General features: G+C 70.5%; 30 protein-coding genes and 1 pseudogene. 19 read left to right on the top strand and 12 right to left on the bottom strand.

The genetic code is table 11. From position 1 onward, the window contains the following. The first annotated feature begins 28 nt into the window (after window positions 1-28). A complete protein-coding gene (locus FMQ63_RS28360) occupies window positions 29-1,138 on the top strand; it encodes an MJ1255/VC2487 family glycosyltransferase (protein ID WP_020477750.1) in 1,110 nt (369 codons plus the stop codon). 26 nt (window positions 1,139-1,164) lie between these two features. Here the strand turns inward: FMQ63_RS28360 and FMQ63_RS28355 are convergent, their stop codons facing one another. Then, the gene (locus FMQ63_RS28355) at window positions 1,165-2,211 is read right to left on the bottom strand and encodes an SDR family oxidoreductase (protein WP_011551522.1); all 1,047 of its coding nucleotides are present in this window, start codon (window positions 2,209-2,211) and stop codon (window positions 1,165-1,167) included. A gap of 15 nt (window positions 2,212-2,226) precedes the next feature. After that, complete coding sequence (locus FMQ63_RS28350) at window positions 2,227-2,700, bottom strand: peroxiredoxin (RefSeq protein WP_011551523.1); 474 nt, start codon at window positions 2,698-2,700, stop codon at window positions 2,227-2,229. Between the two features lie 112 nt (window positions 2,701-2,812). Between FMQ63_RS28350 and FMQ63_RS28345 the strand changes: the two genes are divergently transcribed. From FMQ63_RS28345 to FMQ63_RS28335, 3 genes are all read left to right on the top strand, one after another. Further along, window positions 2,813-3,934: an aminotransferase class I/II-fold pyridoxal phosphate-dependent enzyme gene (locus FMQ63_RS28345; RefSeq protein ID WP_011551524.1), complete on the top strand. Its 1,122-nt coding sequence runs from the start codon at window positions 2,813-2,815 to the stop codon at window positions 3,932-3,934. A 183-nt stretch (window positions 3,935-4,117) separates the two neighbouring features. Beyond that, window positions 4,118-5,005, top strand: a complete 888-nt coding sequence (locus FMQ63_RS28340) for a hypothetical protein (protein WP_026113830.1) — start codon at window positions 4,118-4,120, stop codon at window positions 5,003-5,005. Between the two features lie 24 nt (window positions 5,006-5,029). Further along, window positions 5,030-6,322, top strand: a complete 1,293-nt coding sequence (locus FMQ63_RS28335; RefSeq protein ID WP_011551526.1) for a choice-of-anchor X domain-containing protein — start codon at window positions 5,030-5,032, stop codon at window positions 6,320-6,322. Between the two features lie 5 nt (window positions 6,323-6,327). Here FMQ63_RS28335 and FMQ63_RS28330 read toward each other — a convergent pair whose 3' ends face one another. After that, window positions 6,328-7,473, bottom strand: coding sequence for a hypothetical protein (locus FMQ63_RS28330; RefSeq protein ID WP_020477749.1), 1,146 nt, complete (start codon window positions 7,471-7,473; stop codon window positions 6,328-6,330). A gap of 399 nt (window positions 7,474-7,872) precedes the next feature. On the opposite strand from FMQ63_RS28330, the gene FMQ63_RS28325 reads away from it, so the two are divergent. Continuing rightward, window positions 7,873-8,616, top strand: a complete 744-nt coding sequence (locus tag FMQ63_RS28325; RefSeq protein ID WP_011551529.1) for a PP2C family serine/threonine-protein phosphatase — start codon at window positions 7,873-7,875, stop codon at window positions 8,614-8,616. A 6-nt stretch (window positions 8,617-8,622) separates the two neighbouring features. On the opposite strand, the gene FMQ63_RS28320 is transcribed toward FMQ63_RS28325, so the two are convergent. After that, window positions 8,623-9,222 (bottom strand): hypothetical protein, encoded by a 600-nt coding sequence (locus FMQ63_RS28320; RefSeq protein WP_216609107.1) that lies wholly within the window; start codon window positions 9,220-9,222, stop codon window positions 8,623-8,625. A gap of 251 nt (window positions 9,223-9,473) precedes the next feature. Between FMQ63_RS28320 and FMQ63_RS28315 the strand changes: the two genes are divergently transcribed. Beyond that, window positions 9,474-11,303 carry a methyl-accepting chemotaxis protein gene (locus FMQ63_RS28315; protein WP_011551531.1) on the top strand — a complete coding sequence of 610 codons (1,830 nt, stop codon included), beginning with the start codon at window positions 9,474-9,476 and terminating at the stop codon, window positions 11,301-11,303. Window positions 11,304-11,308: 5 nt separating this feature from the next. Here the strand turns inward: FMQ63_RS28315 and FMQ63_RS28310 are convergent, their stop codons facing one another. From FMQ63_RS28310 to FMQ63_RS28300, 3 genes are all read right to left on the bottom strand, one after another. Then, window positions 11,309-12,868, bottom strand: a complete 1,560-nt coding sequence (locus FMQ63_RS28310; RefSeq protein WP_225909783.1) for a PQQ-binding-like beta-propeller repeat protein — start codon at window positions 12,866-12,868, stop codon at window positions 11,309-11,311. Window positions 12,869-13,007: 139 nt separating this feature from the next. After that, complete coding sequence (locus FMQ63_RS28305) at window positions 13,008-13,769, bottom strand: SDR family NAD(P)-dependent oxidoreductase (RefSeq protein ID WP_011551533.1); 762 nt, start codon at window positions 13,767-13,769, stop codon at window positions 13,008-13,010. 137 nt (window positions 13,770-13,906) lie between these two features. Then, complete coding sequence (locus FMQ63_RS28300) at window positions 13,907-14,785, bottom strand: DUF2058 family protein (protein ID WP_011551534.1); 879 nt, start codon at window positions 14,783-14,785, stop codon at window positions 13,907-13,909. 105 nt (window positions 14,786-14,890) lie between these two features. Between FMQ63_RS28300 and FMQ63_RS28295 the strand changes: the two genes are divergently transcribed. Together FMQ63_RS28295 and FMQ63_RS28290 are read left to right on the top strand one after the other, a co-directional pair. Next, window positions 14,891-15,925: a hypothetical protein gene (locus tag FMQ63_RS28295; protein WP_026113829.1), complete on the top strand. Its 1,035-nt coding sequence runs from the start codon at window positions 14,891-14,893 to the stop codon at window positions 15,923-15,925. 225 nt (window positions 15,926-16,150) lie between these two features. After that, window positions 16,151-16,498: a hypothetical protein gene (locus FMQ63_RS28290; RefSeq protein WP_020477748.1), complete on the top strand. Its 348-nt coding sequence runs from the start codon at window positions 16,151-16,153 to the stop codon at window positions 16,496-16,498. Window positions 16,499-16,516: 18 nt separating this feature from the next. Here the strand turns inward: FMQ63_RS28290 and FMQ63_RS28285 are convergent, their stop codons facing one another. Next, the gene (locus FMQ63_RS28285; RefSeq protein ID WP_026113828.1) at window positions 16,517-18,037 is read right to left on the bottom strand and encodes a hypothetical protein; all 1,521 of its coding nucleotides are present in this window, start codon (window positions 18,035-18,037) and stop codon (window positions 16,517-16,519) included. Window positions 18,038-18,210: 173 nt separating this feature from the next. On the opposite strand from FMQ63_RS28285, the gene FMQ63_RS28280 reads away from it, so the two are divergent. Then, complete coding sequence (locus FMQ63_RS28280; RefSeq protein WP_011551538.1) at window positions 18,211-19,143, top strand: RluA family pseudouridine synthase; 933 nt, start codon at window positions 18,211-18,213, stop codon at window positions 19,141-19,143. 4 nt (window positions 19,144-19,147) lie between these two features. Here FMQ63_RS28280 and FMQ63_RS28275 read toward each other — a convergent pair whose 3' ends face one another. Beyond that, complete coding sequence (locus tag FMQ63_RS28275; RefSeq protein WP_011551539.1) at window positions 19,148-20,167, bottom strand: glycosyltransferase family 2 protein; 1,020 nt, start codon at window positions 20,165-20,167, stop codon at window positions 19,148-19,150. A 24-nt stretch (window positions 20,168-20,191) separates the two neighbouring features. Between FMQ63_RS28275 and FMQ63_RS28270 the strand changes: the two genes are divergently transcribed. Further along, the gene (locus FMQ63_RS28270) at window positions 20,192-24,667 is read left to right on the top strand and encodes a hypothetical protein (RefSeq protein ID WP_011551540.1); all 4,476 of its coding nucleotides are present in this window, start codon (window positions 20,192-20,194) and stop codon (window positions 24,665-24,667) included. Between the two features lies 1 nt (window position 24,668). Here FMQ63_RS28270 and FMQ63_RS28265 read toward each other — a convergent pair whose 3' ends face one another. Continuing rightward, a complete protein-coding gene (locus FMQ63_RS28265) occupies window positions 24,669-25,517 on the bottom strand; it encodes a hypothetical protein (protein ID WP_011551541.1) in 849 nt (282 codons plus the stop codon). 60 nt (window positions 25,518-25,577) lie between these two features. Between FMQ63_RS28265 and galU the strand changes: the two genes are divergently transcribed. The 6 genes from galU (at window position 25,578) to def (ending at window position 36,679) form a co-directional block, all read left to right on the top strand. Continuing rightward, a complete protein-coding gene (gene galU / locus FMQ63_RS28260; protein WP_011551542.1) occupies window positions 25,578-26,480 on the top strand; it encodes a UTP--glucose-1-phosphate uridylyltransferase GalU in 903 nt (300 codons plus the stop codon). Beyond that, a complete protein-coding gene (locus FMQ63_RS28255; protein WP_011551543.1) occupies window positions 26,477-27,232 on the top strand; it encodes a hypothetical protein in 756 nt (251 codons plus the stop codon). Before galU ends, FMQ63_RS28255 begins: the two co-directional genes overlap by 4 nt. A 108-nt stretch (window positions 27,233-27,340) precedes the next feature. Then, on the top strand, window positions 27,341-27,967 hold the full coding sequence (locus tag FMQ63_RS28250; protein WP_011551544.1) for a glutathione S-transferase family protein: 627 nt from the start codon (window positions 27,341-27,343) through the stop codon (window positions 27,965-27,967). 133 nt (window positions 27,968-28,100) lie between these two features. Further along, window positions 28,101-30,488, top strand: a complete 2,388-nt coding sequence (priA, locus tag FMQ63_RS28245; protein WP_011551545.1) for a primosomal protein N' — start codon at window positions 28,101-28,103, stop codon at window positions 30,486-30,488. A gap of 15 nt (window positions 30,489-30,503) precedes the next feature. Then, window positions 30,504-36,056: a transcriptional regulator gene (locus tag FMQ63_RS28240; protein WP_011551546.1), complete on the top strand. Its 5,553-nt coding sequence runs from the start codon at window positions 30,504-30,506 to the stop codon at window positions 36,054-36,056. Window positions 36,057-36,145: 89 nt separating this feature from the next. Beyond that, complete coding sequence (def, locus tag FMQ63_RS28235; RefSeq protein WP_011551547.1) at window positions 36,146-36,679, top strand: peptide deformylase; 534 nt, start codon at window positions 36,146-36,148, stop codon at window positions 36,677-36,679. Here def and nth read toward each other — a convergent pair. Next, window positions 36,633-37,388, bottom strand: coding sequence for an endonuclease III (gene nth, locus FMQ63_RS28230; RefSeq protein WP_020477747.1), 756 nt, complete (start codon window positions 37,386-37,388; stop codon window positions 36,633-36,635). The two genes, def and nth, sit on opposite strands and share 47 nt — an antisense overlap. A 29-nt stretch (window positions 37,389-37,417) precedes the next feature. On the opposite strand from nth, the gene ltaE reads away from it, so the two are divergent. Next, window positions 37,418-38,443 (top strand): low-specificity L-threonine aldolase, encoded by a 1,026-nt coding sequence (gene ltaE / locus FMQ63_RS28225; RefSeq protein WP_011551549.1) that lies wholly within the window; start codon window positions 37,418-37,420, stop codon window positions 38,441-38,443. Window positions 38,444-38,544: 101 nt separating this feature from the next. Then, on the top strand, window positions 38,545-39,507 hold the full coding sequence (locus tag FMQ63_RS28220; protein WP_011551550.1) for a M23 family metallopeptidase: 963 nt from the start codon (window positions 38,545-38,547) through the stop codon (window positions 39,505-39,507). Between the two features lie 66 nt (window positions 39,508-39,573). On the opposite strand, the gene FMQ63_RS28215 is transcribed toward FMQ63_RS28220, so the two are convergent. Further along, on the bottom strand, window positions 39,574-39,843 hold the full coding sequence (locus FMQ63_RS28215; RefSeq protein ID WP_002635502.1) for an HU family DNA-binding protein: 270 nt from the start codon (window positions 39,841-39,843) through the stop codon (window positions 39,574-39,576). Window positions 39,844-40,169: 326 nt separating this feature from the next. Between FMQ63_RS28215 and FMQ63_RS38165 the strand changes: the two are divergent. Further along, window positions 40,170-40,434 (top strand): annotated as a pseudogene (locus FMQ63_RS38165) (DUF1565 domain-containing protein); the annotation flags it as partial.

The following is a 40,434-nucleotide window of genomic DNA, read 5'->3' as shown; positions in this document are numbered from 1 at the left end:
GGCTCAACGGGGGGCGCGGCGGGCGCGTATGCTGCCGGGCATGCGAATCCTCTACGGTGTCGTCGGCGAAGGCATGGGCCATGCGACGCGCTCCCGCGTCCTCCTCGAGGAACTGACGAAGGAGCACGAGGTCCACATCGTCGTCTCCGGCCGGGCCCAGGACTATCTGGCCAAACGCTTCCAGAACGTGCACGGCATCTGGGGGCTGACGCTCGCGTACGAGGGCAACTCGGTGAAGAAGTGGCAGACGGTGCTGCAGAACCTCACGGGCGCCGTGAAGGGCTGGCCACAGAACATCCGCCAGTACTTCGAGCTGGTGGACGGCTTCCGCCCGGACGTGGTGGTGAGCGACTTCGAGTCGTTCAGCTACATGTTCGCCCGGAATCACCGGCTGCCCGTCATCAGCGTGGACAACATGCAGGTCATCAACCGGTGCAAGCACGAGCCGGCGCTGCTGGCGGGCCACGAGGACAGCTTCGAGACGTCGCGCGCCATCGTGAAGGCGAAGCTGCCGGGGGCCTTCCACTACCTGGTCACCACGTTCTTCTACCCGGAGCTCCGCAAGCGGCGCACCACGTTGGCCCCGTCGATTCTGCGCCCCGAAATCCTGGAGGCGAAGTCCGAGCCCGGTGAGCACCTGCTCGTGTACCAGACGTCGACGACGAACACGGCGCTGCCGGACATCCTCAAGGCCGCGGGCATCCCCTGCCGCGTGTACGGGCTGCGCCGTGACATCACCGAGGACCTGGTGGACGGCAACCTCACGTACCGGCCCTTCAGTGAAAAGGGCTTCATCGATGACCTGCGCACCGCGCGGGGCGTGGTGGCCAGCGGCGGCTTCACGTTGATGAGCGAGGCGGTGTACCTGCGCAAGCCGGTGCTGAGCGTGCCGCTGGAGGGGCAGTTCGAGCAGGTCATCAACGCGCTGTACCTGGAGCAACTGGGGTACGGCATGTACGTGAAGGCGCTGACGGTGGACGCGGTGAAGGAGTTCCTCACGCGCGTGCCCCGCTGCCAGCAGGCGCTCCAGGGCTACGAGCAGGACGGCAACACGCGGATGCTGGCCGCCCTGCGCGAACAGCTGGCCCTGGCCTACGAGCACCGTGGCCACTGGGCCATGGAGCGGGCGCAGGACTAGCGCCCGCGTTCGCCGCCGGGGGGCCGTCAGTGCAGCGGCACTTCGGCCTCGTTGTTGCGCTCGGCCGCGCGCCGCGTCAGCTCGGTGAGCCAGGACTGGGTCAGCGGCGTTTCGCTCTGGCTGCCGCTGTAGCGGTCCTGGCTGCTGTCCTGGGGCATGAATCGGTTGGCCCAGGAGGTGAGGGTGGCCGTCAGGTTGGGGGCCAGCGTGCGGCCCACGGCGGCCAGCTTCGCCGGTGCGCCCAGCAGCGCCTCGGCGTCACCCCGCCGGCACGCGTCCAGAATCTTGCGCGCGGCCTGTTCGGCGCTCAGTGAGGTGAGGGGCAGGGAGTCCCCGGTGGCGAACCACGCGTACTCCGCCTCGTGGTTGCCCTTGAAGTACGCGTTGCGTGGGCTGCCCGTGCGCATCAGCCCCGGGCACACCGTGGTGACGACGATGCCGTCCTGGCGCAACTCCGCGCGAAGGCCGTCCGACAGGCCCACCAGCGCGAACTTGCTGGCCGAATACGGTACCAGGTGGGGGATGCTCACCTTTCCGCCCACGGAGGCGATGTTGACGATGCGCCCCTTTCCGCGCCGCTTCATCTCCGGCAGCACGGCCAGCGTGGTGTACAGCGGCGCCCACAGGTGTGTGTCGATGGCTTCCTGGAAGTCCTCCAGCGTCATGGACTCCAGTGGCCCCACCTGGATGACGCCGGCGTTGTTGATGAGCACGTCCACCGTGCCCCAGCGCTCGTGGATGGCGGAGACCATGGCCTCCACCTGCACCGGATCTCGCACGTCGCAGGGGATGGCGTAGACCTCGCCGCCAGTGCGCTCCAGCTCCTCGCGGGCCCGCTCCAGCGTCTGCTCGTCCCGGCCGCAGATGGCCACCCGGGCCTCTTCCTTCAGGAGCTGTCGCGCCAGCACCAGGCCCAGGCCGCGAGAGCCGCCAGTGATGAGGACGGTGCTGTCCTTGAATTGGAATCGGGAGCGGAGGATGCGGCGCAGTCCCAGCGCCGCGCCGATGCCGGCCGCGGCCACGGTGCCGAGCGAGATGCGGGACGAGTCAGAATCCTTGCGGTGAGCTGGCATGGTGGACTCCTGGAGTCAGGGGGCGGGAGAGGGGGCCGCGGCGCTGGCCTGGATGAAGCGCTCCAGCACCTGCCGCACGTGGGGGGACGCGTTCTTTCCGGAGAAGTGGTGGCGCAGCCGGCCGGAGTCCGCGTCGAACACGAGCCACGCGGGCGTGTCCGCCACGTCGTAGGCCCGCGCCATGGAGCCGTCGTCCACGGCGATGGGGTGGTAGAGCCCGTGCTTTCGCGCGAAGGCCTCCACCGCGTTGGTGTCCCGCAACTCCTTGTCGGAGTGGGTGACATCCACGCTGATGACCTTCAGCCCCCGCGCACCGTACTCCGCGATGATGCGCTTCACCGCGTCGATGTCCTCGTCAGCACCGCGCTGCTTGACGGAGAAGAAGTGGAGGAGGACGGGGAGCTCATCCAGCTCCGAGACATGGACGGGCGTGTTGATCCACCCACCGTCCGGGTCCAGCAGGGTGATGGGAATGTCGAGCGTGGGCATAGGGGCTCCAACAAGACCTGGGTTCGGAAAGGACGCGACTCAAGCTAGGCACGCGTGGCCGCTTCCGGGCGTCGCTGGACGGCAGGTCGCGAAGCAGGCAGACACTCACGGCATGCGCATCCCCGACTTCAAGCTGGAGCGGTACTTCGCGCGCTGGGAGTTCGCGGCGCCGTACCTGCTGTGTTCCTCGGACATCGAGGGCTGGCGGATGGCGGACTTGCTGGCGCTCGCCGGCCCGGACGAGCGGGCCCGCTGGGAGGGGCTGACGCTGGGCTACACCGAATCCACCGGCCTGCCCGCGCTGCGCGAGGAGATTGCCGCCCTGTACCCCGGGCTCTCCCCGGAGCAGGTGCTCACCTTCGCCGGCGCGGAGGAGGCGCTCTTCGTCCTGGTCAACGTCCTGCTGGGCCCCGGGGACCACGCCGTCGTCACCTGGCCGGGCTACCAGTCCCTGCACGAGGTGGCACGCGCCACGGGCGCGGACGTGACACTGCTGCGCCTGCGCGAGGAGGACGGATGGGCATTGGATTTGGATGCGCTGCGCCGCGCGCTGACGCCCCGGACGCGGCTGCTGCTGGTGAACTTCCCCCACAACCCCACGGGCGCGTTGTTGGACCGGGCCGCCTTCGACGCGCTGTGCGAACTGTCGCGCGAGCGTGGCATCCACCTGCTGTCCGATGAGGTGTACCGGTTGCTGGAGTACGACACGCGCGACACGTTGCCGCCCGCGGCCAGCCACACGCCGCACGGCATCAGCCTGGGGGTGATGTCCAAGGCCTTCGGACTGGCGGGGCTGCGCGTGGGGTGGCTGGCCTGCCGTGACGTGGAGCTCTTGCGGCGCTGCGCGGCCTACAAGGACTACACGACCATCTGCAACAGCGCGCCCAGCGAGGTGCTGTCACTCATCGCGCTGCGCGCGAAGGCGCGGGTGCTGGCGCGCAGCCGGGAGTTGCTCGCGGCGAACCTCTCCCTGTTGGATGGCTTCTTCGCGCGGCACCCGGACACTTTCCAGTGGGTGCGCCCGCGCGCGGGCAGCGTGGCTTTTCCCAGGCTGCTGCGTGAGACGCCCGTGGCCCGCTTCACCGAGGAATTGCGCGAGCGCGAAGGCGTGCTGCTGCTGCCCGGAGACGTCTACGACTTCCCCGGCAACCACTTCCGCCTGGGGCTGGGCCGCACGAATCTGCCCGACGCGCTGGAACGATTGGAGCGCTACGTGGTCGACACATCGCGTTGACGCGGCTGTCTCGAGTGTCACCTCCCCGCGGGAATCCACGGGGTGATGCGTTGCGTCAGTCCTCGCGCGCACTTCAAGGTTTCCGTGACCTCGACCTTTTACACATCGCGCCTCTACAGTACGCCCCGCCGCCTGGTCCCCCGCCGGGCAGGTACCCCCTATGCAGCGCTGGAGGCGCTCAACATGAAGAAGTTCTTCGGTACGGTCATTGTCGCCGCAACGATGCTGGCGGGCACGGAGGCTGCCGCAGCCAACTACACACTGTGGATTCATGGCCGCAACGGCGGCACGACGCAGCCCGGCAACTACAATGACTTCAGTTACTGGGGCTCGGCGAGCGTCGAGGCGGGCGTGAACAAGAAGGCCGTCAACTGGGACGGCCGTCAGCGCATCGGCTCGCAGAACTACCGCATCCGCGACGCGCTGGACTGCTTCTGCACGGGGGACAACTGGTGCTACGTCGCCGCGCACAGCGCGGGGAACCTCCAGATTGGCTACGCGCTGTCGATGTATGGCGGCTCGCAGCGCGAGGTGAAGAACGCGTCCCCCAGCGCCAGCGGCGTGTGTGGCAACGTGAGCAGCGGCGCGAAGCAGACGGGCTGGAACATCCGCTGGGTGAACGTGGCGTCGGGCGCGGGCGGTGGCAGCGAGCTGGCCGACATTGGCGAGTGGGCGATGAATGAGCCGCTGGTGAGCGACCTGGTCACCACCACCGCGCGCGCCATGTACAACCACAACACCACGCGCAACGTGTGGTTCTACATGTTCGCGGGTGCCAAGGGCACGCTGTACTCCGGCGTGCTCCCCGGCCAGGACGATGAGGCGGTGTCGTACCACTCGACGGGAGGCGTGTCGGGCAGCGCGGGCAGCTCGCAGTGCAACCCTGGTGACTGGTTCTGTGGCGGCACCCTGAACCTGGGCACGGCCGCGACCAGCGACGGGCGCGCGAAGTGGAGCTACCACACGGTGGAGTTGCGTGACGACCGGGAGGCGTACAACCACTACGCCGGAGGCAACTGGGGTGGCATCATCGCGCCGGTCCGCCAGGACGTGGTCAATTACGCGTACTGAGCCCCCTCCATTGCAAGAAGCGACATGACTCCGACTGGCACCGTTTCCGCTCCCGCGTCCCGGATGCGCCGCGCCCTGTGGGCCATCCCCCTCATTCCGTTGGTGCTGGGGGGCGTGGGGTGGTGGTGGATGGAAGCAGGTGCCGGCCCGGAGTCCTCCGGCGAGGACGGCGCATGGGAAGCGTCCTCGCCGTCTGGAATGCCGAACCCCGCGCCGCGGAAGTCGGGAGGCGGCATGGGCAGGCCGACGGGGAGCGTGCCAGGAGTGGCCGTGCAGGACCCGGCTCGCAGCCCGGAGGAAGCGGAGCGTGACGCGCGGCGCCAGTTGTGGGAGCAGCGGCTGGCGCGCGCGAAGCAGATGCTGGAGTCGTACATGAAGGCGACGCGCTATCCGCCGGAGTCGCGTCCCGCCAGTGAGCACCCGGACCAGATGGAGATGGCGGAGCCGGAGCGCACGCGTCCGCTGAACAAGGACGGCTCCGACATCCAGCTCCGGCTGAAGCAGGACCGCGTCTTCGTCGTCGGCGACGAGGTGGTGCACTTCTTCGTCGGCTGCGAGGACGCGCGCCGCATGCCCAGGCCCTGCCAGGTGGTGTCCGCCTCCGCGCACGAGGCCGAGCACATGCCCGGCGCGGGGGGCATGCCGGCGGTCCCCCTCCACTTCTCCGACGACGGCGCCGCGGGCGACGCGCTCTCCGGAGACGGCACCTTCACCGGGCGCTTCCAGCCGTCGAAGCAGGGGTTCCCCATCTATTCGGGCACGCTGCGCGTGGACGTGCAGGTGCGCTCGGGAGGCGAGGAGGGCACCGCGTTCTTCGACATCATGTACACGCCGTCGCCTCCGGCGCTCTTCACGGGCCGGGTGCGGGAGGTGCTGGAGCAAGGCTCGCTTCAGCTCTACCTCGGGATTCAGGTCCAGAAGGCCGGACGGTACGTGGTGGCGGGCCGCGTGGATGACGAGAGCGGCATGCCCTTCGCGCACGTGTCCTTCAACGAGGAGCTCAAGCGCGGCGAGCAGGAGGTGAAGCTCACCATCGCTGGCAACCTGGTGCTGGACGAAGTGCCCACCTTCCCCCTGAAGCTGCGCGACGTGGAGGGCTTCCTCCTCAAGGAGCGGGGAGACCCGGATCGCGAGCTGATGACGAGCTTGCGCGGGTACGTGCACACCACGAGTGACTATCCCCCCACGTCCTTCTCCGCCGCGGAGTGGCAGAGTCCGGAGCGGCGGCGCTATCTGGACGAGCTGAACCGGGAGGTCATCGAGGCGCAGACATACCTCGACGGCATCGACCAGGAAGAAGCACCGCCCAGGCCGTGAGGGGCTCAGGCCCGCGGATTCTCGGGCGCGGGTGCCTCGGTGATGCTGGGGTTCGCCTCGGGCCGCAGCTCCGGCTCCAACGCCTCCGCGACCACTTCCACGCCCTGTGAAGCGAAGGCCGCTGCCACCGGCGCGCTGGCTGCCGCGGGGTTGGCGGAGATGGAGCCCAGGACGCCTGCCACGGCGGCATCGTCCAGGGACGGCTCCTCCGGCAGCAGCATGTTCAAGTCATTCGGGTCCGCGAGGAACTCGTCCGGTCCCGCGGGGCTGACCGCCGGGTCCAGCGCTTGCCTCACGGCGAACTGCTGCCCGTAGGTGGCCGCGTAGGCGCTGCCCAGCGCGTAGCCCGCGGGCGCATCATCCACGCGCGCGTCACCGGCCGCGGCCGTCATCATGTCGGCGGGAACGGCATCGATGCCCGCGGCCTCGGTCGCGAAGTTCACCGGTGCGCCGGAGCGAGCGGCGGCGAGGCTCGGCTGCTGGATTTCCGTGGTGTCGGAGCTGGCCGCTGAAGCGTCATCGGCTCCAGCCATGAAGAGCGCGTCTTCCGCGGCGTGCAGTCGCGGGGCTTCCTCGAAGATGTCCTCGAGTCCCAGCTCCAGCGGCGGCTCCAGGTCGGCCGCGGCGCCGGGGCCATTCAGCATGAACAGCACGTCCTCCGCTTCCATGGGCGTGGGCGCGGTGGAGGTGTCCCGGTTCTGCAACTCCCACGCGGCGGCCTCTGGCGAGAGCAGGTCGCTGCCCATGTCCTGGGCGCTGGCCCCTCGGAAGGAGGGCCGGTGCGCCGCGCCACTCACCGGCTCCCGGGGCGCGCCGAGCGCGGCGGGAAGCTGCGAGCCCAGCAACTGCGAATACCGCGGCGGAGCCGCTTCGAAGGAGCTCTCGCCGGCGAACACGCGCAGGTGTTCGGGCGCTTCCGCATTCGCGGCGTCCACGCCCGCCAGCATTGGCGCATGCGCGGCGAGCGACGTGTCCAGGTCATCCACCTCCGCCTGGAACTCGCTCTCGTCGGCATAGCCACGCCGCACCGCGGGGATCGGCTGCAGCGGCTCGCGGGGCGCGAGCGGTGCCACCGACTCCAGGCTGGTGTCGAGCCGGGCGCGGGAGATGGCGCTGGAGATGCTCGCGGTGATGCGGCGGATGGACGACATCAAGGGCTCCCTGCGGCGCACACTCCGGGCCGCATCGGAATTGTCGCCTCGTCACTGGAGAAGTTGCCAGGGAACAGGTCCGGGCATGCCGGGTTCCTCGTTTCGTTGTCATGGCATTCGCGCACCCTGACGGGAGCGTCCTGGCGGACAAGCGCCCCCTCAGGGAACGGGGCCCAGGTGCCAGGTGGAGGTGTGGGGTCGTGACCCCACGCTCTGGGGGCTGTTGACGGGTGGAGGGCACTTGCAGCGTCTGCCAGTGGACGGGGGAGGGGTGGTTGTCACGGCGCCGTGGCGGTCCCTTCCCAGGAATCCCCAGAACCGGAGTATCCGTTCCTTGCGTCCGTTGGGGGGAAGGGCGCTGGCCTCCCGCTTGCTGGTGGGAGGCCCGAGGAGGCAGTCATGAGAATGGACAGCGCGGGACAGACCCACATCGGTCGGCGGCCGCACAACGAGGATGCGTTCTGCGTCGCACCGGAGCTGGGGCTGTTCGTCGTGGCGGATGGGCTGGGCGGACAAGAGGGGGGAGAAGTCGCCAGCCGGTGTGTCGTGGACACCTTCGTGGGCTTTGGCCTGCGCCTGGGACAGGACCGGGATTCGACGTGGCCCACGGTGCCGGACCCTCGCCGCAGCCGTGAAGAGAACCTGTTGGCGGCGTGCTCGGCGCTGGCGCAGCGCAACCTCCAGGCGCAGCGCGTGGGCCGGCTGCGGGAGATGGCGTCCACCGTCGTGGCGTTGGCGGTGAGCGAGCACGGCGCGGCGGTGGCGCACGTGGGTGACAGCCGCTTGTACCGGCTGCGTGGCGGAAAGCTGGAGTCGCTCACGCGCGACCACTCGCTCATCGAGGAACTGCGGGACGCGGGCATGGAGCCGCCGGGAGGCTCGGGCAACTTGCGCCACCTCATCACCCGCGCGCTGGGCACTGAGAATGCGGAGCCCACCGTGCAGCGGCTCCAGACGGAGCCGGGTGATGTGTTCCTGCTGTGCTCGGACGGGCTCTATGAGCCGCTGGGCGTGGAGGGCCTGATGAAGCGCCTGACGATGTCCTCCGCGCGCGAGGTCTGTGACGCGCTGGTCGCGGACGCCTACGAGGCGGGCGGCAAGGACAACATCACCGCGGTGGTGCTGCGCGTCGCGGAAGCGTGAGGCGCGTCAGAAGCCCACGCCGAAGGAGAGGCTGGCGGACGGCAGCCACGTGTTCCCGGGCTGGATGAGCTCGGGAGCGTGGGGCATCCACGCCAGGCTGAAGTTGAAGTCGCCCACCAGCTCGAAGCCCGCGGCCAGCGGGCGGAGGAAGCGCAGCCCGAGTCCCGCCTCGGGCCCTGCCGTGGCCACGCGGCGTCGGTCGGTCCCCTTGAACTGGAACCCAGGGTCGTCGCGGCCTACCTGGGCCTCCGCGAAGCCCCCGGCGAGGAAGGGCTGGAAGGTGCCCCAGCGCTCCACGTCGAAGCTGGCCAGCCGCAGCTTGGCGCGGAAGTGTGCCACCTCCGGCTCGGGGTCGCTGTGCAGGAAGCCGCTCCCCGTGCCACAGCTCTCCACGGACAGGAACGCCACGGGGGACAACTCCAGACACAGGTCGGGTCGGCCATTGCCGTTCGCCGTGGAGCCACCCACGCGCAGGTTGCCGAAGTTGCGCGTCGTGCGAGGCGGCTCGGCCTTCGCGCGCGCCTCTCCGGCGGCCTCCTCCGCGCGAAGTCCGCTGGGCGTGAGGGCAAGCAGGGTCAGTGCCGCTGGAATGGAGGTTGAGCGCATGCCACGCACGCAATCGCGCCGCTTCCACACCGGTCAATGCAACGCCAGGGTGAGTGTCCATGGCCCCGCGCGCGTCGACGCCGAGGACGTAGGTGCACGACATCGGTGTAGGTCTCGATTTGTGTCATGCGAGACAGGCTGCCGGGTCATTCCTGCCACCTGTTGTTCCTCGCTCAACAGCTGGGCGCTGTCGCGGTAGGCTGGCCGTCCCCCACTGGGCTCCCCCCGCCCATCCCCTGGCCTTGTAGCGAATGACGCACAGCCTTGCCGCGCGCCTGACCGCAGCGCTCTCCCTTGTCATCCTCTGTCTCTCCACGCTGAGCGTCGCGCTCACGGGCGTGTCGCTTCGGACGTGGTCGCACGAAGCCGTCACGTCCCGTCTGGCGCAAGACGAAGCCGCGTGGAGCCGCGTTCTGTCCCAGGAGGTGCGCTCGCTGACGGCCCTGGCCCGCGTCGCCGCGGCTGGCACGCCCTTGCTAGCCGTGTTGTCGAGCGGCTCCGGGGGCGGGGCGCATCTCGAGCCCTCGCTGCGTGCGCAGCAGTCGCTGCTGGGCGTGGACCTGCTGCTCGCGGTGGACACCGCGGCGGGTGTGCGCGTGGGCACGCCACCCGGTGCACTGTCGGGGATGGAGGCCCTGGTGAAGGAGGGCGGCGCGCGCATCATCCTGGTGGATGAGGTGCCCCATCAGGCTGTGGCGCAGCCCGTGATGACGGCCGAGGGCCGCACCGTGGGGTACGTGGTGCTGGGGCGGGTCCTGGGAGAGGTGGAGCTTCAGGCGCTGCGTGACGAGCGCGGTGTGGAGGGCGTGTTGACCGTGGGCGGGAAGCCGGTGGCGCACGCGCTGAGCGTGGTGCCTGATGATGCCTTGCTCGCGGCACTGGAGGGGAAGGGGCGGCCGGACGAGGTGTCGGTGAATGGCGTGTCGTTGCGGCTGCGCCGGGTGGAGATGGGGCCGGGCGTGGAGCTGCTGCTCACGCGTGACGGTGGGAAGGAAGCGGAGCAGTTCCGTGCGTCGATGCTGCTCGTGGTGCTGCTGGGCCTCATCGTCACGGCGGCGGCGGGCACGGCCATCTTCCTGCTGGTGCGGCGGATGATGGAGCCTCTGCGCGAGCTGACCGTGGCCACCACGCGGATGGTGTCGGAGGGTGATTTCCGAGGGGCGCTGGCGGTGCGCTCGAAGGATGAGATTGGTCAGCTCGCCAGTTCGTTCTCGGAGTTGATGTCGCAGCTGCGCGAGCTGTTGATGGCGCTGCGCCATTCGGCCGAGCAGCTCGAAACGGCGTCCACGCACCTCACCGAGTCCGCGTCCGTCCAGAACGAGGCGGTGTCGCAGCAGGCGGTGGCGCTGCATGAGACGCAGGTTGCGGCGCAGCAGCTCCAGGAAGCCTCGCGCGCGGCGGCGCGGCGCGTGGAGGTCATCCTGCGGGAGGCGGACAAGGCCAGTGGCTTTGGCGAGGCGGGCGAGGCCGCGGTGTCCGGCAGCGTGGGTGGGCTCACGCACATCCGGTCGCATGTGGAGCAGATTGGCCGCACCGTCGCGGAGCTGCACCAGCGCACGCGGCAGGTGGGTGACATCACCCGCACGGTGAAGGACCTGGCGGACCAGTCGAACGTGCTGGCGCTCAATGCTTCCATCGAGGCGGCGCGCAGTGGTGATTCGGGCCGTTCCTTCGCGGTGGTGGCACGGCAGATGCGATCGCTGGCGGACCAGTCCGCGGGGGCGACCACGCGCGTGCAGTCCATCCTGAGCGACATCGGCCGGGCCATCTCGCAGACGGTGAGCACGAGTGAGGGCGGGGCGCGCGAGGTGGAAGGTGGCTTGGAGCAGGTGCGCGCGGCGGGCGAGAGCCTCCGCTCGCTGGCGGGCATCATCCAGAGCAACGGCAAGACGGTGCGCAGCATCGCCGAGGCCGTGAGTCAGCAGGACGCGGGCATCGCGGAGTTGTTCGCCGCGCTCAGCTCGATGGCCGACCTGGCGGACCAGATTGTCGACCGGATGGCCGCGAGCGAGCAGTCCGCCATCCAGCTCTCCGCGGCGTCCGCTGAGCTGAGCGCTATCGTCGGCCGGTACCAGCTCTAGCGCGCTTATCGGCCTGGGGCTCGCGCCTGAGCCGCCGCGCCAGTGGGCTTCGTCTGGCCCGAGCGGGAATTACCGCCGCCCGCGCTCACCCAGCCGCTGGAGGCAGGCTCAGCGGGCGCCGTCATGTCGAAGGCGCGGATGCTCATCCGCTGCGTCCAGTCATTGCTGGCATTCCAGTTCGTCCAGGCCCCCAGCACCACGCGTCCCCGGTGCAGCGCGGGCGGGGTGATGTACGGCGCCTTTCCCAGCAGCGCGCAGGCGGACAACTCGTTCCCGTCCTGGTCCAGCTCCCGCAGGAACGAACCGAGCGCGGCTTCCTCACCGGTACAGGCGTGCTCGCCGCACGTCTCGGCCACTGGCCGGTCCACCAGCAGCAGCGAGCCACGCTGGGTGAGAAGCGGTGACATCGGCCAGGTGCCCACGGCCCGGTGCCAGCGCACCGCGCCGCTCGAGGGATCCAGCCCATAGAGGAACGTGCCCCCCGGATGCGTGGTGGTGGGGCAGCCCTCGGTGGTGCACCGCATGTCGGGCAGGACCAGGAGCCGGTCCGCCTGCATCGCCGTGCGGCCGAAGGTCGAACTGGAGCGGCCCAGCGAGTAATAGAAGGACTCAGCGGAGGCGGTCGCCAGCGTGGCGATTGGCGCTCCCGTGGCCGCATCCACCAGCTCCGCGCGGCCCAGCATCAACGTCCCTCCGTCCACGGCCGTGGGCTCGAGCACGCCCGTGCGCTGCGTCCGCCAGCGGAGCTGCCCATCCGCCGCGTACGAGAAGAGCTCCGTCCGCTGCTCCAGGACATCGGAGGCGCCGCCATAGACGTTGCCCTCCGTATCCACCACCAGCGGCGCATGGACGGGCGGCACGGGCTCCTTCCACGCCACCGCGCCGGTCTCCGCGTGCACCGCGACGAGCAAGTCCTCGGCGCCCGCGTCTCCAAACATGTCGTGTACCAGCGCAATCAGATAGGGCGGGCTGAGCACGAGCGATGCGATGCGAAGCCCATGGTGCGCCTGCGGGTCTTCGTCCTTCACGGCCCCTAGCGACACGCTCCAGCGCTCCTGTCCGGTGGTGCTGTCCCGAGCGGAGAGCAGGGCCAGCCGGCCTGTGACGAAGAGCTGTCCCCCCGCCACCGTGTGAACGCCCCAGGCTCCCGGGGGCGGAAGGTCGCGCCGGTAGCGCTCGGTCCCTTCTGACGTGACGGAGACGAGCTGACACGCCAACTGGCTCGGGTCCTTGTCCACCCAATAGCTGCTCTCGCACTCCGTCCAGTAGGTGTGCCCGTCCCCGTCCATTGCCCCCCGGAAGTCCACTGTGCGGTTCCACGCTGCGTCGTAGCTCCACGCGAGTCGCGCCGTGCCATCCGGTCCGGAGCACGCCGCCGATGTCGCCGGGGGCGGCACCTGCGGCTCCGGTGTGGGCTCCTGCGGAGCGGGCGTCTCAGCTCCAGGGGTGGGCGTTTGCGTTACATCCGCGGGTGTCTCGACGGGGGGCGCCGCTCCGTTCTCCACGGACGACGAACAGCCCACCCACAGACACGCGCCCAGCACCATGCTTCGCAGTCCACTCACGCCCACCTCCCGATTGCTGACCACCGCGCGGCTCGTCACCGGGGTGGTCGCGCACAGTGGGGATGGGATTCCCGCTGCGCAACGCACCCGGCCACGGGTGGCGGCCGGGCAGGCAGTCAGGCGGAATGGGAGTGAAGTCTCAGCCCAGCTCGCCACCGTCGATGGCGTACGCCGAGCCGGTGATGCCGCCCGCCGCGTCCGACGCGAGGAACAGGCACAGCGCGGCGACTTCCTCCGGCGTGATGATGCGGCCCATGGCGTTCATGGACGCGAGGGCCTCGCGCGCCTGCTCCTCGCTGCGGCCCGTGGAGGCGCTGATGGCCGAGGTCGCACCGGCGAACATGTCCGTCTCCACCCAGCCCGGATTCACGATGTTCACCGTGACTTGCTTCTTCGCGTACTCCACCGCGAGCGCGCGCGTCAGGCCCAGCAGCGCATGCTTCGACGCGCAATACGCGGACGTGTACTTCACGCCCCGCACCGCGGCCATGGAGCCGATGTTGATGACGCGTCCGCCGCCCGCCTGGGCCATGGCCGGCATCAGCTCGCGGCAGAGGAGGAAAGGCGCCGTCACGTTGACGGCCATGACGCGGGCCAGGTCTTCGGTGCGCGTCTTCGCCAGGGGCGCGGAGACGGTGATGCCCGCGTTGTTCACGAGTACGCGCGGAGGACCCTCGGCGAGGATTCGCTGGCTCGCGGCAATCAGCGCCGCTTCGTCGGCCACGTCCACCGCGAGCGGCCGGATGCGCTCGCCGCCTTCCTGCCGGAGCGACTCCAGCGCTTCCGTCGAACGCGCCAGGGCCCACACGTCATGGCCCGCCTTCGCGAAACCCAGCGCCACCGCGCGGCCAATGCCTCGGCTCGCGCCCGTTACCACCACCGTCTTGGAGGTCGTCGTCATGAGACCAGCCTAGCGCCGGGCCCTCATGCTGGCAGCAGGACGTGCCGAGGCCGCGTGGCGCTGCCGTCACGGGCGGCATCGCCACCCTCCCCACATCCACGAGGGACGGGGAGGGTGGGAAGACGCCGGTGTCCGACTCAGCCGTTCTGGGCTTCTTCGCTGCTGGCCTTCGGCTCGGTCGGGGCCGCCTCGCCCTCGGACGCAGTCTCAGCCGAAGCCTCGGACGCAGTCTCCGCCGAAGCCTCGGACCCGCCTTCGGGCTCGTCGGGCAGCTCGGGCGCGGTGCCCGCGGCCTCGGCGGCCTGCTGGGCCTTGAGCTCCTCGTCGTTCATGAAGCCGACGGGGTTCTCCTTGCGGTTGAGGAAGCGCACCGACTTCTTCGACAGCGCGAACATCTGCTCCGCCGCCGACGAAGGCACCAGCGAGTGCTCGATCTGTGCGGGCTCGGGGCGCTCCACCACGCCCAGCTCGCCCTCCTCGAGCTGCTTCGCCTGCGCCGGGCTCAGCTCCAGCCGGCGCAGCTTGCCCTTGCGGGTCATGAAGTAGAACGCCGTCTCCCCCGCCTCGACGGGGACCTGGGAGCCCAGCACCAGCTCGCGCAGGGCGCGGTCCAGCTCCACCTGCCGCTTGGACTCGGCGCGCTGGTAGGCCTTGGAGCCCGGCATGGGGGGCAGCTTGGGGATGGCCCGCTCCGCCGCCGCCGCGGCCGGCCGCCCGTGCTGGGGACCTCCGCCGTGCCGGGGGGCACCTCCGAAGCCGCCGCCAGGACGTCCGCCGCCCTCACGACGGCCGGCGTCACGGCCGCCACTCGGACGGCCTCCACCCTCGCCTCGGGGCGGGCCGCCTGGTGTCCGGTTGTCATCACGGCGGGGGGGAGGACGGTTGCCGCTTGAACGGCCGCCCTCCTGGAGTCCGGGCCGCCGGGCTTCCGCCTGGCTGGGCTTCGTCTCCACCTTCTTGGCCTGGTCCTCGGTGACGAGGCCCGCCTTCAATAGCTTGTCGCGCAGGTTCTGCATGAGTTGGGCGTTCTATCCCTTGCACGGCCGCACGCAAGCCACTGCTTGCTGCTCGTGTATGCCCCACGTAACTTGCCGGCCTTGTCGTACCCTCCCGGAGGAGTCGTGAGCCGTCTGAAGAAGTCCGCCTTCACCCTTGCCGTGGCGCTGGCCGCCGTCGGCTGCTCGGACCCGGTCGACAAGGCGGCCAAGGCACGCATCTTCTCGCCGGAAGACCCGCCCAAGGTGGTTGCGTCCGCGAAGGAAAAGCTGCCCCCCGAGGACGTCGCGGACAACCCCCAGGTGGCGCGCCGCATCCTGGGCATGGACGCCGCCGAGGTGACCGAGCGTCTGGGCCCCCACCGCTACCAGGCGACGCTGGGGTACGAGTGGACCTCCGAGGCCTCCATCCCCGTGAAGCTCACCGAGACGCGCACCTTCCGCGCCGGCCCCGGCGGGGTCAGCGGGGATTTCCACGGCGTGCTGGAGAACTCCCGGGACCAGGGCCTGGAGGTGATGCGGGTGGGTGGGCAGGTGTTCGCCCGCAACCGGTATGGCCCCTTCCGCCAGCGCCTGCGCGACCGAGGCATGGCCGAGCGCACCCGCGCGGAGCTGACCGGCGCCATCCGCGACTTCGACAGCCTCTTCCAGGGGCGCATCAAGCTGACGCCCGAGGGCACCGTCACCCATGAGGGCCGCACGGCCTGGCGTTACGTGGTGACGCTGGCCCCCGCCGCCCAGGCGGACGCGTCCCGGCCCCTGCCGCCCACGCCCCAGGCCAAGAAGGGGGGAGTGGACGAGACGACGGTCCGCCGGGCCAACTTCTTCGCCCACCGCCTGCCGCGCTCGCTGGACGGCGAGGTGCTGGTGGATTCCGCCACCTCCGTGGTCCTCAAGGCCCGGCTGGACGGGCGCATGGGCGTGCCCGGGGACAAGACGCCCGAGGCGGCCGAGCTGCGCCTGACGCTGGAGGCCGCCCTCTCCGAGGTAGGCAAGGACCCACGGCTCCAGCCGCCCGAGGATTTCCTCCCGGACGCGGACAAGCCCCAGGGCATCGCCGATGCGCTCGACACCTTCGGTATCCAGCGCAAGAAGCCCTCGGACTCGGATTCGGCCAGCCCGGAGTCTGCCCCGGAGCCCGAGGACGAAGAGGGCACCTGACGGGGTTCCGGCGCTCTTTCCGGGCGCCGTTGCCTGGTGAACGGCTGGCCGGGACTCCGGGGTATCCCGGACGGGGGTGGAGGGGGCTGCGCTACATCTCGGCAGCGAGATGTTGGAAGAAAATTTGCGCTGACTCTTGCGTCCTCTAGAATCCTCGACGGTTGCGGCCCGGACGCGTCCGACATGCTCGGATGTTCAGTGGGGCTTCACAGCAAGGGAGCGGCGATGGAGCGCAAGGTCGGAAGTAGCACGGTGACGGCCAAGGAGGTCAAAGCGGCGCTGGAGAAGGCGCGTACGCTGTCGGCCGAAGAAGAGAAGGTACTGCGCATGCGCCACGGTGCTGGCGCTTCCAGCACCCGTGCACCGCTGCCCCGTGCCGCCGGTGACAACCAGGAGCTGGGCGACGAGCTGCTCCTCATCGAGATGCAGCTGATGAAGGCGATGCGCGCTCGCGCGGGTGGCAAGCCCGCGGCCACCGCCAGCAGCAAGCCCGTCGCCGCCACGCGCGCGCGGGATGCCGCCGCCAATCCCACCAAGGACAAGATTGTCCGGGCGCTCCGCAAGAAGAAGTAGTCGTCTTGCGGGTGTCCCCTACCGGTTGAGGATGGCCACGAGGCGCTCCCCGGCCTCGGGCAACGCCAACGGCGTGCCTGACGTCTCCGTGGCCAATCCTTCCGCATCGTCAGTGCCCCCACGCGCGTACAGCCCCTTCAACCAGGCGGCGGCCGCGGGGTTCCTCCAATAGTCCTCGTTGAACTGCTCCGTGATGCGCGCGGTGAGCTGGGTCTCCAGGGCCCAGGACCGCAGGTAGTGCGCCACGTACAGTTGCGGGTCCACGTCGTGGAGGAAGAAACCAGGGTGTGGCTCGACGAAGAGCGCATGGCGCTGCCCGTCGGCGTATTCGTCCGCGCGTTCCGTGGAGGCGCCCCGCTGCGTGAGGGACAGCTCGTAGGTCAGCTTGGCCGCGTGACGCCGCAGCAGCGCAAGGGCCTGGAAGGCGGCCAGTCGCACCGTGTCCCGCGCGGCCACGGTGGGCAGTCCCAGGTAGCGCTTGAGCCACTCGGGGGACAGGAGCAGCCGTTCGAAGACGGCGGCGTGGGCCTCCGTCACGGACGCGTCGCCCAGCCGGCGCAGCTCCATGGGCAGCGTGTCGGAGACGTGGGCGCGGTGCTGCGCGTGGCCCATCTCATGTAGCAGGCTGGCCAGCCCGTCGATGCCGCCTCGCGGCTGGAGCACCAGGCGGATGTCGTCTGGCACGCGCACCACGGCGACGAAGGGGCGCGGTGACTTGCCAGGCCGGGCCTCGTCGTCGATGCGGATGCGGCCTCCGGCGTTGGGCGTCAGGCCCCACTCGCCCAGCCAGCGCACCACGGCGGGGAAGGCGTCCTCGCGCCGGAAGAGGCCGCCCATCCACGGTGCTTGAAGCGCGGCCTGCAGGTCATGCCTGCGGGCCTCTCCGCCGGGCAGTGGACGCAGCAGTGGGTCCACCTTCTTGAGGACGTAGGCGAGCACGTCGCGGTAGGCGTCCTCCGTGCGCGCGAGCATCGTCGCGGCGGACTCGGCCAGTTTGGCGAAGTCGATGCCGGTGACGTCCTGGCGCAGGGCGGGGTAGTTCTTCGCGCCCAACTGCTCCGCGGTGTGCAGGGCCGCATCGCGCCGGTCACCGTAACGGGTGCGGTTCTGCCAGAGGAACTCGCCGGTGGCGCGCTCCAGCAGGGCGCGGCGGCCCCGGGCGGACTCGTGGGGAATGCGGCCCAGCGCCTCGCCGAAGGAGTAGGTCTGGTCGTCCACCATCAGCCGGGCCTGGGCCTCCAGCGAGGCAATGGCCTCCACGTGACGGGCGGCGAGCGCGTCCTCGACGTGCGAGGCCACCAGCTCACGCACCAGTCGGATGCGGCGGACGGTGAGGGGCTCGTTCTTCGATTGGGCCTTGGCGAGCGCCTCGTTGGCGGCGGCGAAGGTGTCCGGAGACGACAGCTCGGGGAAGGCGGCGTGGAGCTGGCTGGGGGAAACATCCAGCGCGAGCCCGGCGCCTTGCCGGTAGTTCAGCGTGGCGAGCTCGGCGAGGAAGTCGTCCAGCCGCGTACGGACGGAGTGCAGGGGACGGTCCATGGGGGCGCGGAAGGTAACAGGAAGCGGGCGGCGCGGAAGGGCGATGCGCGCGTAGAGTGCCGCCGCATGACATCTGCGGTGGACAGAGGGAGGGGGGGCGGCGTGCCGGAGCACGTGGCGCATGGCGCGGGCTCGTACGCTGAGGCTGTCCGCCCGGTGGGCGAGGTGGCGGCATGAAGCGCCGGACGTTCCGAGTGGAAGGGGCGTTGGTGGGGAAGGCCGTGGCCCGTGCGGTCGCGGATGAGTTGGGACTGCCCGAGCCCGGGGCACGGGGGCTGGTGGAGGTGGGCGCCGTCTACGTGGCGGGCAAGCGGAGCCGGGATGCGAATGCGCGGCTGACAGCCGGGCAGGTGGTGACGGTGGTGCTGGAGGAGGGCGGGCAGAGCCCCCTGTCCGAGGCGCCCCCCGCGCCCGAGCTGCGCGTGTTGTACGAGGACGCGGACGTCATCGCGGTAGACAAGCCGGCTGGCGTGTCCGCGCAGCCCACCGAGGGGCGCGTGGGGGACAGCCTGGTGGACCTGGTGGGGGCGAAGCTGGGACGCCCCGCGGGGCTGGTGCACCGCCTGGACCGGGAGACGTCCGGCGTGACGGTGTTCGGGAAGACGGCGGAGGCCACGTCGGCGCTGGCGGCCGAGTTCCGGGAGGGACGGGCGCGAAAGCGCTACGTCGCGGCCACCGGGCCGGGTTTGCCCCCGTCGGGCACGGTGGACCTGCCATTGTCCAAGGACCCGTCGCGCCCTGGCCGCTGGCGGGCGACCCGGGCGGCCAATGGTGTACCCGCGCTGACGGACTTCCACACGCTGTCATCGGGGCCGGCGTTCTGTGTCGTCGAGCTGCTGCCGCACACGGGCCGCACGCATCAGCTCCGCGCGCACCTGACGGCGCTGGGCGCTCCGATTCTGGGGGATGCGCGTTACGGCGGCGCGGCCCGGGCGGAAGGCGTGGAGGCACCGCGGTGCTTGCTGCATGCCCAGGCCCTGGAGCTGGGACATCCGCGCACGGGCAAGCTGCTGCGCATCGAGGCGCCGGTGCCGGAGGACCTGATGCGGTTCTTCCTGGCCGCTGGCGTGCCGGCGCCCTCGGGGGCCATTCGCGGCGCCGAGTGAGTCCTCACGCCGCGCAGGTGAAGTCGCGACCCTCCACCCAGCCCCGTCCGATGAGGTCCTCGCGAATCTCCGCGCGGGCCCAGCGGACGCCCACGCACACCAACAGGTGTCCATCCCCGGGGGCGCCGAGCTCCTGGGGAGAGATGACCGGGATGCCATGGATGCGCGTGCCCACCTTGCGAGGGTGGACCTCCACGTAGCGCCGCACGCGGACGCCTTCCTGGTGGAGGAAGTACGTCAGCGTCTTGCCGCTCGGGCCCGCGCCCCACACCGTGCAGGGGCGCCCGTCCGCCAGGGGGCCACGGCCTCGCGTCAGGTAGCGCGCCTTCGTCCACATGAAGCGCTTGACGGCATAGCGCGGGTCCGTTCGCGTCATCCGCCCGTCGCTGTCGCGCCAGCGAAGCAATACCTCGGGCAGGTTGCGCAGCCCGAAGCCCCGGTCCAGCAGCTCCAGCCACAGCGCGTAGTCCTCCGGGAAGTCGCCGTCCCGCCAGCCTCCCGCGGCCACCAGGGCGTCCCGGCGCAGGCAGACGGAAGGGTGGCACAGGGGGCTTTCGATGAAGCGCTCCCGGTCGAGTCGCTCTGCGGAGGTGAGCCCGCTGAGCCACATGGCATAGGCCTGGAGCGAGGGGCTCACGGGTTTGTCATCCCGGAACAGCTCCACGGCCGTGCCCACGCCGGCCAACCCGGGTTCCGCCTCCAGGGCGGTGAGGCTTGCCTCCAGGCGTTTGGGAAGGGCCTCGTCATCCGCGTCCATCCGGGCCACGTAGGGGGAGGTGGCTTCACGCAGCGCCAGGTTCAGCGCCGCCACCAGGCCTTGGCCCCGGCCGTCAAGGACTTCCACTCGCGAGTCGCTCGCCGCCAGGTCGGTCAGCACTTCACGCGTACCGTCCGTGGAGCCGTCGTCCACCGCGAACACGCGGAGGTCGCGGACGGTGCCCGTCAAGAGGCTGCGGACGGCGCGGGCCACAGTGGCTTCGGCGTTTCGCGCGGGGAGGAGGACACTAACAGCCGGAACGGGCATCGTTGTGTGTAGACTGCTGCACCCATGGGTGGCGTGAGAAACGGCAAGAGCGCCGGCACGCCGGAGCCCGCAGCGGTCCGACAGGCGGCGCTGCAGCCCGGCGCGTCCGACATCAAGCCCGCGGAGGATGTCAGCGAAGTGGTGGACCGGCACTTCCGGTCCGCGGCCCGGCAGTTGCGAGAGGGCTCCGCCGCGCGTGCGTTCGGAGAGCTTGCGCGCGCCAGCCGGACCTTGCCGATGACGCCGCGCCTGGCCGCCGGAATTGTGCGCATGGCGCTGCTGGCGGGCACGGAGGCGGCGGCCATCACCTTGCTGGAGGTGGCGCCTACGGTGGTCTCCAGCAGGCGCGCGGTCCGGCGTCAGCTCGCGCGGGTGCTGCGACGGGTGGACCAACTGCCGCGTGCCGCCGCCGCGCTCGAAGCCCTCCTGGTGGAATGGCCCGAGGACCGGCGTGCCCGGCGCGTGCTCCAGGTGTTGCGTGCGCGCATCGGGGGCAAGGCGGTGCCTGACGCTGGTGCGAGCGCCCCGAAGGTGGATGAGGACGAGGAGGGTGTGCTGGCGAAGCTCCCAGCGCGGAGAGAAGGCGCGCAGGCCGCGGCCTCTTGGGAGAATGACGACGCCGTCTACCTCATCGAAACGGTGGTGGGGCCGCCGCTCTCCGCGAGGGCGGTCTCGGCATCAGCTTCCACGGTCGGTGCGGTGGAGGCACGTTCGCGGTCTTCGGTGTCGCAGTTCCCAGCGGTGGGTGGAGGAGCGCCTGCGGCCGTGTCACCTGCGCGCGGCGCGGATGGGCTTCAGGCGGAAGCTCCGCCCGTCTCGGAACAACGTGGGCCTGTGTCGATTTCCGTTCCACCGCCTGGGGCTGATGTGAGCGCGACGGCTTCGTCCAAGGGGGGCGAAGCGCTGCCCGATACCGATGCGCGTCCGCCGCCCGTGAAGGCGCCACCCACTGAGTCGCTCAAGACGGTGTTGGAGATGCCGGCGGTGGAATTACCCGCGGTGACTCCGCGCGGTACCTCTGCTTCCGAAGCACCCAGGACTGTCGTGGAAATGCCGGCGGTGGTTGTTCCACCGGGGGCATCTGACTTCGAGGCGCGCAAGACGGAAGTGGAGATGCCCGCGCTAGGGGACGTCGCCATGCCCCCGTCTTCAGGTGTGGCCAAGACGTTTGTTCCGGGGCGCGCGCCACTGCCCGTGCCTTGGGCCGATGCCCCAGACGACGACGCGGTCGCGCCTGCGCCTGTCGCTCGCTTTGACGATGCCGACGAAAGTGAAGTCACTTCGGAGGCACAGCCCTTTCTCGTCGGCGCGGATGTATCGAGTCCTCCACCGCGCCAGCAGACTCCTGCCTCTTCGAAGAGCGAGCGGCGGAAGACCCCGCCCCCGTCCGAGGCGCTGCCACCTCGAATCACGTCCAGTGCCGCACCCGAGCCGGATGCCCGCTCAGGCACCATGGAGGTGTCGTTGGCGGAGCTGGAGGCAGCGCTCGCCTCGGCTTCTGGCGATGCATCGAACAAGAAAGGCCGCGCTTCCGAGGCGAGCGCGGGGCCTCGTGAAGAAGACACCGAGGAGCTGACCCGCTCGCAGAAGGTCGAGGCTCAGCTCATCGCTCGACGGGCCTGGGCCGAGCTGGCTCAGCTCTACCTCAAGCGAGCGGACCGGGCGAAGGACGCGTCCCTGCGCGCCGATGCGTTGGCGCGCCTCGCGGAGGTGATGGAGAACGAGCTCCACGACCCCGCGGGCGCCGCTCGCATGTACCGGGAAATCGTGGAGCTGACGGGGGACCGCGCCGCGCTTCGAGATCAGGTGCGGTTGCTCGCCGCGAGAGGGGACGCATCCCTCGTCCGCCGTGCGCTGGACGAGGCCATCCGGCGCGCGCCCGCTGGCCGCGCACGTGCGGGGGCTCTGCTCACACGGGGCGAGCGCTGGCTCCACATGGGCGAGCTGAAGAAGGCTCGCGCGGACTTCGAGGCGGCGGAGTCCTCCGCGCCGGGACTGCTTCCCGTGCTCGCGGGGATGCTCCGCTGTGTGTCGGACGCGGAACGTCCGTCCATCGCGGAACGGCTCCGGGTGGCACTGGCGGCGGCACCCCGCCGTGCGCTGGACCGCGTGGAAGCGCTGCGTGTCCTGGCTCAGGTCGCGGAGGAGTCGCTGAGCGATTGGCGGCTCGCGCAGTGGGCCTGGAGCGAGGTGCTCACGGAGAGTCCCGACAGTGAGCAGGCGCGCGTGCAGCTCACGACGCTGACGCGAAAGCTCGGCGACACGACGGTGCTCAGCCGGCTTCTGCGTGCGCAGCTCGCCCGCGAATCCCGAGGGCCCGCCGCGCGTCAGGCCCGGCTGGAGCTGGTCGCCACGTTGGATGCCCAGGGCGACGCCGATGCCGCGCTCGAGGAGTTGCGTCAGGCCGTGCGCTACGAGCCGGGCCACAAGGAAGCGTGGCTGATGCTCGTGGAGCGTCTCCTCGCTCGTGACCTCCTGGGCGAGGCCGCTTGGGCCCTGGAACATGCGGCCACCGCCATGGACGACGAGGCGGAGCGGGAGCGCACCTGGGACCGGCTCGCGCGTCTGTGGCGCGAGGTGATGGGCAATCCCGAGCGCGCGCAGGTCTACGCCCGCCGGGCGGAGGGAATCCGGCAGGCACGCGCAGAGCGTGAAGTGCCGCCCCCCGAGCCGCCGCGCTCCGCGGCTCCTCGCCGTGAGTCGAGCGGCCCCCGTGCGCCACTCATCGCGGCGCCCCCGGTGCTGACGCAATCGTCCGGAAACCTCCAGAGCCTCGCCAACGAGGATGCGTCCACCACGGACATCGGGGTTGCTCCATCCGCGTCCGAAAGCGTGGAGCCAACCCGCGATGAAGTCGGGAGAAATGCCCCGGGCGCCGCGGTGGAGCAGGGCCGCAAGGCTTCGCCGGAGCCCGTCCCTTCTTCGGGGCGGAAGGGGAGGCGGGAGGCCCGTTCCGACGCGGATGCGCCGCTTCCCAAGGGCGCGGCGCGCGCCACCGTCTCGCCAGCGCAAGGTGAACCGCGTGTTCCATCGGAAGCCTTCGCCGCATCGCCTCCCAAGGCAGAAGCACGTGCAGCCGCGTCCTCCCCCAGGGGCGAGGCCCGCAACCCGCCTTCATCCCCGGGCAACACAGCCGCTCCGCCGCCACGCGCTCCCGCTGAGTCCGCGGACGCCGCCGTTGCCCCCAAGGCGCCGGCTGCTCAACGCGCCCCCGCGCCCTCGCGCGGAGACAAGGCCGCGCCACGCGCCGCCGCGTCCGGAAGCGAAGTGGAGCAAGGGCCTGCTTCTCGCGACGCGGAGGCTCGAGCCCAGCGCCCTCGGGCCACCGACCTCATCACAGGCGAGGTCATGGACCTCGGTGATGCCCCCGTCCCGGAGACCCGCGTCATCTCCTGGGAAGCGCCCCCCGGCCGGATGGACCCGGTGCGCCGCGTTGTCCGCGCGCGCCCGGAGGGCACGGTTTCCGCCCCGGCGCCGGGCCGCACGTTCATCGCGAAGCCACCCGCGGCGCCCGAGCCTCCTCGGCCTGTCCCCGGCGTCACGGACCCGCGCGAATCACCCGCGCCCGCCTATGTGCCGTCACCGGACACCGAGCCCGATGCCTTCCGGCACATCCGCGAGCGTCCGCTCGACGCGAAGCCCTATCGACTCCTCGCCGAGTACTTCGACCAGCGAGGAGACCCGGCGCGTGCCTCGCTCATGCGCGAAATCGCCAATGCGCTCGACGGGCTCGAAACGCCCGCGCCGCGCGGCCAGCGTCCACCGCTGACCTCCGACGAACGCGCTGGCCTGCGTCACCCCGGTCTGCGCACGCCCTCGGGCGAACTGCTGGCCTGCACCGGAATCGCGCTCTGCCGCCTGTTCCCAGCGGAGGGCCGCGCCGCCGGCTCCTCGGAGCTGATGCGCGCCACCGCGGGCCCCTGCGCGCCCGCCGTGCTCGACGCGCTGCACACCGCCGCGCGGATGCTGGACGTCCACCTGCCCGAACTCGTGCTCGCAGAGGACGACGGCCCGCCCTTCACCGCCGTGCACGCGGGCCACCCGCGCCTCCTCGTGGGCCGGCTCCTGCTGCGTGAGCCCATGCCGCTCCCGGAGCTGCGCTTCCACGTGGGCCGCGCCTTGCTGTCCCTGTCGCCGGACCTGCTCGCGCTCCGGGCCCTCAAGGGGGGCCAGCTCCTCCGCGCCCTGGCGCTGCTGGCCACCGTGCTGAAGGACCCGCGTGCGTCCGGAGCCGAGGCCCGCGTGGTGCGCGAGTCCCTGTCGCCGCGCGCCCTGGAGCGCGCGATGGCCTTGCTGGAACCCGGCACCCAGAACTTCAAGGCTTCGGCGCTCGCGGATGCCGCGCGGGATTCCGCCAACCGCGCGGGCCTGGTGGCCTGCGGGAGCATTGGCCCCGCGCTGTCCGTCCTGCGGACCCGCCGGGGCAACGAGGCGGAGCTGGTGGAGCTGCTGCGCTTCGCCGCGTCGGAGCGCTACCTGCCGCTCCGGGCGCCGCGCTGACTCAGTTCATGTTCAGCTTGATGGTGAGCGCCAGCATGCGCCCCTTGGGGCCGCCCAGGTCGTGGCGGTAGCCGAAGTCCAGGCCGCCTCCGCCCTCGGACATGAAGCCGAGCCCCGTGCTGATTTGCGACGTCCGCGTGAAGCCGTCGTAGGAGTAGCCCATGCGCACCGGGAACAGCTCGCCCAGGATGTACTCCAGACCGCCGTGGTACGTGAACGTCTTGGTGTCGTTCGTCGTGAAGTCCGCGCGCACGTCGCCTGCGAGCGTCAGCAGCCCCGTCATCACCCCGACGTGCGCCGAGTAGTAGCGCGTCAGCTCCTCATTGCCAGTGTCCACGATGTTGTGCGCGGAGAAGCCCGCCATCAGTGACGGCGACAGCCGGAGTATCAGGCCCGCGTCGCCGGTGACGGAGTTGGCGAACCGCGACTGGCCGCTCATGCGCAGATAACGCACCGTGGCGCCGAGCATGAGCGCCTGACTGATGGGCATTCCCACGCCCATCGAGCTGAGGTGGGCGCTGGCGCGCGCGCCGCCGCGCCCCACGCTCACCCAGTGGTAGTCCACGCCCATCCCCAGGCGGCTCGTGGCGGCGTCGACGACGGAGACGCCCAGCAACCCTTCCTTCCGCCGCGTATCCCACGCGCCGGTGCCTTCAACCCGGTAGGACGGGTAGAGGACCATCGCCGCTGGATTGCCCATGATGGCGTCCGTGCCCAGCCCCAGGGCACGGTAGGCGCCGCCCATGCCATAGGCGCGTGCGCTCATGACATCGCGAAGGTCCTCGGCGGGTTGCGCCAGAGCGGTAGTGGACACACAAAGGGCAATCAGCACCAAGGCGCGGAGCAACATGACAAGTCCATCCTATCCAGCTTGATGGGGTCAGGGGCCATCAATAGATTCCCAGCCCTCATGGCCTCCAAAACCTCGAAGGTAGAGCCCCTCATCCGCAAGTGTGTCATCCCGGCAGCCGGCCTGGGCACGCGCTTCCTGCCGGCGACCAAGGCGGTTCCCAAGGAGATGCTGCCTATCGTCGATACTCCGACGCTCCAGTACATCGTGGAAGAGGCGGTATCCGCCGGCATCGAGGATGTCGTCCTCATCAATGGCCGCGGCAAGGGCGCCATCGAGGACCACTTCGACATCGGCTTCGAACTGGAGACGACGCTGCGTGCGCGCGGCAAGGATTCCGAGGCCGACAAGCTGCGCGCCATCGCGGACCTCGTGCGCGTCGTCAGCATCCGTCAGAAGGAGCCCAAGGGACTGGGCCACGCGGTGCTGTGCGCCAAGAGCGTCATCGGCGACGAGCCCTTCGGCGTGCTGCTGGGCGACGACATGATTGATGCCGAGGAGCCGGGAATCCGCCAGCTCGCTCGCGTGTACCGCCAGTACAACCAGGCGGTCATCGCGCTCATGGAAGTGCCGGAGAGTGAGACGCACATGTACGGCATCGCCGCGGGCACGGACCTGGGTGATGGCGTCATGCGCATCGACCGCATCGTGGAGAAGCCGAAGAAGGGCACTGCGCCCTCCAACCTCGCCGTCATCGGCCGCTACGTGCTGCCGCCCGACATCTTCCCCATCCTGGAGAACCAGACGCCGGGTGTGGGCGGCGAAATCCAGCTCACCGACGGCCTGGCCACGCTCCAGCAGTCGAAGGGGCTGCTCGGCTACCGCTTCAAGGGTCAGCGCTATGACGCGGGCGACAAGGTGGGGTACCTGAAGGCCAACATCGCCTACGCGCTCAAGCGTCCGGACCTGCGTGCCGGGCTGCTCGAGTACATGCGTGAAGTCGTGAAGACGGAGAAGCCGTGAAGCGCACCGTTGCACTCCTCGCTGTCCTGGTCTCCTTCGCCGCGGCGGCCTACGTGCTGCCCGGCAGCTCCATCATCCGCCGCATGTCGGCGGAGCGCGCCGAGCTGAGGCTGTCCACGTTGCGCGTGGAAGGCTCCCTCAGCTTCGGAGGTCCGGCCGTCAAGGAGGCCGGCGCCGCGCTGGGGACGCCCACGGACCGCCCGGAGGTGCAGGGTGACGGCGTGCTGTCCATCCGCGTGCCCGGACGCTGCCGCTTCGAGGCCTCCGTGCCCGACGGCAATGCCCAGTCCTCCGTGGTCCAGTCGGGTGGCCGCCGTCGCGTGCAGGGGACCGAGATTCCCTCCATGTCGGCGCTTGTCTCGCAGGTGTGCCCGCTGCTCGCCACGGGCAGCGGCAACGTGCAGGAACTGAAGGAGGCGGTGATTCGCCACCTCCAGGGCCTGGGCATCGACACGGGGCGCACCGGACTGGCGCGCTTCGGCGGCGAGGTGGCCTACGTCATCGGCGACATGGCCGAGGGCCGCCCGCAGTTCTGGGTCTACAAGGACTCCTTCCGCCCGGCCCGGGTGCGTTACTCGGACGCGTCGGGGACGGCCTGGGACGTCCGCTTCCTGGACTACAACTCGCCCGCCACGGGGGAGTGGCTGCCCCGCACCATCGAGGTGTGGCGCGGCGGTCAGCGCAACCTGCGCTTCACCGCCTTGAAGGGGGACAACCGGGCCAGCCTGCCCGACTCGCTCTTCACCCTGTAGTCAATGCCGCCACTTTCCTGAATTCCTTGCGGCGCTGGCGGCGGCCATGAAGAGTCTGGCCCCGCCTGGCCGGGACTTTCCCCGGCCCGCCACGCAGAGGAATGTCCCATGAAGGTGTACGGCCTCCCGATGAGCACTGCCACGCGTTCGGTCCTCACCACCCTGGCGGAGAAGGGCCAGGAGGCGGAACTCGTCGTCGTCGACCTCACGAAGGGGGAGCAGAAGAGCCCCGCGTACATGGAGCACCACCCCTTCGGCGTCATCCCCGCCTTCGAGGACGATGACGGCTTCAAGCTCTACGAGTCGCGCGCCATCATCCGCTATCTGGACCGCAAGCTGCCGGGGCCCTCGCTGACGCCGTCCGACGTGCATGCGTACGCGCGCATGGAGCAGTTCATCAGCGTGGAGCAGTGTTACTTCTCGCCCTCCGCGATGAAGGTCATCTGGGAGCGCCTCTTCAAGAAGGTGATGGGCGGCGGCACGCCGGACGAGGCGCGCATCAGCGAGGGCCTGCAGGGCGTCGAGCGCGTCTTCGGCATCATCGAGCCGGTGCTGGGCAAGCAGCAGTACCTGGCGGGAGACGGCTTCTCGCTCGCCGAGGTGACGTGGATGCCCTACATGGATTTCTTCGTCGCCGCGGGCGGCGCGGAGCTCGTCGGTAAGTACCCGAACGTGGCGGCCTGGTGGGAGCGCGTCCGGAGCCGTCCTTCGTGGAAGAAGGTCACCGGGGCCTGAGCCCCGAAGTGACCTCCTGACACTCCGGGTTCCGTCCCACGGCGGGACCCGGTGGGGAATGTCAGACCCTTCGCGCACTGTGGACCCCGGTAGCAGGACGGATGGGGCCGGGGTGGTGGTTGAAGGGAGTGTCATGGAACAGCGACCCTTGTGGAGCGGGGCGGACGCGGCGCCCGCGAAGGCCCCCACGACGCGGGGTTCCAGGGCGGTGCGCACCTCCGGTGTGAAAAGCCGCCGGGAACTGTCCGAGCCCGCCGCCGCCGCTACAGTGCGCGCCGAAGTGAGCACTCCCGTCCTGGCCTCCATCGCCGTTGGCCGCCCCGTCCGGGGCGAGTTCACCTACACCCTGCCGGACGAGCTGGCGGGCCGCCTGGAGCCGGGGCAGCGCGTGCTGGTGCCCTTCGGCCGGGGCACGGCGCTGGGCTTCTACCTGGGGCCCGCGTCTCCGCCGACTGGCGAGAAGGTGCGGCTCAAGGCCGTCCAGCGCGTGCTGGAGGACTCTCCGTCCTTGCCCAAGGACCTCATCGCGCTGCTGCGCTTCGCGGCCGTGCACTACCGCTATCCGCTGGGTGAGGTGATTCGCGGCGCGCTGCCGCCTGGCCTGTCGAAGGCTGTGGATGAGAAGGAAGCCAGGCCGGACGTGCAGCACTTCGCGGTGGCGCTCGTCAACGAGGTGCCGCCGGAGCTGTCTCGCGCGCCCGCCCAGTCCGCCGCGCTCGCGTATCTGCTGGCCGTGGGAGGCAGCGCGCCGCTGGAAGAGGTCGCCCACGCGATTCCAGGCGCGCGCGAGACGCTGAAGAAGCTGGCCACGCGCGGCTTCGCCCGGCTGGAGGAGAAGACGGTGGAGGCCAGCGTGAAGGAGGGCCTGATTCAGGGCCGTCCGGACCACCTCACGCCGGAGCAGGACGCGGCGGGCGTGGTGCTGCGCGCGGCCCTGGACGCGGCCACCTTCCAGCCCTTCCTCCTGCACGGCGTCACCGGCAGCGGGAAGACGGAGGTGTACCTGCGCGCGGCCGAGCATGCGCTGTCGCTGGGGAAGGGCAGCCTCATCCTGGTGCCGGAAATCGCGCTGACGCCGCAGCTGGTGGGCCGCTTCCGCAGCCGCTTCGGCGCGGAGGTGGCGGTGCTGCACTCGGCGCTGAAGGACCGGGAGCGGCTCTTCCACTGGCAGGCGCTGCGCCGCGGCGACGTGAAGATTGCCGTGGGCGTGCGCTCGGCGGTGTTCGCGCCGGTGGACAACCTGGGGCTCATCGTCGTTGACGAGGAGCACGACCCGTCCTTCAAGCAGGAGGAGAAGCTGCGCTACCAGGCGCGCGACCTGGCCGTCGTGCGCGGCAAGCAGGCCGGCGCGGTGGTGGTGCTGGGTTCGGCAACGCCCGCGCTGGAGACGCTGGAGAACGTGAAGCGCGGGCGCTACCAGCTCCTGGAGCTGAAGCACCGCGTGGATGACCGGCCCATGCCCACCATCGAGCTGGTGGACCTGCGCGTGGAGCGTCCGCGTGAGGGCGTGGTGACGGAAGAGGCGCCCATCCTCAGTCCTCCGTTGCTGGAGGCGATGGCGGAGACGATTGGCCGCGGTCAGCAGGTCATCCTCTTCCTCAACCGCCGGGGCCACAGCACCGTCCTTCTGTGTGAGGTGTGTGGCCTGTCGCTCAAGTGCAGCGAGTGTGACGTGTGCCTCACGCACCACCGCTCGCAGAACCGGGTGGTGTGCCACTACTGCGGCCTGGCCATGCCGGTGCCGGAGCAGTGTCTGGAGTGCACGGGCCCCATGCTCAAGCTGGGCATCGGCACCGAGCGTGTGGAGGCGGAGGTGCTGGAGCGCATCCCCACCGCGCGTGTCGCCCGGTTGGACCGGGACTCGGCCAGCAGCGCCGAGCGGCTGACGGAGATGCTGGCCTCGTTCGCGCGCCGGGAACTGGATGTCCTGGTGGGCACGCAGATGGTGGCCAAGGGGCACGACTTTCCAGGCGTGACGCTGGTGTGTGTCGTCATGGCGGACACGTCCCTCTCCATCCCGGACTTCCGTGCCGCCGAGCGCACCTTCCATCTGCTCACCCAGGTGTCCGGCCGCGCGGGCCGGGGCAAGGACCCGGGCCGGGTGCTGGTGCAGACCTACAATCCGGACGCGGAGCCGGTGCGGCGCGTGCTGGCCCATGACTTCGACGGCTTCGCCAATCAAGAACTGGAGTGGCGCAAGGCGCTGGCCTACCCTCCCTATTCACGCATGGCCGCCGTCCGCCTGGAGGGGGAGCACCCCGAACAGACGGCCAGTGTGGCGCGCTCCCTGGGGAACATCGTCTCCCGGCACATGCCCCCTGCGTCCGCGGGGGTCCGCATGCTGGGGCCGGCCCTGGCGCCCATCTCCCGCATCCGTGGCAAGACGCGCTGGCAGCTCCTCTTGAAGGGGCCAACGCATACGGCGCTCGCCCCGCTGCTCGCCCGGCTGGAAGCGGCCCTGGTCGATGTTCCTTCCGCGGTGAAGGTCGTGATCGACGTGGATCCGGGGGCCATGCTGTAGACTCGGTGCCCCCCCATGGGCGCACCGGTCCTTCTCGTCCACGACGACATCGCCAATATCGCCGCCGTGCGGCGCCTGCTCACGCGTGAAGGGTACGAGGTCATCCTCGCCACCTCCGCCGCGGATGCCCTCATTGCGTACGGGCACCACCTGCCCGTGCTGCTCGTGCTCGCGCCCGGCGTGGAGAGTGGCCGGGGCCATCTCGTGCTGGAGGAGTTGCTCCAGCACCCGGATGGCAAGTCGGCCCGGGTGCTGCTCCTGGGCGAGTCCATCCCCGGCTTCAGCGCCCCCGTGGCCCAACTGCCGCTGGAAGGGGCGGCCTTCGTCGAGCTGGTGGATTCGCTGGTCAATGCCCCCGCGGATGCGGACGCATGGCACGTGGTGGAGAACCGGGAGCTGCCTCCGTCTGGTGGTGGCTCGGCGGCCACGGGTGCGGAGACGGAGTCCTGGCACGCGACCCCACCGCCCTCGGTGGCGGGCGACTCCGCGCTGGCGAATGCGCTCTTTGGGGACCTGGCGCCGCTGCACCAGACGGACTGGGAGCTGGCGGCCATGACGGACGCGGAGCGCTCCGCTCACGAGGCGGCGCAGAAACGCGAGCGTCAGAGCACGCGCGACCTGGACACCGCCATGGAGCGGGCCCACCTGGAGGTGGAAGCCCAGGCGATGGCCTCCATCGACTCGGCGCTTGCTCCGGATTCTTCGGATGGATGGGGCGAGCCTTCGCAGGGGCAGGACTGGGGCTCGGCCGTGGACGCTGAGACGGCCGGAGACGACGCGCAGGGAGCGTCCGCGGGGCTTGAGGGAGAGGACGCCGCGCCGGCCGAGGATGCGCCGCCAGTGGGACAACTGGCTTGGACGGAGGAGGCTGTTTCTCAGCCTTCGATGCGCACGGCGGCCCTGGCGCCTCGGTTGGGCGATGAGGGGTTCTTCGACGTCGACACGCCGGAGGCCCCGGCGGGGGATGCCCTCTCCGCGGCGGAGGCAGAGCTGGCTGCCATGCGCGGCGGGCCTTCCTTCGACTCCGTGAGCACGGAGGGCTCGCCCTGGACGGAGCTGCCTCCGGACCCCGAGATGGAGCACGCAGGGCGCGTGGGCTCGGGGGGGGATGGTGCGGGCGATGTACCCGGTGAGGCGCCGTCCACGGAGCCCAAGCTGGCGGCGGACGCCGAGCCGCAATCACCGTCATCGGAGACTGAAGACACGTGGGGCACGGAGGCGGCGCTCGGTGAGCCCGCGGACACGCCGGAGCCGGACGCGGCGGCGGTCTCCGCGTCCAACTGGGAGTTGCTGGAGGCGGAGCTGCAATCTGCTTCAGGCCCGTCCCAGGATGACGAGGAGCCGCAGGCGTCGGGCGTGGGGGATGACTGGTTCGACGGGGAGTCCACTGAGACGCCGAAGGAGGAGCCTCGCAGCATCGGGGAGGATTGGTTCGACTCGGACGCGGAGGCGTCGAGCCCCGCGCCAGAGGCGCCGCCTGTCGTCGAGACGCCCGCCCCAGGCGCCGGAGGCTTCGCGGTTCCCGCGCTGATGGCGCAGTGGCAGGCCCAGCAGGAGGAAGCGGAGCGCCAGCTCGAGGAAGCTCACGCGCGTGTGAGCTCTGTCACCGAGGCGCTGGAGCGGGAAGCCGCGCTGCGCCGCGAACTCGAGCAGCAGGTCCAGGGGCTCCAGGAGCGGCTCGAGGCGGAAGAAGAGGAGCGCTCGCGGGAGTCCTTGCTGCGGGCGGAAGCCGAAGCGGCGCTGGAAGGGCTCCGTCAGCGGGAGTCGCCTTCGTCCAGGGGCGCCGCCAGGGCGGCCCTCGCGGGCGACGCGCAGGAGACTGGCGACCTGTCGGCGCTGCGCGAGGAGCTGGAAGCGCAAGTCCGCCTCCGCGAGGAAGCGGAGACGCTCACCGCCGAGGTGGAGGCCCAGGTCCGCCGGTTCGAGGATGCCTGCGCGGAGGCGGAGCTGCGGGCCATCGACGCAGAGGCCCGCGCGGAGGCAGAGACGCAGGCCCGTGAGGCAGCGGAGCTTCGCGCCGCGGCGAGCACGCAGGCATTGCAGGCGCTCGAAGCGCGCCTGGAGTCGGAGGCCGCGGGGCGAGTCGTTTCGGAGGCCCGCGCCGAATCGGAGTCCAAGGCGCGTCAGACCGCGGAGCGCCGGGTCGAGTCCGCCGAGGACCTGACCGCGGTGTCGGAAGCGCGCATCGACGCGGAGGCTCGTGCCCGCGAGGCCGCGGAGGCCCGCGCCGAGGTGGAGGCCCAGTCGCGGCTCGAAGCGGACACGCGTGCGCAGAGCCTGTCGCGAGCCCTTGAGGAAGTAGAGACTCGCGCGGAGCTGGCGGGGCGTGCACAGGCGGAGGCAGAGGCTCGCGCGGAGCAGGCTGCGCGTGCGTTGGCGGAGTCGGAAGCCCAATCGGAACGGATTGCTCGGGCCCTGGCTGACGCCGAGGCGCGCGTGCAGGCGGAGAACGGTGCGGACGCCCGTGTGGAGTCCGTGGCCACGGCGCTGGCCGAGGCCGAGGCTCGAGCCGAGATTGAATCCGCGGCCCGCGTGGATGCCGAAGCACGGCTGGCGTCAGCGGAGGCGGCGCTTGCCGAGGCCTCCGCGCGAGCGGAGATTGAGGCCACGGTGCGCGCCGAAGCCGACGCCCGGGTGGAATCGGTCGCGACGGCTCTGACTGAGGCGGATGCCCGGGCGGAGATTGAGTCCGCGGCTCGCGTGGACGCCGAGGCGCGTCTGGAGTCCATCGCCACGGCGCGTGCCGAGGCCGAGGCCCGAGCAGAGATTGAAGCAGCGGCGCGTGCCGAGGCAGAAGCCCGGGCCGAGATTGAGGCAACGGCGCGCGTGGAAGCGGAGGCGCGTGCTGAAGCCGAGGCGTTGGCTCGCCAGGCGGCGGAAGCCCGAGCCGAAGCCGAGACACGAGCACGTGAGGAAGCGGAAGCCCGCGTCACCTCCGAATCTGATGCGCGCACCGGATTGGAAGCGGAGGCCCGTGCGAACGCAGAGGCCCGCGCGAAGAAGGCGGAAGCTCGGGCTCAGCAAGAAGCGGAGCTACGTGCAAACGCAGAGGCCCAGGCTAGCAGCGAGGCTGCGGCCCGGGCGGAGGCCGAAGCCCGAGCGGAGCAAGGCGCCGCTGTACGCCTTGAAGCCGAAGCCCACGCTGAGCGCACGACAGCTGCGCTGAAAGAAGCCGAGGCCCGAGCTGAGAGCGCAGTAGCCGCATTGCAAGAAGCCGAAGCCCGAGCTGAGAGCGCAGTAGCCGCATTGCAAGAAGCCGAAGCCCGAGCTGAGAGCGCGGCTGCCGCATTGAAGGACGACGGTGCTCGAGCTGAGATTTCGGCCGTCGCGCTGAAAGCCGCGGAGGCTCGAGCCGAGAGCGAAGCAGCAGCACGGCAAGCCGCGGAGGCCCGAGCTGAAAGCGAGGCCGTCGCGCGACGCGAAGCCGAAGCCCGCGCGGAAATCGCGGCCGAGGCGCGAGCCGCAGCCGATGCCCGCGCCGAAGCAGAGGTCGCCGCACGGTCCGAAATAGAGGCCCGCGCCGAGCGCGAGGCGAAGTTGCGTGCGGCAATCGAGGTCCGTGCGGAGAGCGAGGCGTCCTCGCGAACCGACGCAGACACGCGTGCTTCTCGTGAGTCCGAGGCCCGAGCCGCAGCCGAGGCCCGCGCCGAGCACGAGGCCACGTTGCGCGCCGAAGCCGAGGTGCTCGCGAAGGCGGAGGCCCAGGCTCGCGAGAAGGCGGAAGCACAGGCTACCGCGGAGGCGGAGCGCCGCGCGGAAGCCGAAGCCCGAGCCGAACGTGAAGCGCAGGCCCGCGCCGAAGCCGAAGCCCGCGCCGAGCGCGAAGCGCAGGCCCGTGCTGAAGCGGAATCTCGCGCCGAGCAGGAGGCCCAGCAGCGCGCCGAAGCAGAAGCACAGGCAAGGCGAGAAGGAGAGTCCCTCGCCGCCGAGAAGGCACGTGCCCGAACGGAAGAAGAACACCGCGTCACCGCCGCCGCCCAGGCTGAATCCGAGGCCCAGGCACGGCACGAAGCGGAAGCCCGCGCCGAAGCCGCCCTGAAGTCCGCCGAGGAGGCGGAAGCCCGAGCCGAAGCCGAGGCGAAGCGCCGTGCCGAGGCCGAAGCTCGCGTCCAGCAATCCGCCCAGGCCGAAGCCGAAGCGACCGCCCGCGCGAAGGCCGAAGGCCGCCACCGAACGGCCCTCGAAGTCCGCCTGGACGCGGAGGCAACGCAGCGAGCGACGCTGGAATCCCGGCTCGAAGAAGAGTCCCGCGCCCGCAGCGAGTCCGAGTCCCGGCTCCTCGCGGAGAACACCCGAATCTCCGAGGAACTCGCCGAGCTCCGCCTGGAGCACCAGCAGTCCCGAGAGAACTTGGCGAAAGAGCGTGAAGCACGCGAGTCCCTCGAACAATCCCTGGAGGCACTGCGCACCGAGTCCGCCGAACAGCGAGCCCGCTCCGAGCGCGAACGCCTGGAGCTGGAGGAGCGCGCGCTCCGAGACGCGGAGGAAGCCGCTGCCCAGGCCCGAGCATCCATGCTGCCCCTGGAAGCACCTCCCGGCAGACCCGAGCTGGCCGTGGCCCGCAGTGGCAGCGTCACCCAGGATGGCCTGACGAAGCTGGTGCTCCGGCTCTGTGAGGCCCGCATGGAGATGCGGTTGGAGCTGAAGGTGATGAACGCCCTGCGCGTCCTCTGGCTGCGGGACGGGGCGCTGGTGGGGGCCGTCTCCTCCGCGCAAGGGGAGACGTTGGTCGACCGGGCCCGCGCGGACGGGCTCATCGACGCGCGGCAGGAAGGCGAGCTGCGGCTGGTGCGCAGCGCCACCACGGCCGCGCTGCTGGACGCACTGCGGGGCCGGGGCTACCTGCGGGAGTCCGAAGCCGTGCCCCTGGTCCAGCGCTACACCGAGCAGGTCTTCCTGGACGCGCTGGCGGAGCCCTCGACGCTCTACCGCCTGGTATCGGAGCCGGCGCCGCACGAGGTGGCGCTTGCCGCCGCCACGCGTCCGCCGCTGCACCTGTTGGCCGAGGCCCTGCGCAACACCCTCACCTCCGAATCCCTGCTGGAGGCCGCCGGGAGCCTGCGCGCGCGCGTCACCCGCGGCGACATCCACCTGGCCCCGGATGACTTCGGCCTGCCTTCGCGGGACCTCCAACTCCTGTCCCAGGTGGACGGAGAGCACACGCTGGAGGCGCTGCTCCTGGGCGCGGGGCTGCCGCAGGACTCGGCATTGAAGTCGCTCGCGGTGGCGCGGACGCTGGGGCTCGTCTCGCTGGAGCCCGCGACGGATGAAGACGCGGGCGACCTGCCGCCGGAGCTGGACGTCCGGCGCCTGGAAGCCAAGTTCGAGGAGATCCAGGACGCGGACTACTTCGCGGTGCTGGGGTTGGCCCGCTCGGCGGGGGGCGAGGAGGTCAAACGCGCCTACGAGCTGTTGGCCGCCGAGTTCCACCCGCTGCGCTTCGCGGGGCATCCCGACCCGGCGCTCCAGCACCGTGCGCAGCAGATCCGCACCGTGCTCGCCGAGGCCGCCCAGGCCCTGGGAGACGACCGGCTGCGCTCGGAGTACGCCCGAAGCCTGCTCGACTGACGCCCGTCGGACGGACGGCCTCCCGGGAGTGCAGGGCGGCCCACCCGGGGCGGTTGCCCGTCCGCTCCGGGGAGATTAAGACGGCGTCCATGGTCCGTGAGATCCTCATCTGGCCCGACCCTGTCCTGAAACAGAAGGCCAAGCCGGTGGCGAAGGTGGATGACTCCACCCGCACGCTGGTGAAGGACATGTTCGAAACGATGTACTCCGCTGAAGGCGTGGGCCTGGCCGCCCCGCAAATCGGCGTGCTCCAGCGCGTCATCGTGCTGGACACCACGCACAGCCAGCCGGAGCTGAAGCCCGTTGCGATGATCAATCCGGAGATCATCGCCATGGAAGGCGACACGACCTACAACGAGGGCTGCCTGTCCATCCCTGGTGAGGCCGCGGATGTCGACCGGGCCGCCGTGGTCACCGTGAAGTTCCTGGACCCGGACGGTCAGGAGCAGACGCTGCGCTGTGACGGGCTGCTGTCCATCGCGGTGCAGCACGAGACGGACCACCTCAACGGCACCGTCTTCGTGGACCACATTTCGTCCCTGAAGCGCGAGTTCATCCGCAAGCGGATGAAGCGCCTCAAGACTTCGCGCGAGCGCGAGGCGAGCGCGCCGGCGTCTCCGTAGCGCCGGCGTCCTTCTGGACCTTCACGCCCTTCTTCGGGCACAGGTCCGCGACGACGCAGCGCTCACACGCGGGCGAGCGGGCAAAGCAGGTCCGCCGCCCGTGCCACACCAGGAGCTGGTGGCCCAGGGCCCACCGCTCCGACGGCAGCACGGCCTGCATATCGGCTTCCACCTTGTCCGGGTCCGCCTTCGTGGTGAACCCGAGCCGGTAGGCGAGCCGCTTCACGTGCGTGTCCACGGGGAAGGCCACGTCGCCTCCCAGGTGGATGCACACCACGCCCGCCGTCTTTCGGCCCACGCCTGGCAGCTTCTCCAGCGCGTCCCGCTTCAAGGGAACCTGCCCGGCGTGCTCCTGCACCAGCGACCGGGCGGCCGCGACGATGTTCTTCGCCTTGGCGCGGTACAAGCCGCAGGTGCGGATGAAGGGCTCCACGTCCGACGGTTCTGCTTCCGCATAGGCCTGGGCGTCGGAGAAGCGCTGGAAGAGGGCCGGCGTCACCATGTTGACGCGCTTGTCCGTGCACTGCGCGGAGAGGATGACGGCCACCAGCAGCTCCAGGGGCGTCCGATAGTCCAGCTCGATGCGGGCATCCGGCATGTCCGCGGCCAGCCGGTCCATCACCAGCAACGCGCGCTTTCGCTTCTCCGCGACCGTCTCACGTCCAGGCACGGCGCCGTTGTATGTCACACCGGCTGCGAGCCCAAGCACCGGTTGGACGCACCCATTCGGGGAGATTCATGAAGCGCATCGACTTCCGTTCCGACACCGTCACCCAGCCCACGGCCGCCATGCGGCGCGCCATCGCCGAAGCCGAAGTAGGGGATGACGTTTATGGCGAAGACCCCACCGTGCTCCGTCTGGAGGCACGGGTGGCCGAGCGGCTCGGCCTGGAGGCCGCCGTCTTCGTGCCCTCGGGGACGCAGGCCAACCAGTTGGCCATCGGCGCGCATTGCCGGGCGGGCGACGAGGTGCTCACCGAAGCAGGCAGCCACATCCTCCACTACGAAGGGGGCGCGGTGCCCGCCTTGTGGGGCGTGCAGCCGCAGCCACTGCCAGGGCAGCGCGGTCTGCTGTCGCCGGAGGATGTGAGCGCGGCCGTGCGCGAGGACAACATCCACAACCCGCGCACGCGCCTGCTGTCGCTGGAGAACACGCACAACCGGGGTGGTGGTTCGGTATGGCCGGTGGAGCGCTTCCGGGCCGTCGTGGAAGCGGCGCGCAAGGCGGGGTTGGCCGTCCACCTGGATGGAGCCAGGCTCTTCAACGCCGGTGTCGCCCTGGGCGTGCCGGTGTCCGCCTGGGCCGCGCTGACGGACACGACGTCCGTGTGTTTCTCGAAGGGCCTGGGCGCTCCGGTGGGCTCGGCCCTGGCGGGGCGCGCGGACGTCATTCGCGAGGCGCGCCGGCTGCGCAAGCGGCTGGGCGGTGGCATGCGGCAGGCAGGCATCCTGGCGGCGGCCGCGCTGCATGCACTGGAGCACCATGTAGAGCGGCTGGCGGATGACCATGCGAACGCCCGCAGGCTGGCCGCGGGGCTGGCGGAGCTGCCCGGCGTGGAGGTGGACGCTTCGCGGGTGGAGACCAACATGGTCTTCGCGGAGTTCTCCCGGTCCGCTCTGGAGATGGTGGCACGACTGGAGCAGCACGGGGTCCTGACGAACCCCGCGGGTGCTCCTCGGACGCTGCGCCTCGTCACCCACCTGGATGTGTCCGCTGCCGACATCGACGAAGCCCTGCAGCGCATCCGCCGCGCCGTGGGCTGAGCACAGCCTTGGAGTGAAACGCGCGTCCGTGGACATCCCTGGGCGCGCACACGGGGCGGGGAAGGAGCGCTTCGGGCGGGCCATGGTAGGCTCGCACCGCCGTGCGCCGCCTCAGCATCCTCGCCTTCGTTTCAGCTTGTGCCTGCGCTACCCGTGGCGCGGAGCCGAAGATGAGTTTCGAGGAGCTCTACGCCACCTCGGCTTCACAGTCACGCGCGCCAGATGCAGCGCCAGCGCCCCGCCGAGTGCGACCGCCCGCGCCGGAGACTGCTCCGGAGCTGCATGCCGTGCTCGCCGCCTTCGCGTCGCGAGCACAAGGCCTCCGTCAACAGGTGGCGCGAGGCGGGACGATGCCCGCCGCCCAGGTGGAGAATTGGGAGCAGGTGACCTTCGCATTGGACGGCTTCCTGTCGCGTCCCGCGGCGCCGCGCGTCGGCTCGGGTGATTTGCTGCAGGCCCAGAGCGTCCTGGAGGCCGAGCTGGAGCGGGACGGCTTCACCTATGGCGACATGCCGGCCCCGCTGGCCGAGGCGGTGGTGTTGCGCGTGGGCCGACTGGCGCTGCGCACCGCCGAGCTGCGCCGCCTGGAGCAGCCGCCCGAGCCGGCCGAGGATGCGCTTCCGCGCTTCTCCTGGCCGGTGGATCCGGTGTCCGTCACCAGCCTCTTCGGCTACCGCTGGCACCCCGTGACAGGCGTGCACCGGCGCCACCTGGGCGTCGACCTGGCCGCGACGCAGGGCCAGCCCATCTACACGGCGGACAAGGGCGTGGTGCTGCGTGCGGGCCACAATGGCGACCATGGCCTCCAGGTGGAGGTCCAGCATGAGGGGCGCTGGGTGACGCGCTACAGCCACCTGTCCCGCGTGCTGGTGGACCCTGGCGAGGTGCTGGAGCGAGGCAACGCGGTGGGGCTGGCCGGGGAGACAGGGCTGGCCACCGGCGTCCACCTCCACTTCGAGCTGTGGCGTGACGGCCAGCCCATGGACCCACTGGAGGCGCTGGGTGACGCGGAGCCGCCTCCGGAGCCCATGCCGTCAGTGGCCCGTGGGCCCGTAAGCCGCTAGCCCGCAATGCAACAGGGGCGCCCCCTTTCGGGTGAGCGCCCCTGCGCGAAGTCCCTCGGCGATGGCCTAGAGGGAGTTCTTCAGCTCCTTGGCGGGCCGGAAGCCGATCGTCTTCGACGCCTTGAGCTTCATCATCTCGTTGGTCTGGGGGTTGCGAATCTTGCGAGCCTTGCGCGACCGAACCGACCAGGTTCCAAAGCCGGGATAGCTGAAGCGGGCGTCCTTCTTCACCGCCTTACCGATATTGGTGAAGACGATGTCGAGGATCTGCGCCGCCGACTTCTTGGTGAGACGTGTCTGCGCCGCCACCACCTCGACGAGTTCTGCCTTGGTCATTACGCCCCTCCGTCCGTTGTCTGGCCTTGAAGTGCTTTAACCCGGCTGGTGGTAACAAATCGCTCTTTTCCCTGTCAATGCCGGCTGCGGTTTGGAGCCGGAAAATCGGCCTCCAGACGAAAAGTTGGCCCTCTGAAACACCGGGCGTAGGAAGGGTGTGGAGCGTCGCTTCCGATACATCATCGCGACCCATCCGTGGTGAATTGGAAAATAGCTGTGTTGTGATCGTGTTTTGAGGAAAGTCTTTGGAATATTGATCACTTGCGGAGAGGGGCTGATCGCGGTCGCGTGAGCCCTGGCGGGAAGGCACTAGGATGCTTGCTTGCGTGCGTTTTCGAACCTTCCTGATCTTGATCCTGCTGCTCGCCAGCGCCTGTCGGAGCCCTTCGCATCGCGAGGCGCAACCAGCCGCGTCGTCCCCGGCCCCCAGCACCCTCTGGGTGGACGCGGCTGGCGCGGAGCCTGGCGACGGCTCGCGTGAGCGCCCGCTGCGCCAGCTCGGCGAGGCACTGGCGCGGCCCGGAGCCCTGACCGTGCGGGTAGCCCCGGGGCGTTACACAGGGCCGTTCCTGATCCCACCCGGAGTTCGGG

Origin of the sequence: Myxococcus sp. CA005 (assembly GCF_006518205.1) — a bacterium.
In the GTDB taxonomy this organism is placed as follows: Bacteria; Myxococcota; Myxococcia; order Myxococcales; family Myxococcaceae; genus Myxococcus; species Myxococcus xanthus.
Note: the sequence above shows the minus strand (reverse complement) of the source record. Positions and strands in the feature narration are given on the sequence as shown.

Excerpts from the sequence above, each read along its gene's own strand:
- FMQ63_RS28360 (WP_020477750.1), top strand. The coding sequence starts at position 29 with ATGCTGCCGGGCATGCGAATCCTCTACGGTGTCGTCGGCGAAGGCATG.
- FMQ63_RS28355 (WP_011551522.1), bottom strand. The coding sequence starts at position 2,211 with ATGCCAGCTCACCGCAAGGATTCTGACTCGTCCCGCATCTCGCTCGGC.
- FMQ63_RS28350 (WP_011551523.1), bottom strand. The coding sequence starts at position 2,700 with ATGCCCACGCTCGACATTCCCATCACCCTGCTGGACCCGGACGGTGGG.
- FMQ63_RS28345 (WP_011551524.1), top strand. The coding sequence starts at position 2,813 with ATGCGCATCCCCGACTTCAAGCTGGAGCGGTACTTCGCGCGCTGGGAG.
- FMQ63_RS28340 (WP_026113830.1), top strand. The coding sequence starts at position 4,118 with ATGAAGAAGTTCTTCGGTACGGTCATTGTCGCCGCAACGATGCTGGCG.
- FMQ63_RS28335 (WP_011551526.1), top strand. The coding sequence starts at position 5,030 with ATGACTCCGACTGGCACCGTTTCCGCTCCCGCGTCCCGGATGCGCCGC.
- FMQ63_RS28330 (WP_020477749.1), bottom strand. The coding sequence starts at position 7,473 with ATGTCGTCCATCCGCCGCATCACCGCGAGCATCTCCAGCGCCATCTCC.
- FMQ63_RS28325 (WP_011551529.1), top strand. The coding sequence starts at position 7,873 with ATGAGAATGGACAGCGCGGGACAGACCCACATCGGTCGGCGGCCGCAC.
- FMQ63_RS28320 (WP_216609107.1), bottom strand. The coding sequence starts at position 9,222 with ATGCGCTCAACCTCCATTCCAGCGGCACTGACCCTGCTTGCCCTCACG.
- FMQ63_RS28315 (WP_011551531.1), top strand. The coding sequence starts at position 9,474 with ATGACGCACAGCCTTGCCGCGCGCCTGACCGCAGCGCTCTCCCTTGTC.
- FMQ63_RS28305 (WP_011551533.1), bottom strand. The coding sequence starts at position 13,769 with ATGACGACGACCTCCAAGACGGTGGTGGTAACGGGCGCGAGCCGAGGC.
- FMQ63_RS28300 (WP_011551534.1), bottom strand. The coding sequence starts at position 14,785 with ATGCAGAACCTGCGCGACAAGCTATTGAAGGCGGGCCTCGTCACCGAG.
- FMQ63_RS28290 (WP_020477748.1), top strand. The coding sequence starts at position 16,151 with ATGGAGCGCAAGGTCGGAAGTAGCACGGTGACGGCCAAGGAGGTCAAA.
- FMQ63_RS28285 (WP_026113828.1), bottom strand. The coding sequence starts at position 18,037 with ATGGACCGTCCCCTGCACTCCGTCCGTACGCGGCTGGACGACTTCCTC.
- FMQ63_RS28280 (WP_011551538.1), top strand. The coding sequence starts at position 18,211 with ATGAAGCGCCGGACGTTCCGAGTGGAAGGGGCGTTGGTGGGGAAGGCC.
- FMQ63_RS28275 (WP_011551539.1), bottom strand. The coding sequence starts at position 20,167 with ATGCCCGTTCCGGCTGTTAGTGTCCTCCTCCCCGCGCGAAACGCCGAA.
- FMQ63_RS28270 (WP_011551540.1), top strand. The coding sequence starts at position 20,192 with ATGGGTGGCGTGAGAAACGGCAAGAGCGCCGGCACGCCGGAGCCCGCA.
- FMQ63_RS28265 (WP_011551541.1), bottom strand. The coding sequence starts at position 25,517 with ATGTTGCTCCGCGCCTTGGTGCTGATTGCCCTTTGTGTGTCCACTACC.
- galU (WP_011551542.1), top strand. The coding sequence starts at position 25,578 with ATGGCCTCCAAAACCTCGAAGGTAGAGCCCCTCATCCGCAAGTGTGTC.
- FMQ63_RS28250 (WP_011551544.1), top strand. The coding sequence starts at position 27,341 with ATGAAGGTGTACGGCCTCCCGATGAGCACTGCCACGCGTTCGGTCCTC.
- priA (WP_011551545.1), top strand. The coding sequence starts at position 28,101 with ATGGAACAGCGACCCTTGTGGAGCGGGGCGGACGCGGCGCCCGCGAAG.
- FMQ63_RS28240 (WP_011551546.1), top strand. The coding sequence starts at position 30,504 with ATGGGCGCACCGGTCCTTCTCGTCCACGACGACATCGCCAATATCGCC.
- def (WP_011551547.1), top strand. The coding sequence starts at position 36,146 with ATGGTCCGTGAGATCCTCATCTGGCCCGACCCTGTCCTGAAACAGAAG.
- ltaE (WP_011551549.1), top strand. The coding sequence starts at position 37,418 with ATGAAGCGCATCGACTTCCGTTCCGACACCGTCACCCAGCCCACGGCC.
- FMQ63_RS28215 (WP_002635502.1), bottom strand. The coding sequence starts at position 39,843 with ATGACCAAGGCAGAACTCGTCGAGGTGGTGGCGGCGCAGACACGTCTC.